Annotated in this window: 50 protein-coding genes, 1 pseudogene and 1 riboswitch; of the genes and pseudogenes, 36 read left to right on the top strand and 15 right to left on the bottom strand. The window is 37.0% G+C overall.

Translation table 11 applies throughout. From position 1 onward, the window contains the following. The first annotated feature begins 298 nt into the window (after positions 1-298). Entirely contained in the window at positions 299-733 is a 435-nt protein-coding gene (locus ACFO3L_RS09840; RefSeq protein ID WP_379966740.1) for a GNAT family N-acetyltransferase, read from the top strand. A gap of 290 nt (positions 734-1,023) precedes the next feature. Here the strand turns inward: ACFO3L_RS09840 and ACFO3L_RS09835 are convergent, their stop codons facing one another. Continuing rightward, positions 1,024-1,503, bottom strand: coding sequence for a GNAT family N-acetyltransferase (locus tag ACFO3L_RS09835; protein WP_379966737.1), 480 nt, complete (start codon positions 1,501-1,503; stop codon positions 1,024-1,026). Between the two features lie 152 nt (positions 1,504-1,655). On the opposite strand from ACFO3L_RS09835, the gene ACFO3L_RS09830 reads away from it, so the two are divergent. Together ACFO3L_RS09830 and ACFO3L_RS09825 are read left to right on the top strand one after the other, a co-directional pair. Then, complete coding sequence (locus ACFO3L_RS09830) at positions 1,656-3,425, top strand: glycerophosphoryl diester phosphodiesterase membrane domain-containing protein (RefSeq protein ID WP_379966734.1); 1,770 nt, start codon at positions 1,656-1,658, stop codon at positions 3,423-3,425. Between the two features lie 156 nt (positions 3,426-3,581). After that, positions 3,582-5,258, top strand: a complete 1,677-nt coding sequence (locus ACFO3L_RS09825) for a formate--tetrahydrofolate ligase (protein WP_379966731.1) — start codon at positions 3,582-3,584, stop codon at positions 5,256-5,258. A gap of 118 nt (positions 5,259-5,376) precedes the next feature. Here the strand turns inward: ACFO3L_RS09825 and ACFO3L_RS09820 are convergent, their stop codons facing one another. Further along, the gene (locus ACFO3L_RS09820; protein ID WP_379966728.1) at positions 5,377-5,844 is read right to left on the bottom strand and encodes a YehR family lipoprotein; all 468 of its coding nucleotides are present in this window, start codon (positions 5,842-5,844) and stop codon (positions 5,377-5,379) included. Between the two features lie 173 nt (positions 5,845-6,017). Here ACFO3L_RS09820 and ACFO3L_RS09815 point away from each other — a divergent pair, with 173 nt between their 5' ends. The 3 genes from ACFO3L_RS09815 (at position 6,018) to recQ (ending at position 8,956) form a co-directional block, all read left to right on the top strand. Then, positions 6,018-6,674 (top strand): SGNH/GDSL hydrolase family protein, encoded by a 657-nt coding sequence (locus ACFO3L_RS09815; protein ID WP_379966725.1) that lies wholly within the window; start codon positions 6,018-6,020, stop codon positions 6,672-6,674. Then, positions 6,664-7,092, top strand: coding sequence for a GNAT family N-acetyltransferase (locus ACFO3L_RS09810; RefSeq protein ID WP_379966722.1), 429 nt, complete (start codon positions 6,664-6,666; stop codon positions 7,090-7,092). The genes ACFO3L_RS09815 and ACFO3L_RS09810 overlap by 11 nt, the downstream gene beginning before the upstream one ends. Before the next feature lie 103 nt (positions 7,093-7,195). Then, positions 7,196-8,956: a DNA helicase RecQ gene (gene recQ / locus ACFO3L_RS09805; protein WP_379966719.1), complete on the top strand. Its 1,761-nt coding sequence runs from the start codon at positions 7,196-7,198 to the stop codon at positions 8,954-8,956. Positions 8,957-8,996: 40 nt separating this feature from the next. Here the strand turns inward: recQ and ACFO3L_RS09800 are convergent, their stop codons facing one another. After that, positions 8,997-10,007 (bottom strand): LacI family DNA-binding transcriptional regulator, encoded by a 1,011-nt coding sequence (locus ACFO3L_RS09800; RefSeq protein WP_379966716.1) that lies wholly within the window; start codon positions 10,005-10,007, stop codon positions 8,997-8,999. A 226-nt stretch (positions 10,008-10,233) separates the two neighbouring features. On the opposite strand from ACFO3L_RS09800, the gene ACFO3L_RS09795 reads away from it, so the two are divergent. The 13 genes from ACFO3L_RS09795 to ACFO3L_RS09735 all read left to right on the top strand — a co-directional run bounded on the left by ACFO3L_RS09795 (position 10,234) and on the right by ACFO3L_RS09735 (position 23,619). Continuing rightward, positions 10,234-11,496, top strand: coding sequence for an extracellular solute-binding protein (locus tag ACFO3L_RS09795; RefSeq protein WP_379966713.1), 1,263 nt, complete (start codon positions 10,234-10,236; stop codon positions 11,494-11,496). A gap of 69 nt (positions 11,497-11,565) precedes the next feature. Then, positions 11,566-12,846, top strand: a complete 1,281-nt coding sequence (locus ACFO3L_RS09790) for an ABC transporter permease subunit (RefSeq protein ID WP_379966710.1) — start codon at positions 11,566-11,568, stop codon at positions 12,844-12,846. Between the two features lie 4 nt (positions 12,847-12,850). Next, positions 12,851-13,708, top strand: a complete 858-nt coding sequence (locus ACFO3L_RS09785; RefSeq protein ID WP_379966707.1) for a sugar ABC transporter permease — start codon at positions 12,851-12,853, stop codon at positions 13,706-13,708. 9 nt (positions 13,709-13,717) lie between these two features. Further along, positions 13,718-15,763 (top strand): beta-galactosidase, encoded by a 2,046-nt coding sequence (locus tag ACFO3L_RS09780; protein ID WP_379966704.1) that lies wholly within the window; start codon positions 13,718-13,720, stop codon positions 15,761-15,763. Between the two features lie 194 nt (positions 15,764-15,957). Further along, on the top strand, positions 15,958-16,569 hold the full coding sequence (locus ACFO3L_RS09775) for a LysR family transcriptional regulator (protein ID WP_379966701.1): 612 nt from the start codon (positions 15,958-15,960) through the stop codon (positions 16,567-16,569). A 48-nt stretch (positions 16,570-16,617) separates the two neighbouring features. Then, positions 16,618-16,866: a type 2 periplasmic-binding domain-containing protein gene (locus tag ACFO3L_RS09770; RefSeq protein WP_379966698.1), complete on the top strand. Its 249-nt coding sequence runs from the start codon at positions 16,618-16,620 to the stop codon at positions 16,864-16,866. A gap of 205 nt (positions 16,867-17,071) precedes the next feature. Further along, complete coding sequence (locus tag ACFO3L_RS09765; RefSeq protein ID WP_379966749.1) at positions 17,072-18,250, top strand: acetyl-CoA C-acetyltransferase; 1,179 nt, start codon at positions 17,072-17,074, stop codon at positions 18,248-18,250. Between the two features lie 38 nt (positions 18,251-18,288). Then, positions 18,289-19,140, top strand: coding sequence for a 3-hydroxybutyryl-CoA dehydrogenase (locus ACFO3L_RS09760; RefSeq protein WP_379966695.1), 852 nt, complete (start codon positions 18,289-18,291; stop codon positions 19,138-19,140). 15 nt (positions 19,141-19,155) lie between these two features. Then, positions 19,156-19,938, top strand: coding sequence for an enoyl-CoA hydratase-related protein (locus ACFO3L_RS09755; protein WP_455293692.1), 783 nt, complete (start codon positions 19,156-19,158; stop codon positions 19,936-19,938). A 9-nt stretch (positions 19,939-19,947) separates the two neighbouring features. Next, positions 19,948-20,679: a CoA transferase subunit A gene (locus tag ACFO3L_RS09750; RefSeq protein WP_379966692.1), complete on the top strand. Its 732-nt coding sequence runs from the start codon at positions 19,948-19,950 to the stop codon at positions 20,677-20,679. Beyond that, positions 20,679-21,332 (top strand): 3-oxoacid CoA-transferase subunit B, encoded by a 654-nt coding sequence (locus tag ACFO3L_RS09745; RefSeq protein WP_379966689.1) that lies wholly within the window; start codon positions 20,679-20,681, stop codon positions 21,330-21,332. The genes ACFO3L_RS09750 and ACFO3L_RS09745 overlap by 1 nt, the downstream gene beginning before the upstream one ends. 64 nt (positions 21,333-21,396) lie before the next feature. Then, complete coding sequence (locus tag ACFO3L_RS09740) at positions 21,397-22,557, top strand: hypothetical protein (RefSeq protein ID WP_379966686.1); 1,161 nt, start codon at positions 21,397-21,399, stop codon at positions 22,555-22,557. A 135-nt stretch (positions 22,558-22,692) separates the two neighbouring features. Further along, a complete protein-coding gene (locus ACFO3L_RS09735; RefSeq protein ID WP_379966683.1) occupies positions 22,693-23,619 on the top strand; it encodes a DUF561 domain-containing protein in 927 nt (308 codons plus the stop codon). Positions 23,620-24,105: 486 nt separating this feature from the next. On the opposite strand, the gene ACFO3L_RS09730 is transcribed toward ACFO3L_RS09735, so the two are convergent. Further along, a complete protein-coding gene (locus ACFO3L_RS09730; RefSeq protein WP_379966680.1) occupies positions 24,106-24,657 on the bottom strand; it encodes a beta-class carbonic anhydrase in 552 nt (183 codons plus the stop codon). 18 nt (positions 24,658-24,675) lie between these two features. Continuing rightward, positions 24,676-25,359, bottom strand: coding sequence for a YoaK family protein (locus tag ACFO3L_RS09725; protein WP_379966677.1), 684 nt, complete (start codon positions 25,357-25,359; stop codon positions 24,676-24,678). 231 nt (positions 25,360-25,590) lie between these two features. Here ACFO3L_RS09725 and ACFO3L_RS09720 point away from each other — a divergent pair, with 231 nt between their 5' ends. From ACFO3L_RS09720 to ACFO3L_RS09690, 7 genes are all read left to right on the top strand, one after another. Continuing rightward, the gene (locus ACFO3L_RS09720; RefSeq protein ID WP_379966674.1) at positions 25,591-28,065 is read left to right on the top strand and encodes a vitamin B12-dependent ribonucleotide reductase; all 2,475 of its coding nucleotides are present in this window, start codon (positions 25,591-25,593) and stop codon (positions 28,063-28,065) included. Between the two features lie 13 nt (positions 28,066-28,078). After that, positions 28,079-28,645 carry a cob(I)yrinic acid a,c-diamide adenosyltransferase gene (locus ACFO3L_RS09715; protein WP_379966671.1) on the top strand — a complete coding sequence of 189 codons (567 nt, stop codon included), beginning with the start codon at positions 28,079-28,081 and terminating at the stop codon, positions 28,643-28,645. Between the two features lie 314 nt (positions 28,646-28,959). Beyond that, positions 28,960-29,151, top strand: coding sequence for a hypothetical protein (locus ACFO3L_RS09710; protein ID WP_379966668.1), 192 nt, complete (start codon positions 28,960-28,962; stop codon positions 29,149-29,151). A gap of 3 nt (positions 29,152-29,154) precedes the next feature. Beyond that, positions 29,155-29,367: a GNAT family N-acetyltransferase gene (locus ACFO3L_RS09705; RefSeq protein ID WP_379966665.1), complete on the top strand. Its 213-nt coding sequence runs from the start codon at positions 29,155-29,157 to the stop codon at positions 29,365-29,367. Beyond that, complete coding sequence (locus ACFO3L_RS09700; RefSeq protein ID WP_379966662.1) at positions 29,367-29,540, top strand: GNAT family N-acetyltransferase; 174 nt, start codon at positions 29,367-29,369, stop codon at positions 29,538-29,540. Before ACFO3L_RS09705 ends, ACFO3L_RS09700 begins: the two co-directional genes overlap by 1 nt. Before the next feature lie 66 nt (positions 29,541-29,606). After that, positions 29,607-30,707, top strand: coding sequence for a VOC family protein (locus ACFO3L_RS09695; protein WP_379966659.1), 1,101 nt, complete (start codon positions 29,607-29,609; stop codon positions 30,705-30,707). A gap of 12 nt (positions 30,708-30,719) precedes the next feature. Continuing rightward, positions 30,720-31,316 carry an alpha/beta hydrolase gene (locus ACFO3L_RS09690; protein ID WP_379966656.1) on the top strand — a complete coding sequence of 199 codons (597 nt, stop codon included), beginning with the start codon at positions 30,720-30,722 and terminating at the stop codon, positions 31,314-31,316. Positions 31,317-31,362: 46 nt separating this feature from the next. Here ACFO3L_RS09690 and ACFO3L_RS09685 read toward each other — a convergent pair whose 3' ends face one another. Both ACFO3L_RS09685 and gpmI read right to left on the bottom strand, forming a co-directional pair. After that, positions 31,363-33,312, bottom strand: a complete 1,950-nt coding sequence (locus ACFO3L_RS09685) for a CDP-glycerol glycerophosphotransferase family protein (RefSeq protein ID WP_379966653.1) — start codon at positions 33,310-33,312, stop codon at positions 31,363-31,365. A 135-nt stretch (positions 33,313-33,447) separates the two neighbouring features. Next, complete coding sequence (gpmI, locus tag ACFO3L_RS09680) at positions 33,448-34,977, bottom strand: 2,3-bisphosphoglycerate-independent phosphoglycerate mutase (protein WP_379966650.1); 1,530 nt, start codon at positions 34,975-34,977, stop codon at positions 33,448-33,450. A 279-nt stretch (positions 34,978-35,256) separates the two neighbouring features. Between gpmI and ACFO3L_RS09675 the strand changes: the two genes are divergently transcribed. Beyond that, on the top strand, positions 35,257-36,249 hold the full coding sequence (locus ACFO3L_RS09675; protein WP_379966647.1) for a helix-turn-helix domain-containing protein: 993 nt from the start codon (positions 35,257-35,259) through the stop codon (positions 36,247-36,249). A 67-nt stretch (positions 36,250-36,316) separates the two neighbouring features. On the opposite strand, the gene ACFO3L_RS09670 is transcribed toward ACFO3L_RS09675, so the two are convergent. Further along, on the bottom strand, positions 36,317-38,644 hold the full coding sequence (locus ACFO3L_RS09670; protein ID WP_379966644.1) for an ABC transporter ATP-binding protein/permease: 2,328 nt from the start codon (positions 38,642-38,644) through the stop codon (positions 36,317-36,319). A 231-nt stretch (positions 38,645-38,875) separates the two neighbouring features. Here ACFO3L_RS09670 and ACFO3L_RS09665 point away from each other — a divergent pair, with 231 nt between their 5' ends. After that, on the top strand, positions 38,876-39,832 hold the full coding sequence (locus ACFO3L_RS09665; RefSeq protein ID WP_379966641.1) for a glutathione S-transferase family protein: 957 nt from the start codon (positions 38,876-38,878) through the stop codon (positions 39,830-39,832). Positions 39,833-39,978: 146 nt separating this feature from the next. Further along, a complete protein-coding gene (locus ACFO3L_RS09660; RefSeq protein WP_379966638.1) occupies positions 39,979-40,800 on the top strand; it encodes a metallophosphoesterase in 822 nt (273 codons plus the stop codon). An 84-nt stretch (positions 40,801-40,884) separates the two neighbouring features. Here ACFO3L_RS09660 and vanS read toward each other — a convergent pair whose 3' ends face one another. From vanS to ACFO3L_RS09645, 3 genes are all read right to left on the bottom strand, one after another. Beyond that, positions 40,885-41,973 (bottom strand): vancomycin resistance histidine kinase VanS, encoded by a 1,089-nt coding sequence (vanS, locus tag ACFO3L_RS09655; protein ID WP_379966635.1) that lies wholly within the window; start codon positions 41,971-41,973, stop codon positions 40,885-40,887. After that, positions 41,963-42,658 carry a VanR-ABDEGLN family response regulator transcription factor gene (gene vanR, locus ACFO3L_RS09650; protein ID WP_379966632.1) on the bottom strand — a complete coding sequence of 232 codons (696 nt, stop codon included), beginning with the start codon at positions 42,656-42,658 and terminating at the stop codon, positions 41,963-41,965. Before vanR ends, vanS begins: the two co-directional genes overlap by 11 nt. Before the next feature lie 186 nt (positions 42,659-42,844). Further along, entirely contained in the window at positions 42,845-43,618 is a 774-nt protein-coding gene (locus tag ACFO3L_RS09645; protein WP_379966629.1) for an AAC(3) family N-acetyltransferase, read from the bottom strand. Between the two features lie 196 nt (positions 43,619-43,814). On the opposite strand from ACFO3L_RS09645, the gene ACFO3L_RS09640 reads away from it, so the two are divergent. After that, the gene (locus ACFO3L_RS09640; RefSeq protein WP_379966626.1) at positions 43,815-45,008 is read left to right on the top strand and encodes an MFS transporter; all 1,194 of its coding nucleotides are present in this window, start codon (positions 43,815-43,817) and stop codon (positions 45,006-45,008) included. 46 nt (positions 45,009-45,054) lie between these two features. Here ACFO3L_RS09640 and ACFO3L_RS09635 read toward each other — a convergent pair whose 3' ends face one another. Together ACFO3L_RS09635 and arr are read right to left on the bottom strand one after the other, a co-directional pair. Beyond that, entirely contained in the window at positions 45,055-45,957 is a 903-nt protein-coding gene (locus ACFO3L_RS09635) for a D-alanyl-D-alanine carboxypeptidase family protein (protein WP_379966623.1), read from the bottom strand. 165 nt (positions 45,958-46,122) lie between these two features. After that, positions 46,123-46,542, bottom strand: coding sequence for an NAD(+)--rifampin ADP-ribosyltransferase (gene arr, locus ACFO3L_RS09630; RefSeq protein ID WP_379966620.1), 420 nt, complete (start codon positions 46,540-46,542; stop codon positions 46,123-46,125). Between the two features lie 172 nt (positions 46,543-46,714). Here arr and ACFO3L_RS09625 point away from each other — a divergent pair. Then, positions 46,715-48,966: pseudogene (locus tag ACFO3L_RS09625) on the top strand (ATP-binding cassette domain-containing protein). A 376-nt stretch (positions 48,967-49,342) separates the two neighbouring features. Next, a complete protein-coding gene (locus ACFO3L_RS09620) occupies positions 49,343-50,287 on the top strand; it encodes a Gfo/Idh/MocA family protein (protein ID WP_379966617.1) in 945 nt (314 codons plus the stop codon). Positions 50,288-50,312: 25 nt separating this feature from the next. Here ACFO3L_RS09620 and ACFO3L_RS09615 read toward each other — a convergent pair whose 3' ends face one another. Further along, on the bottom strand, positions 50,313-51,293 hold the full coding sequence (locus ACFO3L_RS09615; RefSeq protein ID WP_379966614.1) for a Gfo/Idh/MocA family protein: 981 nt from the start codon (positions 51,291-51,293) through the stop codon (positions 50,313-50,315). A gap of 80 nt (positions 51,294-51,373) precedes the next feature. After that, positions 51,374-52,120, bottom strand: a complete 747-nt coding sequence (yaaA, locus tag ACFO3L_RS09610) for a peroxide stress protein YaaA (protein ID WP_379966611.1) — start codon at positions 52,118-52,120, stop codon at positions 51,374-51,376. Between the two features lie 220 nt (positions 52,121-52,340). Further along, positions 52,341-52,442: riboswitch (purine riboswitch) on the top strand. 55 nt (positions 52,443-52,497) lie between these two features. On the opposite strand from yaaA, the gene ACFO3L_RS09605 reads away from it, so the two are divergent. From ACFO3L_RS09605 to ACFO3L_RS09590, 4 genes are all read left to right on the top strand, one after another. Further along, complete coding sequence (locus ACFO3L_RS09605) at positions 52,498-53,874, top strand: NCS2 family permease (RefSeq protein WP_379966608.1); 1,377 nt, start codon at positions 52,498-52,500, stop codon at positions 53,872-53,874. Positions 53,875-53,955: 81 nt separating this feature from the next. Continuing rightward, positions 53,956-54,402, top strand: coding sequence for a MurR/RpiR family transcriptional regulator (locus tag ACFO3L_RS09600; RefSeq protein WP_379966743.1), 447 nt, complete (start codon positions 53,956-53,958; stop codon positions 54,400-54,402). A gap of 146 nt (positions 54,403-54,548) precedes the next feature. Beyond that, the gene (locus ACFO3L_RS09595; protein WP_379966605.1) at positions 54,549-54,698 is read left to right on the top strand and encodes a hypothetical protein; all 150 of its coding nucleotides are present in this window, start codon (positions 54,549-54,551) and stop codon (positions 54,696-54,698) included. A gap of 204 nt (positions 54,699-54,902) precedes the next feature. Beyond that, positions 54,903-55,706: a hydroxymethylpyrimidine/phosphomethylpyrimidine kinase gene (locus ACFO3L_RS09590; protein WP_379966602.1), complete on the top strand. Its 804-nt coding sequence runs from the start codon at positions 54,903-54,905 to the stop codon at positions 55,704-55,706. Positions 55,707-55,741: the final 35 nt, after the last annotated feature.

Raw genomic sequence — 55,741 nt, 5'->3', positions numbered from 1 at the left:
AAAGTAATTGTAAGCTGCCGTGAGGCAGTTTCACATGGTTTTAATTAAAAGTATGAATTATTCAGGATTAAAAAATTTAATTAAAAATGAGGATGATACACCTTTCCCTGCTTTAACTCAAATCGAGGTGTATGGTAAAGAAATTGTATAGTAATGGTAGTGTTGTTAGTTTTAACACGTAAGAAATGGTAAAATTACCAATAATTGGATAAAAGAAAAACAAGGTTTTATGAAATTAGTAGAGGCTTGTTTTTTTTCGAACAGAAATGTATGATACCTTTAAAAAGGGGCATAATCAATGATTAGAGAATTAAGATTACAAGATACCAAGTATATTCAGCAACTTAATGAAAAGTCATTAGGCTACACTTTTTCATTAGAAGAGACGACTAAAAAAATCATCCGAATTTTGGATGATAGTTTTCATCATACTGTAATTGTCTATGAAGATTCAGAAACCAAAGAAGTAATTGGCTATATTCATGCAGAAATATATGAAACACTTTATTTTCCAACGATGCTAAATATTTTGGCACTAGCTGTCAATCAGAAAAAACAACGAAATGGTGTCGGTTCAAAATTAATGTTAGCTTTAGAAGAGGAAGCAAGAAAACAATCGATTTTGACGATTCGACTAAACTCAGGAGCTACTAGAGTAGAAGCACATTCTTTTTATTATAGTTTAGGCTATGATAGTGAGAAATTACAAAAAAGATTGATGAAAAGTCTTTGATTTAGCCTGCTTATTTAAATGATAGATGCTCTTTTATATGTTCAATGAAAAGTGAATGGGACACTGTTGCTAGTACTATAGGCTTGGATTTAGTAAGTTACTTTTTGTTAACGTTTTTTTCATAAAATCGTTTGAATCTGAACACAAATAATTCATATTTTATGTCTATTATATAGACATACCAACAAACAACCCTTAAATACTTTTTCATTTTATTTACCTCTTCCAAGTAAATAAACTCCCAAAGAAAACAACCGTTGAACGATTTTTCGTTTGACGGTTGTTTTTATTTATTCATTTTTTCGAGTATACAGATGACAATCAAAATCAGAAAGGTATTGGACGGGTGCAAAGTTTAAATTTTGGAGTAGTTGTTGGCTAATTTGATTGTTTTTAGGAACTAAGCAAACAATCTCCAGTGCTGGATAATGGTTTTGTAAGTAAGGTAAGAAAGTTGTCAAAGCTTCATGCATAAAGCCTTGTTTTTGATACTCTGGTTGTGTGGCAAAAGAGAGTGCTAATGTTTTGTCTCGATAAGTGACCGTAAGATCGCCAATTAATGCTTGTTTTTCTTTTAGAATTAAAGCGATACGTATTTGTTTTTCTAGTGGATGATTTTTTGGCTCCGTTAAAAATAAATCGAGCTCGTCAAAAAGGGTCATTTCATGATCTGGATGAGAGGCAATTGTTGGATGATGGCGAGAATGCAAGTGACTGTAATCTTGTAGCTGAAAGGGTCGTAGAAATAAGCGCGCGGTTTCAAGCAACATGGCAATTCATCCTTTCTCTTGATTTGTTTTAACAGTAGCACAGAGTGGGATAAAAAACGAATGATAACCACGATTTCCCTAGGTTAAATTTCGTATTATTTTAAAATAATTGTTATAATAATGGGAGAGCGGTACTAAAGGAGGAATGCCTGATGATACTCAATCAATTGAAACAAAGTATCCATCAAGTTCGAAAAAATTTACAACTGTACATCGAAAGTGTCTTTTTCTTACGAATGTTACGAGTGGTCATCGCGATGCCATTATTATCCTATCTATTTTTGCAAATTTTAAAAGTAACCGGCCTTTCAAGTATCACTGAAAATACGATTTTTGAAATTTTTAGTAATCCCGTTGCCATTATCGTTTTACTATTACTTGGTTTGACGAGTGTCTTTTTTATTTATTACGAGCAAGCTTATTATTTTATGTTAGCTCATTTACAAGATACGCAAGAACCGTATAACTTACGAACAATTATCAAAAAACTTAATCGAAAAACACGTTATTTTATTCATATTCAAAGTTTCATTTTTTTTATTTACTTTCTTTTAATTCTACCAATTGCTTCAATTGGGATGAGTCCGGGATTGGCGAATAATTTGTACATTCCTCACTTTATTACGGATGAACTGATGAAGTTTCAAGGTGGTTGGCTTTTATATTTTGCTCTTTTGTTCTTGATTTTATATATCAGTCTGCGTTTCATTTTTGTTGTTCCTTATTTTGTCATCGAAGAAAAAGCAACCATTTTTCAAGCAGTCAAAAAAAGTTGGTTCGCTACTCGTAAAAAGAGTTTGGTACATTTCGTCTACTTACTAGTGATTGTCGGTTTGTATGGTTTACTACTGGCTGTGACGACCGGGATCTTATTAGTCCCTTTAATGATTGTTGAACGAATCTTGCCAATCGCAGCTCCAATTGTTGCTGGGGTGACGCTAAGTTTCTTACAAATCATTGTCTTTTTTTCCTTTGGTTTTTTACAAGGGATCTTTGCGATTGTCTTATATCGTTTAGCGTATAACAAAACAGCGGAATCCCCCGTCATGGTAGGTGGGACAAAGGGCTTTTTCGTGATGCGTTGGTCTAAATGGTTTTACGCAATCCTAGCGGTCGCTTTTATTAGTACGGTTGTAGGTAACACGGTTTCGTTGACGAAGATCTTATATCAACCAAAGACGCAAATTATCGCACATCGCGGCTATATGGTAGAAGGAGTCGAAAATACGATTGGTTCATTAAAAGCAGCCAAATATGCGAATGCGGATTTTGTCGAAATGGATGTCCAACAAACAAAAGATTTAGAGTTTGTGGTGATTCATGATGCGAATTTAGGACGCTTAGCGAACCGCTCTGATCAGGTCAAAGATTTAACATTAGCTGAGTTACAAAAAATTCAAGTTTCAGCCGGTGGTTTTACCGATTATATTCCTTCATTTGAAGAGTATTTGACGGTTGCAAAGGACATCGATATGAAATTGCTTGTCGAGCTGAAATTACATGGTAGTGAGTCAGCTGATATGGAGGAACGGTTTGTCAAAATGTTACAAGAAGCGAACGTCACGGAAGAATATATTGTTCAGTCACTCGATGAATCAACGATTTCACGGATCAAAGAACTCGATCCTGAAATTCGTACGGGCTATTTAGTTGCTTTAAATATTGGTAATTTGCCTAAAACATCGGCTGATATTGTTGTGATTGAGGAGTTTTCATTAAATAGTCGTTTAATTGAACAAGCCCGTGACCAAGGAAAAGGAATTGCTGTTTGGACGGTTAATCGCGAAGAGCTTGTCCGTCGGGCATTTGGTTTCAATTTGGATGGGATTATTACAAATGAGCCAAGTCAGGCTTATCAAATTCGTGACACATTTGACCAAGAGCGAACATTAGCCCAACGTGTTAAAGAATTATTAGAATAATTGTTAAAGTCGTATATTTTTAATATAAATGATAGAAATAATCGGATTTAAATGAGAATATTTGTCATTTCAGCAAAAAAGACTTGAAATGTCTTGCGATTTTGATTAATACTAGAAGGTAATAAGGAATGTTAACCAAAAGGGAGTTTGATAAAGATGGCTTTTTTATCCGATATTGAAATTGCAACAAATGCAAGAATGCAACCAATTCAATCAATCATTGAGAATTTAGGGGTATCAGAGGATAATTATGATTTGTATGGGAAATATAAAGCAAAACTAAATATCCGTAGTTTGGAACAACTTGAGGAACGACCAAATGGGAAATTAATTTTAGTCACTGCGATTACGCCAACGCCTGCGGGTGAAGGTAAAACGACAACTTCGGTCGGACTGGCAGATGGTTTATCGGCCATTGGCAAAAATGCAATGTTGGCCCTTAGAGAGCCTTCTTTAGGTCCTGTTTTTGGGATGAAAGGTGGGGCAGCAGGTGGTGGTTACGCGCAAGTTGTTCCGATGGAAGATATTAATTTACATTTTACCGGTGATTTCCATGCAATTAGTTCAGCTAACAACCTGTTAGCAGCGCTGTTAGATAATCATATTCATCATGGCAATGCTTTGCAAATTGATTCGCGTCGCATTACTTGGAAACGCGTGGTGGATATGAATGATCGCCAGTTACGTCATATTGTAAATGGACTTCAAGGAAAAGCTAACGGTGTACCAAGAGAAGATGGTTTTGATATAACAGTTGCCTCTGAGATGATGGCGATTTTATGTTTAGCCAATAACATCACGGATTTAAAAGAAAAATTAGCCAAAATTATTGTCGGTTATAACTATCAGGCACAACCAATTACTGCTGGTGACTTAAAAGCAATTGGTGCGTTAGCAGCTCTTTTAAAAGATGCGATTCATCCTAATATTGTCCAAACATTGGAACAAACACCGGCTTTAATTCATGGTGGTCCTTTTGCGAACATTGCTCACGGCTGTAATAGTATTTTAGCGACGAAAATGGCTCTGAAGTATGCTGATTACTGTGTAACAGAAGCTGGTTTCGGTGGCGATTTAGGTGCTGAAAAGTTCATCGATATCAAATGTCGCATCGCTGATTTAAAACCGGATGCCGTTGTCTTAGTTGCAACAATTCGTGCTTTAAAAATGCATGGTGGCGTGGCGAAAGCAGAACTAGGAACAGAAAATATTGATGCTGTCTTAGCCGGTTTACCGAATTTAGAACGTCATTTGCATAACATGCAAGAAACATTTGGCTTGCCTGTTGTCGTGGCGGTTAATCAGTTCCCAACTGATACCGCAGCTGAACTGGAAGCTATCCAAGTGGCCTGCCAGGCACGAGGTGTTGACGTTGTGATTTCAGAAGTTTGGGAAAAAGGTGGCGCTGGCGGGGTGGCCTTGGCTGAGAAAGTTGTGGAACTCGCTGAAAAAGAAAATCATTTCCAATTTTCTTATGACTTAGAAGATGCGATTGAAGAAAAATTGAATAAGATTGTTCAAAAAGTCTATGGGGGAACAAAAGCTGTTTTAACACCAACTGCACGTTTTGAAATGAAAGAATTAGAACGTTTAGGCTTTGGCGATTACCCAATTTGTATGGCAAAAACACAATATTCATTCTCCGATAACCCAACACTAATTGGTGCACCAACCGATTTTGATGTGACGATCCGCCAGTTAAAAGTCTCTGCAGGTGCCGGATTTATTGTCGCATTAACAGGGGCGATGATGACGATGCCAGGCTTACCTAAAGTACCAGCCGCAGAGGGCATTGATTTAGATGCGGATGGGAATATTAGTGGTTTATTTTAAGCGATACCTAAAATATTCATAGACAAATATAAATCCCATGAGATCAATGGTTTTAATCAATTGATTTCATAGGATTTTTTCTATTTTAAGATTTTGGGGTAAAAACGATTATGTCTTATTATTTTTTCTCTGTAAATCCTTGTTCTAGGAGCATTTCTTCTGAGCGTTTCAAGCTGATACCATTTGACACATCGCCTTCAAAGACCATCCCGGCAATATCACGAATTTCTTCGACATCAGCGACAGAATAATCAATTTCCACAACTTCAACTAAATGATCTTCTTTATAATCAATTTTTTCAGTGAGTCCATCATGTCCTTGATACTCTGCGGCAATGGGATCAAGGATGGCTTGGGCGTCTTCTTTTGTTGTTACGCCAAGACTCGTATAAGGCATCGTGTTAATCGTTTTTTGATGAGTTACCTTATCCCCTTCATAAGTAAAAATCATTTCGACATTCATGCTAGGATCTTCCTTGACATACGTTTTTGACTTGGAAGAAGCTCCCCCGCTACAAGCAGCAAATACTACAGTAACAAATAACAATAATAAGCTAAAAAAGGCTTTTTTCATTGGTCGTTTCATTCGAATCGCCTCGCTTTCATATAATAAATGTATAATTTTAAGTGTATCACGTCAATTTTACTGCTTAAAATTTTCAAATTGCATAGAAGGAAATAAAAGCGATTGATACTGTTTTTTTATCATTGAGAACGGTACAATATAGAAAACGTTTGCTTAAGAAGGAGAAAATAAAAATGAACATTGAAAAAGAGTCGAAAATCCTTTTTATTGGGGATTCAGTCACAGATGTGGGGCGTGATTACCAAAGTTATCCAGGCAGTTTTGATAGTTTAGGAAATGGTTATGTCGCGCTTATCTCGCAAGCTTTAACCGCTATCTATCCCGGTCATTTACTTAAGGTGATGAACAAAGGCATCAATGGCAATCGCGTCACGGATTTAGCCGAGCGTTGGCAAACAGATGTCCTTGATTTACAGCCGGACTATGTCTCGATTTTAATTGGGATTAATGACGTTTGGCGTTTCTTTGATCAACCGTTTCAACATCCAACAGATTTGGTCAGTTTAAATCTATTTGAAGAAACGTATCAGCAGCTAATTGATCAAACAAAAGCGAAGGTTAAAGGAATCTTTTTATTAAGTCCATTTATGTTTGAAACCAATCTTGAGGACCTGATGTTTAAGCAATTAAAGCAATATCAGGCAGTCGTGAAGATGTTAGCTGAGAAAAATGAATTACAATTTATTGATTTGCAAGTGGTTGTTGACAAATATTTAGACAAACAATCGAGCTATATTTTATCAGGGGATCGTGTCCACCCGAATCAAAATGGTCATTTTCTAATTGCTAATGCGCTCTTAAAAGAAATGGGGTTTGAATTTGGAAAATAAAATTCATTTACAAACGATTGATCCAGAGACATTGAGTGTTGCTTTGGAAAAAATTTTCTCAAATCAAAAGTCGGAAGTTGGAATTGAAGACTTACCAGAAAAATTGCTGGCCTTTGCTGTATTCGATCAAGACAAAATTGTGGGTGGTATTCTTGCTAAACAATCCTATGAATCCATCTATATTAATTTATTAGCAGTGGATCCGGCTTACCGAGAGCAACGAGTAGGTAGCCGTTTGATGAAGAAAATTGAGGAGTTGGCAATAATACAAGGAACTATCCAAATTACACTGACGACGATGAGTTATCAGGCATTAGGCTTTTATCAAAAACAAGGTTATGTCGTTTTTGGCTCGTTAGAAGACATGCCAATGCGTGGTGTCACGAAATATTATTTACATAAGCGTTTAAAAGCGTAAGGATTTGTAAAAAATGAAAAAAGCAATCAAAGATTTGGTATACTAAGACCATAACATTGATTGTTTTCTTTTTGTGTTTCGCTAAAGCAATCAATTTGAGGAGATGAATCTAATTAATACAAAGCAACAAATTTTAGCAGAAAAATTTGGCTATACCGAGTTTCGTCCCGGTCAAGAAGCCATTATTGATACGATTTTGAACCGAGAAAATGTCTTAGGAATTATGCCAACAGGTGGGGGAAAGTCGGTTTGCTACCAACTGCCCGCCTTAATGTTAGATGGTTTAACGCTGGTGATTTCACCTTTAATTTCTTTAATGAAAGACCAAGTGGACCAGCTAAACGAAATGGGGATTCCTGCCACTTATATTAATAGTACGTTATCTCAAGAAGAAACCAATCAACGCTTCCGCCAAGTCGGACAAGGAGAAGTTAAACTGCTTTATGTCGCACCCGAGCGTTTGACGAGTTTTGATTTTCAGGAATTACTACGATATGTGCCACTTAGTTTACTAGCTGTTGATGAAGCGCACTGTATTTCACAATGGGGGCATGATTTCCGCCCGAGTTATTTAAGTGTTGCCGAAACAATTCAACAGTTTGATCAAAAACCACCGATTGTCGCTTTAACGGCTACAGCAACACCACAAGTTGCAGAAGATATTTGTCAGCGTTTAGGTATCCCCTATGGTAATGAAATTAAAACCGGATTTGCCCGTGAAAATTTATCCTTTCAAGTGGTGAAAAATCAAAAAGATGTTTATTTATTAGAATATTTGCGTTTGAATAAGGAACAAGCAGGCATTATTTATGCAAGTACCCGTAAAGAAGTTGAGCGCATTTATCAATTATTAACACACCATAAAATCAAAGCGGGAAGATACCATGCGGGACTTAGCGAAGGGGAACGTTCGAATAATCAGGAAGCTTTTTTATACGATCGTATTTCAGTGATTGTTGCGACGAATGCTTTTGGGATGGGGATTAATAAGAGCAACGTTCGTTTTGTGATTCATGCTCAGATGCCAGGAAATATTGAATCATATTATCAAGAAGCCGGACGTGCCGGACGTGATGGCTTACCGAGTGAAGCGATTTTAATGTATGGCGCGCAAGATATTCAAATTCAGCAGTTCTTTATTGAACAATCAGAATCGGATATCACTTATCGTCAAAGCGAACATGTCAAATTGCAGGAAATGAATCAATACGCCCATACGCAAATGTGTTTGCAACGTTACATTTTACGTTATTTTGGAGAAGAAAATGCGACTGATTGCCATCAATGTAGTAATTGTCTAGATGAACGTGAAGTCGTTGATATTACTGTTGAAACACAAAAAGTTTTATCTTGTGTCAAACGAATGGGCGAGCGTTTTGGTAAATCCCTCGTAGCAAAAGTTTTGACTGGTTCTAATGATCAAAAAGTTAAACAATGGCGTTTCGAGCAATTACCGACACATGGGTTGATGAAAGATTGGACGCAAAAAGATTTAACGGGTTTGATTGATTACTTAACCGCAGAAGGTTATTTAACACCATCAGAAGGGCAATTTCCTACGTTATCTGTTTCAAATAAAGGTGTCCAAGTCTTACTAGGAAAAGAAAACGTTTCGCGTAAACAAAACGTTTTGAAGCAAATTGTGGCCGATGATGAGCTGTTTGAGAAACTCCGGAGTCTACGTTTAGAAATTGCCCAAGAACAAAGCTTGCCACCATATATTATTTTTTCTGATCAAACATTAAAAGAATTGGCAGAAAAACAACCACAAAATTCTTTAGCCTTTTTAGATATAAAAGGAGTCGGACAAAATAAATTAGACAAGTATGGCGAAGCCTTTTTAGCTTTGTTGAAACATGAATAACAAACGGAGACGTGAAAAAGACACGTCTCCGTTTGTTATTTTATTTCGTTTTTTCATCAAATAAAAAACTTTTACGTTCAATCAATTTCGCGCCGACAAGGACCGTTTTCGTAATTTCACGAGGATAGATTAATTGATCAACAAGCATGTCAATCGAAGTTCGTGCAAGCTCTTCAACGTCAATTCGGAAAGTTGTTAATGGGGGTGAGACAAATTTGGCAATATCGTTGTCATTAACACTGATTAGTTCGAGACGATCAGGAATCATAATACCGACTTCATTGAAAGCTTGCAAAGCACCGACTGCAATCGTATCTGATGCAACAAAAATACATTCTGGCAAATCGTCACCTAGTTGTTCAATCATTTGTTTCGTTAATTGGTATCCTTGTTTTACAGTAAATTTACCACCTGAAAACACGTATTTTTCTTTTAGTTTCTCTTTTTGAGTTAAGTATTGCCGAAAGGTCACTTCCCGTGAATCAATTTCATCTAAATTTATATCTGGATTATGATAAGCTCCACCGATAAATCCAATTTTCTCATATCCCTTTTTCAAAAAAAGATCAATGGCATGACGTGTCATACGATCGGTATCAGGTTTTACGGTATCAAACATTTCAGGCTCAGAATTCATTTCTAAAAAGACGCCATTGGGACATATTATTTTCAGCTGTCGCATCTCTTCTTTTGAAAAAAAGCCAACGCCGATAAAACCGGAAATATTTTTTGGAAGGCTTTGAATCCCGTCTTCATGCTTAATTGTTAAAATGTCGAGATTGTTTTCTTGGGCATATTTTTCAATGGTTAAACGCAGTTGATGAAAATATAAATCTTGTAATTCTTCTTGATTAGTCATCCAAAAAAGGAGAGCAATTTTCTCAATTGTTGTTTTGATTTTTGAACGATCATAGCCTAAAGAAAGAGCAGTATTAATAATTGTTTTTCTTGTTTGTTCACTAACCGATAAGGAAGTGTCGCCTTTTAGTAATCGAGAAACAGTTGCTTGGGAAAAACCCGATACTTCGGCAATTTTCTTAATAGTAGTCATCCTCTCACCTCAACTTAAGTATATAGTAAACGGTTCATTTAGTAAATAAATTTACCGTAAATTTTCAATTGTTTAAAAACGTGATTCTATCAGCCTTTTTGATGTTTTTTTAGATTTTTTAGTGAATAAAAATAAAAAATATAGTAAAAAAGATTTACAAATCAGATAAATTAATTTACTATATTGAGTGAGGATAACGTTTTCAAAAATGAGAGGAGAAAAAATGATGAAGAAATTTTTAGGATTTTTATTATTGGGTACATTAACTTTAGGATTGGCAGCCTGTGGTCCAGGTGAAGAAACGAGTGGTGGCAAGCCATCTAAAGAAGATAAAAAAGAATATGACTTACTTGTCTGGGAAGATCAAGACAAAAAATCAGGGATTGAAGAGGCAGTTAAACAATTTGAAGAGGAACATGATGTAAAAATTAAAGTTGTTGAAAAAGCTTATGCGGGTCAAATTGAAGACTTACGATTGGATGGGCCAGCTGGTACTGGACCAGACGTAATTACGATTCCAGCCGATCAAATCGGAACTGCCGTAACAGAAGGGTTACTGGCAAAATTGGATGTTGCAGATGGAGTGAAAAGTATTTACACGGAATCAGCGATGCAGTCTCAAATTGTTGAAGGTGAGATTTATGGATTACCAAAAGCGGTGGAAACACAAATTTTATATTATAACAAAGATATTATTTCAGAAGCTGATTTACCAGAAACGACGGATGAGTGGCTTGAATATTCAAAAGCGGTCACAGATAAAGAAAAATTTGGTTTATTAGCATTGTGGGATCAAATTTATTATGCGCAAGGTGTTTTGGGCGGTTACGGTGGTTATGTCTTTGGACAAGACAGTGAAGGCAATTATTTAGCAGAAGATATTGGTTTAGCGAATGAAGATGCGATTAAAGGTGCAGAGTACATTCAACAATTTTATCAATCAGGTGTTTTTCCAACAGGAATCATCGGTGAACAAGGAATTAATGTTTTAGACTCTCTATTCACCGAGGGGAAAGCTGCTGCAGTTATTTCTGGACCTTGGAATTTAACTCCCTATAAAGAAGCAGGAATTAATTATGGAGTGAAAGAACTACCAATTTTAGGCAATGGCGAGCATATGAGTTCATTTATTGGTGTCAAGAGTTACAACGTAAGTAGCTACTCAAAAAATACAGAATTAGCTCAAGAATTTGTCGAGTTTATTACGAATGCTGAAAATTCGGCTGTTCGATATGAAAAAACTTCTGAAGTTCCAGCCGTTGCATCCTTGTCAGAAGATCCAATTATTCAAGCAAGCGAAAGTGCTGTTGCGGTGTCTAAACAATCGCAACATGCGGTCTTAACACCGTCGATTACAGCGATGAATTCAGTATGGGAACCAATTGATGCTGCATTACAAACAATTGCAACTGGCAAAGGTGAACCTAAGAAAGTTCTACCACAGGCGGTTGAACAAATTCAAGCATCGATTGCAGCAACTGGAAAATAAAGAAAGAATGACTGTGACACTCATTGAGATACGAGTGTCACAGTTTCAATGATAAAGGGAGGGTGCTTTATGGAGAGCACAATTAAATCAACCGCAATTCACGCTAAAAGAGCGACTTTATTATCAATTATTCCAGGTGGGGGTCAATTTTATAATCACCAAAAAATTAAAGGAACTCTATTTTTAGGGACAGCAATCTTATATCTTTTTGTTTTTAAAGATCTGTTTAATATGGGAATATGGGGATTAGTGACCCTAGGAACGGAAGTCCCCCGTGATAATTCTATTTTTTTACTAGCAGAAGGATTAGTTGCACTTATTGTTATTTTGTTTGGAATTTTTTTCTATTACTTAAATTTACGCGACGCTTATAAAAATGGAGAACTCCGCGATCAGAATTTGAGAGTCAATTCAATCAAAGAAAGTTACCATGCGCTACTTGCAGAAGGCTATCCCTATTTATTAAGTAGTCCAGCATTTATGTTACTAGTATTTTCAGTTGTCTTTCCAATTTTGTTTAGTATCGCATTAGCTTTTACGAATTATGATTTGTATCATTCAGCACCTGCTAACTTGGCGGACTGGGTCGGTTTGGATACATTTAAACAAATCTTTACAGTCGATATTTGGCGTGCGACATTTTTTAATGTATTAGGTTGGACAGTCATTTGGACACTTGTGGCTTCAACATTACAAGTAGCTTTAGGCATTTTTTTAGCAGTTGTTGTGCATCAAAAAAAATTACGTTTTAAACGTTTTTTCCGGACAATTTTAGTTTTACCTTGGGCAGTCCCTGGTTTTGTGACGATTTTGATTTTTGCGGGGATGTTTAATGATAGTTTTGGAGCAATTAACAATACGATTTTAGCATTCTTCAACGTTTCACCCATCCCTTGGTTAACGGATGCCAATTGGACAAGACTAGCCTTATTGATGATTCAAGGATGGTTGGGATTCCCTTATATTTTTATTGTGACAACAGGAACCTTACAATCTATCCCAGAAGATTTATATGAAGCATCAACAATTGATGGTGCAACCGCCATTCAACAGTTCCGTAAAATTACGTTGCCATTATTACTTTATGCTATGGCACCAATCTTAATCACACAATATACCTTTAATTTCAATAATTTTAATATAATTTACTTGTTTAATGCAGGTGGTCCAGCTGTTCCTGGATCAACAGCTGGGGGAACGGATATTTTGGTTTCATGGATTTATAAATTAACGATGCAAAATAGCCAATATGCACTGGCAGCAGCATTGACTATCTTACTGTCCATCTTCGTAATCGGTATTGCAATTTGGCAATTCAAACGGACAAATTCATTTAAGGAGGAAGCTTAAAATGATGTCAAAAACAAAAAGTATAAAAAATCAAAATAGAACAAAGCTTGTTTTATCATACGGCTTACTACTCTTGATGGTTGTCATTATTGTTTATCCATTACTGTGGACCATAGGAGCTAGTTTTAATCCGGGAAATAGTTTGGTTAGTACAAGTCTGATTCCTAAAAACCCTACAGTTGGGCATTATACAAAACTTTTTGCGAATGAAGGTAGCCTTTTTTATGGACAGTGGTATTTGAATTCTTTAAAAATTAGTGTCTTTACAATGATTTTATCATTGATATTTGTTTCAATGACCGCATATTCTTTTTCTAGATTCCGTTTTAAAGGACGTAAGAATGGTTTGATTTTATTTTTACTTCTACAAATGATTCCGCAGTTTTCAGCTTTAATTGCAATTTTTGTTTTGGCACAAATGTTAGGATTAATTAATAGTCACATGTTGTTAATTTTAATTTATGTTGGAGGACAAATACCGATGAATACGTATTTACTAAAAGGGTATTTTGACTCCATCCCGATGGATTTGGATGAAAGTGCTAAAATCGATGGTGCTAGCAATACTCGAATCTTTTTACAAATTATTTTGCCGCTTTCTCGACCAATGTTAGCAGTCGTTGCGATGAACGGTTTCACAGGACCGTTGGGTGATTTTGCGCTTTCTTCTGTTTTGCTCAGAAGTCCAGAGTATTACACATTACCAATCGGGCTGTATAAATTAGTGACCGATAAAATGGGTGCTAGCTACACGACTTTTGCAGCAGGAGCGATTTTAATTAGTATCCCAATCGCACTGGTCTTTATTGCTTTACAAAAACACTTTGTCAGCGGGTTGACTGCTGGAGGTACGAAAGGATAAGAATATAAAATGACACGTTATGAGTTAGAAGATCGTTTATTACATGGAGGCGACTATAACCCGGATCAGTGGTTAGATCATCCAGAAATTTTGGAGAAAGATCTTGAATTAATGAAAAAATCAAAGTCTAATACGTTCTCCATTGGTATGTTTTCTTGGAGTCAATTAGAACCACGAGAAGGGGAATTTCACTTTGAATGGCTAGATAAAGTGATGGATGATATTTATTCAATTGGTGGCAACGTCATTTTAGCAACTCCAAGTGGCGCCCGGCCAGCTTGGATGTCAAAGAAATATCCTGAAGTTTTACGAACAAATGATAAGCGTGAAAAAATGCTCCATGGTGGGCGTCACAATCATTGTTTCTCTTCGCCTGTCTATCGTGAAAAAATTGCGATTATGAATCAAAAATTAGTTGAGCGTTACGGTAACCATCCGGCACTATTTATGTGGCATATTTCAAACGAATACTCTGGGGAGTGCCATTGTGACTACTGCCAAGCCAATTTTCGAGAATGGTTAAAAAACAAATATGGCTCACTCAAATCTTTAAATGATGCCTGGTGGGCTCCATTTTGGAGTCATGCATACTCAGACTGGTCAGAGATTGAATCACCGTCTTCTATTGGTGAGACCATGGTTCACGGTCATAATTTAGATTGGAAGCGATTTGTTACGCATCAAACGATTGATTTTTACGAGCATGAAATAAAAGACTTACGTCGACTAACCCCTGAGGTTCCAATTACAACCAACTTCATGGCCGACACACACGATCTTATTCCATTTCAAAGTTTGGACTATGGCCAATTCGCTAAGCATGTCGATGTGATTAGTTGGGATTGTTATCCAGCATGGCACAATGATTGGGAAACAACAGCTGATTTAGCGAGTAAAGTCGGTTTCATTAATGATCAATATCGAAGCATGAAACAAAAGCCATTCTTAATTATGGAATCCACACCAAGTGGCGTAAACTGGCACGATGTTAATAAGATGAAACGTCCCGGCATGCACTTATTGTCTTCAATGCAATTCATTGCACACGGTTCAGATAGTAATTTGTATTTCCAGTGGCGTAAATCACGTGGCTCATCAGAAAAATTCCATGGCGCTGTCGTAGATCATGACAACAGCGAAGAAAACCGTGTGTTCCAAGATGTCAAAGCAGTCGGTGAGGCATTGGAAAAAATTAAAGAAATTAAAGGGAGTTACAAAGCAGCCAAGGTTGCGATTCTTTATGACTGGGAAAATAATTGGGCTTTAAATGATGCCCAAGGATTCTCAAATGCTTCTAAACGTTACCCACAGACCCTACAAGAGCACTATCGTTATTTCTGGAATCACGACATTGCGGTTGAAGTCGTAACATCAGAAGCGGATTTAAGTAAGTATGACTTAGTAATAGCGCCAATGATGTATTTGATCCGTGAAGACGTGATGGCGCGCTTTGCATCCTTTGTTTCACAGGGAGGGATTTTAGTTTCAACTTATATTACTGGTTATGTGAATGAAAATGATTTAACCTATTTAGGTGGCTGGCCACAGCAATTACAAGAGATTTTTGGAATCTCAGTGAAAGAAACGGATACCTTATATCCAAACGACCGTAATCAATTACGCTACGGAGCTCAAACATTTGAAGTCAAAGATTATTGCACTATCCTAGAATTAGGAACCGCGGAATCGATTGTTTATTATGAAGAAGATTTCTATGCGAAGACACCAGCCGTTACGAAAAATAATTATGGTCAAGGCCAAGCGTACTTTATTGGAGCAAGAACGGGGCTTGATTTCTTAGAAGTCATTTATGATCAGATTGCTAAAGAGACAACGTTAGCCAATTCATGGGTAATTAAAGGGGATAAAGAAGTCTCTGTTCAATCCCGTGATTTTGATGAGGAATCTTACTACTTTGTGATGAATTTTTCAGAATCAAATAAAATGATTGAGGTAGCAAGTGAAAGCTTGGATTTGATTACGAATACAAGCAAAGATTGCCAACTAGAATTAAAACCTTATGAAGTATTGTTACTAAAATTAAAACAGAATTAAGTACGACGTCTAATCGAATCACCTGGCATCTCCAGGTGCATTTGATTAGGCGTTTTTGTTTGTTTGAATCGGATAATAAGGTGATTTGATTAGACTATTAAATAAATTAATAGTCTTAATTTGAAAGCGTTGTCTGATAGTCGGAAGTATGTAGTAAACTAGAGAGGAAGAAACAAATCTGGAGGCGTTTACGGATGGACATTTATCAACTCGATTACTTTATAAAAATTGTTGAATCAGAAGGGAATCTGACGTTGGCTGCTAAAAAAGCCAATGTCTCACAATCATCACTAAGTCAATTAATCTCAAACTTTGAAAAGTCGGAGAACATTGAATTGTTTTACCGACAAAATGGGCGCCTAAAAAAACTCACGCCAACGGGAGAAAAGTACTATGCCTATGCACTGAAAGTCCGAAAACTTCATTTTGAAATGCATGATATGGTTCGCCGGGACTCCTTGAAGAAAAAAGGTCGGATTCGTGTCGGTATCCCCTCGTTAATTTTACGGATTTACTTCACTACTTTTTTTACAAAATTAATCGTTAAAAATGAAGATGTCAAAATTGAAATTGTTGAAGCGGGCTCACACAAATTGCATCAATTGCTCCTGCGCGGTGAACTCGATTTAGCTGTTTTAATTCATCCAGCTTACTTGAATAAAGAAAAATTTGAGGAATTTACTTTAATTAGCGATGAATTTGGCGCTTTTATGAGTATTGATCATCCATTGGCTCAAAGAAAAAAATTGGAGTGGGCGGAAGTTGAAAATTATCCTCTAGCGACCTTTAATCGGGATTTTTCGTAAAATAAATTAATTGTTGATCGTTTACGACAAGAAGGCATTACGAAAGAAATGAATTTTACTTCTTCATCTTGGGATTTTTTAACAGAAGTTGCACGAGAATCCGATGCAGTTGCTTTATTACCTGCTCCAATCAAAGAACAACTTCACAAAGAAGTTAAAATGATCCACTTTAAAGACCCAGTTCCTTTTGAAATTTTACTCACTCGACCGGTGAAAGAAAATTATGCGAGTTTAGAAAAATATGTGAAGGGCGCCATCTTGCACTGCTTCGCCAGTCGAAATTCAAGAGAAAAATAGTGTGATTCACACTATTTTTTTTTGCTTTTTTAGTTGAATAATGAAAGCTAAAGGTTCGTGAAATACGAACTATTAATTTTATTAAACAAAAGGCCTAATTTTATTAATTTGTAAACGGTTACAAACGGAGTTACATTAAGAGTGTGATTTGCGCAAACAACAAAAGCCAACAAGTAAATTAGAAATGGAAAGGTGTTTAAACGTTATGAAAGAAGTTATCATTGTATCGGCTTTAAGAACAGCAATTGGCTCTTTTGGAGGAGCATTTAAAAACGTATCTGCGGTGGATTTAGGTGCAGAGGTAATTAAAAAATCTTTAGAGCAGTTGAATTTATTACCTGAAGAAGTAGACGAAGTGATTTTAGGTAATGTGTTAAACGCTGGAAAGGGACAAAACGTAGCACGACAAGTTTCAATAGCAGCAGGGATTCCACAAGGTGTTCCGGCTTTAACGATTAATCAAGTGTGTGGCTCAGGACTTCGCTCAGTGATGTTAGCTGCTCAAACCATTATCAGCGGTGATAACCAAGTCGTGATTGCAGGTGGAACAGAAAGCATGAGCCAAGCAGCCTACGTATTGGATGATTACCGTTGGGGAGCTCGTATGGGACACGGCCAAGTGGTTGATACGATGATAAAAGATGGGTTAACTGATAGTTTCTACGATATTCATATGGGAATCACAGCTGAAAATATTAGTGAATTGTATCAGATTGATCGAGAAACACAAGATCAATTAGCGGTTGCTAGCCAAAATAAAGCAGAAGCAGCAATTAAGAGTGGTCGTTTCAAAGACGAAATTATTCCTATTCACATTCCACAAAAAAGAAAAGACGACCTGATTGTTGATACCGACGAATTTCCAAGATTTGGTGCAACGTTAGAAGGATTAAGCAAATTAAAACCAGCCTTTAAAAAAGAAGGAACAGTGACAGCTGCTAATGCGTCAGGTATTAACGATGGTGCTGCAATTTTAATTGTTATGAGCAAAGAAAAAGCGGAACAATTAGGTTTAGAACCATTAGTTACGATTAAAGCGCATGCGACGTCAGGGGTCGACCCATTGATTATGGGAACTGGTCCAATTCCAGCGACAAGAAAAGCTTTAGAAAAAGCCGGAATGACGGTTGCAGATTTAGATTTAGTCGAAGCCAATGAAGCTTTTGCGGCACAAGCATTATGTGTGGTGAATGAATTAAATATTCGCCCAGAAATTGTCAATGTCAATGGTGGAGCAATCGCCCTAGGACATCCAATCGGTGCAAGTGGCGCTCGTGTGCTAGTGACACTGATTCATGAGATGTTAAAACGTGATGCACACAATGGTCTAGCAACACTATGTATTGGTGGTGGCCAAGGGGTTTCATTAATTGTTGAAAGATAAGAAATAAAAAATAAAAATAAATAATTGGAGTGTTGTTCATGTCTATCAAAAAAGTAATGGTCGTTGGTTCAGGCCAAATGGGTGCAGGTATTGCACAAGTATTTGCTAAAGCAGGAATGCAAGTTTATTTGAATGATATTTCAGAAGAAATTGTAAGCGGAAACATTAATAAAATCGAAAAACAATTAGCCAGTCAAGTGAAAAAAGAACGCTTAACAGAAGATGAAAAAGTCGTAATTATGTCTCGAATCCAAGCGTCAACTTCTTATGAATCAGCTAAAGAAGTCGATTTGGTTGTTGAAGCTGCAACAGAAAGAAAAGATATTAAATTATCAATTTTTAAACAGTTAGATGAAGTTGCTGCAGAACATACGATTTTAGCAACAAATACATCTTCACTATCCATTACTGAAATTGCTTTAGCAACGAAACGCCCAGACAAAGTAATCGGTATGCATTTCTTTAATCCAGCACCCGTCATGAAATTGGTAGAAATTATTTCTGGTTTAACAACATCTGTCGAAACGAAAACAGCAATTCAAGAAGTAACAAAAGAAATCGGCAAAACTGGTGTGGAAGTGAAAGACTCATACGGATTCGTTGTGAATCGTATTTTAATTCCAATGATTAATGAAGCTTCATTTGTTTTAGCAGAAAATGTGGCAACAGCTGAAGAAATCGATCAAGCGATGAAATTAGGTGCGAACCACCCATTAGGCCCATTAGCCTTAGGTGATTTAATCGGTTTAGATGTTGTTCTAGCAATTATGAATGTCTTATATGATGGGTTTAAAGATCCGAAATATCGCGTATCACCAATCATTCAAAAATATGTTGAAGCGGGATGGTTAGGTAGAAAAACAGGCAAAGGTTTTTTTGATTATAACTAAAAGGAGCGTCCTATTATGAATATGTTATCTTGTGTTGAATATAAAACAGAGGAAAAAATCGGGATTTTAACGATTAATCGTCCGAAAGCGTTGAATGCTTTAAACTCAGAAGTCTTATACGCATTAGAGGTGCTATTAGAAAAAATTGAAATTGATGACATTCAAGTTTTGATTATTACTGGTAGTGGCGAAAAAGCTTTTGTTGCTGGGGCAGATATTACCGAAATGGCAGATATGGATACGACAGAAGCGACAAAATTCTCTGAAAAAGGCAATCGCGTATTCTCAAAAATTGAAAACTTCAAAATTCCAGTTATTGCCGCAGTTAATGGCTTTGCTTTAGGTGGCGGTTGTGAGTTAGCTTTATCAGCAGATATTCGTATCGCTTCAAGTAATGCTAAATTTGGTCAACCAGAAGTGGGGTTAGGCATCATTCCAGGCTTTGGTGGCACACAACGTTTAGCACGGACAATTGGTATGTCAAGAGCGAAAGAGTTGATTTTCTCAGGCAAAGTCATTTCAGCTGAAGTTGCTGAGCGCATTGGCTTAGTTAATACGGTTGTTGAACAAGCAGAATTAATGAATGAAACATTGGCATTGGCTAAAAAAATTGCTGCTCAAGCACCATTAGCGATTGAAAAAGGTAAAAAAGTCATGAATGAAGGCATCGACATGACAATTGGTCAAGGACTTGATTATGAAGTTGCATCATTTGGTGCTTTGTTTTCAACACAAGATCAAAAAGAAGGTATGAGTGCATTTGTTGAAAAAAGAAAAGCAAAATTTGAGAGCAGATAGGAGATTATCATGAATAAAATTAAGACCGTTGAAGAAGCGATTCAATTAATTAAACCAAATTCAAGTATGATGGTATCAGGATTTTTAGGAGTTAGTTCTCCAATTCGTTTAATCGAAAAATTGGCAGAGCATAAAGAAATCAATGATTTAACGTTGATCATGTCAGTAGCATCTTATCCGATGAAACCGCATGATATTGAAGCATTATTATTAAACAAACAAGTTAAAAAATACATTGGTGCACACGTAGGCACATCAAAAGAGTTAAGTCGCCAATACTTAAATAATGAAATTGAAGTTGAGTTTTGTCCAATGGGAACATTAGCAGAACGAATCCATGCTGGTGGTGCTGGATTAGGAGCGGTTGTGACACCAGTTGGCGTTGGAACACAACAAGAAGAAGAACATGAAGTGATTGAAGTAGAAGGTGAAAAATATTTACTTTATACACCATTAAAAGCAGACTATGCTTTAATTAGAGGATTTAAAGCCGACAAACAAGGAAATATCATGGCACGTGGTACAAGTAAATCAGCTATTTTACAAATGGCATTAGCAGGTAAAACAGTCATTGCTGAAGTAAATGAAATTGTTGAAGTTGGCGAAATTGCACCGGATGATGTGGAAGTACCTGGACCATTAGTTGATTACATTGTTCAAGGCGATACCTTTGAAGAGTCTAGAGCTTACTTCAATGAGTTATGGTCAAGTACAAATCAATTAAAAGTGGAGGTAGAATAATGAATCCAAAAGAGATTATTTCAAGAAGAATTGCACAAGAATTTACTGATAATTCAGTCGTAAACTTAGGTTTTGGTATCCCAAATGCGGCGGCTAATTATATTCCAGAAGGAATTAACGTTTTCTTACAGGCTGAAAATGGCGCGTTGAGTTTTGGTGCAACACCAACAGCAGAAACATCTGATCCAGATTTAGGTAACTCAGGTGGCGCACCAATTACTTTATTACCAGGTGCATCAACTTTTGATATGTTAACATCATTTGCGATTATTCGTGGTGGGCACGTAGATATGACCGTTTTAGGTGCTTTAGAAGTTGCTGAAAATGGCGATATTGCCAACTGGTTAATCCCAGGCGTTTTAGCACCAGGAATGGGTGGCGCGATGGATCTACTAGTTGGTGCCAAAAAAGTGGTTGTTTCATTACAACACACAGATAAAAAAGGCAATTCAAAAGTCTTAAAACGTTGTTCATTACCGTTATCAGCAGCGGGTGTGGTGAATATGATTATTACCAACCTAGCAGTCTTTGAAGTGGTTGAAGGTGGGCTATTATTAATTGAAACAGCACCAGGAGTAAGTGTGGAAGAAGTATTGGAGAAAACAGAAGCAACAGTCATTGTTTCAGAGAATGTAAAAGAAATGGTTTTATAATAACTAGGTGAAGCGAGGTTAACCTAGTTAATCTCGCTTTCTTCTTTAGAAAAGGGAGACGGTCATGGAAAAATATGTTATGGAAAAAAAGTTTAAGAATCCGTTAATCAGTGGGGCATTATCTGTTATTGCACTTGTTATTATTGCTTCGGTTGGATGGGTTCTTTGGTCAAACATTTGGAAAATGATTATTTTAGCAATTGGTGGCAGTTCAGTTGCCAGCTTGGATCCAGAAATTTTAGGACACTTTTTAAAAGAGTCGGTTGAAGGAACCTTCTTTTGGATGGTCATTTCAACTTGGGTATGGTTTACGTTAAACATGGGGAATTATGGTAAGTACGCAAAAACAACTCAGCAACCACAAGCAGGTATTCGTTATTCAGGCTTGGCTTTCTTAGTTGGGATTGTCGGTTTTGCATTCTTTGTAACCTTCCTTGGATTATGGTGGGAACCATTTAACTGGCAAGTCTTGTTTAGACCGGTGGACGATGCGCAAGCACTTCTAGCCATTAAAGGTTGGTCAGCGATTAACTTCTTTGCGTTATCCGTTATTTTAGCTCAAATTCCATTAGTTAGTCTCTTTAGCAAATATCCATTTAGCAAGTACAGTAAAGAGCCGTGGACAGTGGCGTTTGGTACCCTTTCATTAGGTCTGTTTTTAGCACTCTTGAATTGGATTGCTTTTATTGTTCCAAGCTTTATGACGTTACAAATTGATGGTGTGAATGTGACGAGTCAACCATTTGGTTCATGGGCAACTGCTTTAGCATGGTGTCAATTGTTTATTTTCTTCTTCTTAATTCCAGCAGAAGGTGGCGAAGGCTATCCGCAAAAGTTCATTACAACGAAACAACCATTGGAAGGCTTTATTGGTTTAGGCATTGCTGTAGGGGGCGCGTTCTTATTCTTACCAATTTTAAGAAACCTTCTAACACCGTTAGCTGATTCAGTTGGTATTGCACCTGATTTAGCAGTTGCTTCATTTGTGTTAACGATTATCAATGTGCTCTTAACTTGGCATCATCATTTTGATGACTATCCGAATAAAGACATGGTACCTTCTGCGGCAGGCAGAATTCTAGCTCAACTAGGTATCGTGATTATAGTCGGTGCAGTCTTAGGAATTTTATGGATCAAATATTTACACATCTGGCCATTTGGTGGCAATGACTTAGGTTTAGGTCATCCAATGTTAGGTATTATGGGGGGCAATTTGTTTATATGATGCCAATGTTATTTATGAATACATTCTTTGATAAATGGCCAATGGCAAAAAGTATTAAACAATAATATGTTATAATAAGAGAGTCAGGGAGTGCGATGCTCCCTCACTCTTAAATATAGAAAAGAGGAAAGTAAAATGAAATTAATTAATGAATTACTCGGCATTGAATATCCAATTTTCCAAGGAGCGATGGCACAGATTTCAACCTCACAATTAGCAGGAGCTGTTTCAGAAGCTGGTGGTTTAGGTATTATTGCTTCAGGTGGCATGACCGCAGATCAATTAAGAGAAGAAATCAAAAAGACAAGAGAAATCACAAGTAAACCATTTGCAGTTAACGTGATGTTAATGATGGAAAATTGTGACGAAATTGTTGATGTTATTTTAGAATCTAATGTGAAGATAATCACAACAGGGGCAGGAACACCAAAGAAATACATGCCTAAATTAAAAGAAGCTGGCGTGATTGTAATCCCGGTTGTTCCAAGTGCAAAATTAGCAAAAAAAATGGAAGAGTTAGGCGTGGATGCCGTTGTGGCAGAAGGAATGGAAGCTGGTGGTCACATTGGTCAAGTTGCAACCATGCCGTTAGTTGCCGCAGTGACTAAAGCTGTATCGATTCCAGTTGTCGCTGCAGGTGGCTTTTCAGATGGTCGCAGTTTAGCAGCAGCTTTTGCGATGGGAGCAGCAGGAATTCAAATGGGAACCGTCTATCTTGCATCTGAAGAGTGTCCGATTCCAGCAAGCTTTAAAGAAAAAGTACTTGAATCCATTGAAACATCAACCGTAGTTACAGGTCGACGCAATGGTGCACCTGTCAGAACAATTCGTAATGCGATGACTGTCCATTATTTAGAATTAGAAAATCAAGATGTGCCTCGTGAAGAACTAGAAAAATTAACTATGGGCTCACTAGCCAAAGCGGTTGTCGAAGGCGATGTTGAAAATGGTTCGTTAATGGCGGGTCAAATCTTAGGCAATATTCACTCGATCCGACCAGTCGCACAAATTCATCAAGAAATCATAGAAGAATACCGCCAAATTAAATTACCGGTATTATAAACCAAACGATCAATAAAAATAAGTCCCTCCTCAATCACGCGATAAACGGTAGATTGAGGAGGGACTTATTTTTATAGTAGCCTCCTATTGAGTTAAACGCTCCAAAGCAATAACCTCTTATTGAAACGGTATTTTTAAAGCTGATACTCGGAGATAAGCTTGTTTCCGATAAAAATAAAAGAGCTATTTTTTCGAAAACCTTCTTATCTCTCGTATCACCTACTTTAAAAATAACCTCTTATCTCAAACGGTATAAAAAAATCAGGGATTCGGTCATAAGCCAAAATATTTTCAAAAGTAAAAATCACTTTTGAAATATTCTGTTCTTATGCATCGTCCCTGAACACTTTTTATTATAACCTCTTATCAAACGGTATTGTTGGAGCAACTGTTCGGAGTTAACGCAACCTATGGATAAAATTAAAAACCGATTTTTTCATAGGTTTTGTTAACTCTCACAGCTGACCGCTCCAAAGCAATAACCTCTTATTTCACTATTCTTAATTTTCCGGTGTTTGGGTTAATGACAAAGCCGCGGACTTCGACGTCTTTGGAGATTAATGGATGGTTGATAACAGCATCGACTGTTTTAGCAACGGATTCTTCAACGTTATCAAAGCCTTCCAACCAGCGGGCGGTATCGAAGCTATCCGAATTAAACGTTTCAAAGGCTTCTTTTGAAATCCCACGGTCTTTCATTTTTTCAAGTAAAGGAGAATTATCAACATGGCTCATTCCGCAATCATCATGTCCAATGACCATGACTTGTTTAATATCAAAGGCATAAATCGATACGACTAAACTACGAATCGTTGATCCAACTGGACTCGTAATCATGCCACCTGCATTTTTAATGGTCTTGGCATCGCCATTTTTAATGCCTAGCGCTGCAGGTAATAGTTCAGTTAAACGACTATCCATACAGGTTAAAATCGCTAATTTCTTATTTGGATTGCTATCGGTTTGATAGGGTAAGTACTCCTTGTTTTCTACAAAAGCTTCGTTGTACGATAAAATATCTTGAAAAACTTGTTTCATTTCCTCGTCTCCTTTAAATTAGCGTAGCGTGATAAAATTTTTCTTCTCCACGCTTCTAAATATTATAATAAAAAAGATGAGTAAAAGTAAAATGATTGAGACTCCACCAAGTAAGGTTTTCGTTGGAATGTCCGGTTGTAGAATACCTGCCAGAAAAGCACCGGAGACAGCCACAATCCAAATTAATAAATCAAGTGCAGGTGATTTCCAAGAGGTTTTCTTTTGTAAGAGTTGCGATAAGGAAGCACCAAGTGAATGAAGGACACCGGAAAAAAAGGTTCGGCCAACGATTTTATCTCCAACTTCGATTTGAATCGCATTTTGTAATCCCATGGCAATTGTTAAAGGTAGGTGCGTCCATTCTCCGGGGAAAGTAAAATGCAGCATGATATAGCTACTTAAAATCAAAAGGGTTTCGACTGATAAGATACTGATTAATTTATAATTAGGAAAATGACTTTTAAGTTGATCACCCAAAAAGGCGCCAAAAACAAAGCCTGAGATAATTAGTAAATAAGGGAAGGCTTGTTTAAAATGCCCATCGGCTAAATAAAAGGCGAAACGGGTTGAATTGCCGCTCATAAAAGATAAAAACATGCCGCCGATGCTAAATAAACCTAAAATATCAATGAAGCCAGACAGGCCACTGAGAAATAAAGCGAGAATTATTTTTCGTCTGTAATAAGGTTCGGTTGCTTTCAATAGTGATTGGTTCCTTTCGAATTTAAGTAGTAATAATCAGAAATTTAATAAAAAATTTATGCGTATCTAGTATAGCTTTTAATAGCGAAAAAGCCCACATTCTTAGTGAGAATCATTCTCACTTATCAGAAAATAGTGAAAATGTCAATGTTGAAAAATACAATATATGGTGGTAATATTCATTTAGTGATACTATATATTGTGTTTCATGAATTTTAAGGGGTGTTTTCAATGATAACAAATAAAATTGAGAATTTAAATACAATCATTCCTGGATTCCCAGGGATTTATCCGATTACAGCTGAGATGCAGCAACATTTTTCCGGTATTTCGCGTTTAATTATGCTTGATCGTTATGCCGCGAAAGACCCAACAGGAGAAACACTTGTTATTGGTGACTTAGTCGTTTTAACGACAAAACCCGATCCACAGTATCCGGCACGTGGGTTAGGAAATGTTATCGCTATTCAAGATGATATCTTGGAAATTGAAGTAGAAGAAGAATTCCGTAGTGCTTTGTCAGGCGAAGAAGCAAGTACGGGTCGTGTTTTTCGCCCAATAACTGAAATCGAAAAACCATTAGAACTTTATTACGAGCAAATTGCCAAACGTGTCGCGCATGGAATTGCCAAAGAAGAGCAATCACCTAAAAAATATGCAGCAGCTTTTGATGCTTTCTATGAACAATTAGTCAGTCAAAATCTCATTCCAGCAGGACGTGTTTTATATGGTGCAGGTACGGATTCACAGGTGACGTACTTCAACTGCTATGTCATGCCTTTCATTCATGATTCTCGCGATGGTTTAGCCAACCACCGTAAGGAAGTTATGGAAATTATGAGTCGTGGGGGCGGCGTTGGAACGAATGGGTCAACGTTACGTCCACGTTCGGCGATTGTCCGTGGGGTGAGTGGTAAATCTTCCGGTTCTGTTTCTTGGTTGAATGATTTAGCAAACTTGACCCATTTAGTCGAACAAGGCGGAAGCCGTCGTGGCGCTCAAATGATTATGATGGCTGATTGGCACCCAGATATTTTTGAATTTATTTTAGCGAAAATGCAAAATCCAACCATCTTACGTCACCTAATTCAAACGACATCAAATGCAACGATTCGCCGTTTAGCTGAAGAAAAATTACAGTTTACCCCACTTAATCCAAGTGAGAAAGCAGCATTAGAACACTTATTGCAATCAGATTTTGCTAAAGATGAAGCAAATCAAACATTTATCGCAGAGGCAAAAATGAAACTACAAGAAGGCGGGACTTATAGCGTCACAAATAGTGAATTCCTATCGGGCGCCAATATTTCGGTTTGTCTAACGAAAAATTTCATGGATGCGGTTGAGGCAGATACTACATATGCATTACGTTTTCCAGCAATTGAACAATATGATGAAACTCAAATGACTGATTATGACCAAAATTGGGCTGAAATCGGTGATGTGCGCGAGTGGGAAGCAACCGGTCGTAAGGTGAAGAGGTATCAAGAAATTAAAGCGCGTGAATTATGGGATTTAATTACTTTTTGTGCGACCTATTCAGCAGAACCAGGTATTTTCTTTATCGATAACGCCAACGAAATGACCAATGCCACGGCTTATGGTCAAAAAGTTGTCGCAACTAACCCTTGTGGCGAACAACCGTTAACGCCTTATGCAGTCTGCAACTTAGCGGCAGTCAACTTGGCGCACATGGTCAATAAAGAAACGAAATCAGTGGACTTTGAAAAGCTCGCGCATGCGGTCGAAACGAGCGTCCGTTTCCAGGATAACGTGATTGACGCCACACCTTATTTCTTTGATAAAAATGAAAAACAAGCCAAAGGTGAACGGCGTGTCGGATTAGGAGTTATGGGCTTAGCTGATTTATTAATTTATTGTGAAAAAACGTATGGTTCTGTTGAAGGCAATGCTTTAGTTGATCAAGTATTTGAAAAAATAGCGGTAACGGCCTATCAAACATCGATTGAATTAGCCAAAGAAAAAGGTAGTTTTCCATTCTTGATTGGTAAAACCGATGCCGAAACGCGAAAATTGCGCGAAAGGTTCATCGATTCGGGCTACATGAAAAAAATGCCAGCTGAAATTCGCGAAGGTATTTTAGAACATGGTATTCGAAACTCCCACTTATTGACGGTGGCACCAACCGGATCAACCGGAACAATGGCCGGGGTTTCAACTGGACTAGAGCCTTATTTCTCATTTTCTTATTTCCGTAGTGGTCGCTTAGGGAAATTCATTGAAGTCAATGCTGAGATTGTTGAAGAATATTTAGAAAATGAACCCCAAGCATCAAAAGCTGATTTACCAGAATTCTTTGTTTCAGCGATGGAATTGACACCCGAAGCTCACGTTGATGTTCAATGTGTTATTCAACGCTGGGTAGATAGTTCAATTTCGAAGACGGTCAATGCACCGCGTGGTTATTCGGTTCAACAAGTCGCAAAAATTTACGAAAATCTATATAGCGGTGGTGCAAAAGGCGGCACCGTCTATGTTGATGGTAGCCGTGATTCACAAGTTCTAACGTTAGAAGCGGTTGAAAATGATCAGACTGCCAACTTAGAAATTAAAACAGAAAATATTATTCATGAAATAGATGAAACGAATGAGAAATGTCCGATTTGTTTAGAAGGAACGATTGAAGAAATTGGCGGTTGCAGTACGTGTACCAATTGTAAAGTACAATTAAAATGTGGCCTGTAAGGAGGTTATGCGCGTGAAAATCTATACTAAAAGTGGCGATCATGGCAAAACAAGTATTATTGGTGGTGAACGACTGGCGAAGTCTGATCCTCGGATTCATGCTTATGGGAGCCTCGATGAAACCAATGCTTGGATTGGCGAAATCATTTCTCAATTAGCCGATGAACACCTTGAACTTCAAAAAGAGTTGTTACAATTGCAAGTTTTGTTGTTTGATATTGGAACTGATTTAGCAACTCCCGAGGGTATCCGTGATTATATCGTTAATCAACAACATTTATTAGAAGTCGAAAGTTTAATCGATGCCTACGCCAAAAAAGTCCCGCTGATTGAAAAATTTGTCTTACCAGGTGGTCACTTATTGGCCAGTCATTTTCATATTGCACGGACTGTGACACGTCGTGCGGAACGTGAAATTACGCAGCTAGTTAGCGATGGTATTCCGATTAATTTACATGCATTCAAAGTTGTTAACCGCTTGTCTGATTTGTTCTTCATCTTAGCCCGTTATATGAATTTTGTTTATGATGTCAAAGAACCTTTTTATGAACGAGCAGGGAAAGTTTTTCATAATGATTAATTAAAGCAAATAAAAGTAAAAGTAAATGTACTAACAAAGAACTAAGAAAAGTGGATAATATTCTGCTCATCTTGGTTCTTTATTGTTTAAAATACTAGTGCGAAAAGATAGCCCCTATCGTTGTAGAGAGCGTATACATTATGAGTCTTTTGTGACATAATAATATAATAAATAACTAAGATTGATAAAATTTGAGGATGAATATATAAGGGTGACGGTATCCTTTTTGAAGAAGGGAAAAAAGTTTATGAGTAAACGAGTAGGGGAATTTTTCATTACTAGCTGTTAATGAGTTGGATGCATCTATAGGTGAGATGTTGAAACTAACATCAGAACAAAAGAAGAAAAATTTAGTTCTCAGTGTGCCTGAAGCTATTCAAGAAGCGGCTACGAATCCTTTTGCAAAAGCATATTTCATTTGTCTCAATCAAGAAATCATTGGTTACACGGCAGTTGTTTTTGATGAAACAATTCCAGAACCTGATAAACGTAATTGGTTGTGGTAGTTTATGATTGATCAAAACCATCAAGCAAAAGGCTATGCCTCAAAAGCGTTAGTTTTAATCATTGATTATATGTTTCAGAATGCTAAAGAAAAAGTTATTACATTGTCGACAAAGCCAGATAATGAACCAGCGTTACAACTATATAAGAAATTTGGTTTTATTGAAACCGGAGAGCAAAATGGTAATAAGATTATTTTACAAAAATATTTAATATAATGGCACTAGAAAATATACATCCAGATAAAAAACTAACGGTTGCGGCTTCAATTACGGCACGACCCTTCTTTGAAAGTCAGGGTTATCAAGTTGTTCAACAAAATCAAGTCTTTATCAAAGACGTTCCTTTTGTTAATTTTTTAATGGAAAAATCAATATATTATACACCTTGAGCATATCGATTGAATATGATTCGAATTCGTACTAATATACAAATATAAAGAAACGGAGGAAACACTATGTTGAAGACAACAGGGATTCATCATATTTCATCAATCGTAGGTCACGCACAACGTAACGCGGACTTTTATGCAGGCTTTTTAGGATTACGTTTAGTCAAAAAAACACTAAATTTTGACGATAAAGAAAATTACCATCTATACTATGGAAATACTGATGCAAGCACTGGCTTAGTAACAACTTTCCCTTGGACAGACGCTGTAGAAGGCAGAATTGGCGATGGACAAGTTGGGGTTGCGAGCTACGCAATTGCGCCTGATAGTTTTGACTTTTGGCGAGACCGTTTTGTACAGTTTGAAATGCCATTTTTCGAGTATACTCGTTTTAATAAACCTCGGATTGGTTTTAGAGATCCAGACGGTTTAGAGTTAGAATTTATCGAAGGTGATTACAATACCGATATGTCTTGGGAGTATAATGGTGTGACAAAAAAAGATGCCTTTATTGGTATTCATAATGCTGCACTTTACTCAGGAGAACCTGAAAAAACATTAAAATTATTAACCGATGTAATGGGTTATGAAAAAGTGGACGAGGATGAAGAATTCATCCAATTAAAAGTCAACGATGATCTAGGTGGCGTGATTGAAATGAATAAAAAAACACGCGGACGAGGCAGAATGGGGATTGGAGCTGTTCACCATATCGCTTTTAAAGTCACAGCCGATGACATTCATGATTGGCGTGAAAAATTAATTAAAGCTGGTTACCAACCAACTGAAGTGAAAGATAGAAAATACTTCCAAGCATTATATTTTAGAGAAAAAGGCGGTATTTTAATTGAGTTATCAACACTTGGACCAGGTGCGACAGTGGATGAAACAGCTGAAGAATTAGGTAAAAACTTATTAATTCCACCACATTTTGTCGATCAAACAGAAGAAATCATAGCAAACTTGATGCCTGTAGAAGTAGAACCAATTACTAAAATGCGTGAATACGGTTATCGTGATCGCTACGAGTATGATGTTTTACAAAAGAAGGCTGAAATCAAAGGCAAGTTAGATCGATTAAAAGCAGTCAAAGAACAAAGGGAATTGACCCCAGCAGAAGAACGAGATTTAGAACTTTTGCGTCATTTATTAGTGAAAACAAAGTAAAGGAGACGTCTTATGAGACATATTCATATACCAGGAAAAAATAATCATGCAATCGTGTTATTACACGGTACAGGCGGTAGTGCCTCTAGTCTATTTGAAATTGGACAAAAAATTGATCCACAAGCAGCATTAATTGGCTTCCAAGGTGAGGTCGAAGAACAAGGAATGGCTCGATACTTTGCTCGTTATAGCGACGGTAGTTTTGATTTAAGAAGCTTGGCTAGTGCGACTTACGATTTTAAGGACACCTTAGAAAAAATGATTAAACATTACGGATTGGCAGATTTTACCATTACGGTTGTTGGTTATTCAAATGGCGCGAACTTAGCAGTCAATGTTTTTAAAGAATTTGAAAATATGCCGATTAATAATGCGCTATTGTTCCACCCATCACCAGTTCGTTCAGAAATTCCATTTAAACAACAAGAAGGTTTAAGAATGTTAATTACAAGCGGTGATAACGATCCATTTATTACCATTGAGCAATTTAACGAATTATTTGAGCAATTAAAAGCAGCCAACATTCAAGTTGAAACACTCGTTCATCATTATGGACACCAACTTACTTATGAAGAAATCGATAAAGCAAAAGAATTGATTGAAGAATAGAAAAAAGAATGCAAAGAGAGAAAAAAGTCACTCTTTGCATTCTTTTTTAATTTTGTAAATCAATGTCACGTAAAACTTGGTAGATCCTTTCACAGGAATGAGTATCCATGTGTGTATATAAATTTTTTTTGAGTAACTGTCGGTACTCTTTAGAAATAGTATTTTTACGTGTTTTTTGTAAAATCGCTAGTACTAATTCATCAGAATTGGTATAGACTGGTCCAGGTAAAAAAGAAGAGATTTTCTCGAACGCTCGTTGATCACTTATATCTTCTTCAAATTGATAGTAAAAGACTGGGCGTTTTTGTAGGGCAAAGTCCAAACCGACACTTGAAAAATCAGTCACCATAATCCCATGTTCTTTCATTAAATCTTGGATTGTATTAGATTCTGATTTTAAAATATTAATACCAGGAGCATAGAATAAATGACGGTATTTTCGGAAATTATTATGTAAATAAAAAGAAACCTTCAATCCTAATTTTTCAATAGATTCTTGAAAGAGTTCATTTGTTAAAAGTGCTTGGAATTCTTTGAAATAAGCTGTTTTTTTAAACGCTTCTTCCGAAAGATGCTCTTGTCCTTTACGCCAAGAAGGCATAATTAAAATTCGTTTTCTTCTGCGATAAGAATGCCAAAAAGTTGTATTTTTTAACAAGCGATCAAATCGAGCCAATCCAGTAATCTTAATTGCAGAATCAGGATAGAACAATTCAGCGTGAACCAAATCTTTCTCCCGTTGAGAAGAGACAATGAAGGTATCAATTAAATCAGGATTTGTTTTTTTTCCATACAAAGGCTCCAAATTTCTATAAGCAATAATACCATGCTGTAAAAAAATAGTGTGCGCATCATTTCGTTTTTCAATAGTCTTACTTGAGAATAAAGGCATGCCGTAACTTGGTGTGTGTGAAGAAATTAGGTAACTGGCTTTAAAAAATAATTTAACATGTTCAGGACTGCGAAATTCAACAATTCTTTCGGAATAGTCAGCCAAATTTTTAAAATCAGAGGATTCTTTCTCAATTACGTAATAAACATCGAAAAATGTGTCGTTTTTCATCAAATAGTTAAAAAATGCTAAAGCATTATCTTGGGCTTTATATGGATATTCGAAAAGTAAAACAATCGGCTTTTCTGTCCGTTTAGTAGGTGCTGCATCAAGGTAAACTTGGCTAGTTTCGTAAGGGATCATGTTGTACCTAGCAGAAAGATTTCCAAGCGGAGTCACATAAAAATGGCCAACAAAAGCCGATTCCTTTTTATATGAGGAATAAACTTCGATAGGCTCTTCAAGTGGAGATGCTAAACGAAAACGATAATCAGTTAGTGGCAAAAGGTCACTTTTAATTCGAATGAAAAAATCTACAATAGTTACTTCATAGTGGTAAAGATTAATGTTCTTAAAAAAAGAGGTAGAAAGTATTTGTTCATCAAAATTAAATAAAAAAGTATTTAGGAATATGTTATCTGTTTTCTGAGAAGTTTTGTTAATTGTTATAGGAAAAATAATTTGTTCCTTAGTATCTCGATTGACCATGATAAAATCAATAGTTTTTAAAGAAAGATGTTTTGTTTGAACTTCAAGTTTTAAATGGGGTGCACCTTCAGATGAAACAATTGCTTCGCTAGATAAGTGATACGCTCTAGCTGAAGGTACTTGATTCCACATAAATCGCAGTTTATTATCCAAACTAAAATATAAATAAATAGGATGGGTGTTCGTTTCTAAGAATAATTGACTCTTGACTATGATATTAAAGTCATCACTGGAAATTTGGTTTTTAACTTCACCGTAGTAAATAAAGGCACGTGATTCTTGATTTGGTTCCAATAGCTCAGTGACATTGTCGACGGATATTTTCCAACAGTTAGGGGCTTCATTTTCAAAAGGTAGTACTTGATTATTATTTTCAATCCTTAAGTTATTTAATTCAAAGCTAGCACTTTCAATATAAAACGATTGGTTTTTTATATACACTGTGATATTTTCCATGATGTAAACACCTCTTAGCATTTATAAGATTTCAATTATTATTATACCGTAAGTCTTAGAAGAATAGTGTGTGCTATTCGTCTAATAAAAAATAAAGTCCCCTGAGAAAATAGTTTCTCAAAGGGACTTTATTTTTTATTTATTAATTAAGCTTGTTCCAGTCATTTCAACTGGTTTCTCAACGTCTAATAGGTCAAGCATTGTTGGTGCTAAATCTGATAATGCTCCACCTTCACGTAATGTCACTTCATTTTTTGTCACAATTACTGGAACTGGGACAGTTGTATGAGCGGTATGTGGTTGACCATTTTCGTCAATTAATGTTTCTGAGTTACCATGATCGGCTGTGATGATTGCATAACCACCGCGAGCTAAAATGGCATCAACAACGCGACCTAAGCCTTCATCGACTGCTTCAATCGCTTTGATTGTTGGTTCAACCATTCCTGAGTGACCAACCATGTCTGGATTTGCATAGTTTAAGATGATTGCTTCGTGGTTACCTGCTTCGATATCGGCTACTAGAGCATCAGTGACTTCATAAGCGCTCATTTCAGGTTGTAAATCGTAAGTTGCTACTTTTGGTGAAGGGATTAAAATACGATCTTCTCCAGGGAATTCATCGTTACGTCCACCGTTCATGAAGAAAGTAACGTGTGGGTATTTTTCTGTTTCAGCAATACGTAATTGTTTTAAACCAGCGTTTGATAAAACTTCACCAATCACGTTTTTCATTTCAGTTGGTTCAAAAGCAGTAGTTGCGACGATTGTTGGTGAGTAGAAAGTCATTGTCACTAACTCGATGTCTTTTTTCGCACCACGATCAAAGTGTGCCCATTGATCTTGAGTTAATGCTTGAGATAATTGGATTGCACGGTCAGGACGGAAGTTAGCGAAAATGATGCCATCGTTATCTTCAATTGTTGCAACTGGTTGACCAGCTTTTTCGATCGCAACAGGTTCGATGAATTCGTCGTAAACTTCTTTTGCGTAACTTGCTTCTACAACTTCAAGTGCTGAAGCTGCACGCGGGCCTTGTCCATGAACAATAGTGTTATACGCTTGTTCAACACGTTCCCAACGAGTGTCACGATCCATTGCATAAAAACGACCAGAAATTGAAGCAATTTCACCAAAGTTTAATTCAGCTAAAGCTGCTTCTAATTGTTCAACGTAACCTTTTCCTGAAGTTGGCGAAACGTCACGTCCATCCATAAAGATGTGTAAGAAAACATTTTTTAGACCTTTTTCTTTTGCAACACGAACGGTTTCAATAATATGGCTAATGTGACTGTGAACACCACCGTCAGATAGTAAGCCAAAAACGTGTAATTTTGAGTCTTTTTCTTTTACATGGTCCATTACTTGATTAATTGCAGGATTTTTTTCAAATTCATTATCCATAATTGCTTTGTCGATACGTGTTAAACTTTGGTAAACGGTACGACCAGCACCAATATTTGTATGACCAACTTCTGAGTTACCCATTTGACCAGCTGGTAGACCGACATCTAAGCCAGAAGCTTTTAATTGTGTGTGGGGGTATTGGTTGTAGTAACGATCAAAATTTGGTTTGTGAGCAAGTGCAACAGCATTTCCGACAGTTTCATTTCGTAAACCAAAACCGTCTAAGATAATTAGAGCAACAGGTACATGTTTCGTCATGGAATATCCTCCTAAATTTAAATGAAAATTTTCATTATGTCATGAAACAACATCATATTAATAATAGCACTTTCTTTTGTTTTTTTCTAGGTTTTGCTAAAAAGAGTTAAGAAGTTTTTAAATCAGAAATTTCAGCGAAAATCATTGATTTGACACGATTGCAACCACCAGTTGACAACTTGCCTAGTGGGCTTTCTTGTAGCAATCGCTAGAATCATTGTATACTCATAGTGAAAAGGGAAAGAATTCTTTCATAAATGATGAAAAGGAGTGATAAAAATGTTAGGGGACAAGATTATTACCTTACGAAAAAAGGCTGGCTGGACACAAGAAGATTTTGCTAATCAACTAAACGTTTCTCGTCAATCAGTATCGAAGTGGGAAAGTGGCCAATCCATTCCAGATGTGGATAAAATTATTCAGATGAGTGAAATTTTTGGGGTGAGTATCGATTATTTATTAAAAGGGGAAGCAACGGAAACAAACGAGGAAATTGTTGTCGATCAAGAGTTTAAGAATACACGGTGGGTTTCATTAGAAGAAGCCAATGACTATTTACAAAAATCAGAAGCGGCAGGTGGGAAGATAGCGTTAGGTGTCTTTCTTTGTATCTTATCACCTGCATTTTTAATGTTTGCTCTAGCAAATGGTGCCAATCAATGGTTTGCTTTGGCACAAGAAGTATCATTAATTATTGGAGTTGTTGTTTTACTTGTCATGGTAGCGATCGCGATTGGCTTATTTATTACAGCAGGTGACCAATTAAAAGCTTACGAATACTTAGAAAAAGAAGTCTTTGAAACGAAATATGGGGTGACTGAAATGGTCAACGCTCATAAAGCCAATTATGATGGAACGCATACTCGATTAATGGTGATAGGAGTCATCTTATGTGTTATCGCAGCGGTGCCGGTGATTGTTAGTTCGATTTTAGATACGAAATCAGGCGCGATTTACCTCGGATTGATGTTAACCCTTCTTTTAGTCGGAGTTGGTGTTTATATTATGATTGAAACAGAAACCAAATGGTCTAGTTATGAAAAATTATTACAAGAAGGCGAATACAGTCGCAATAAAAAAGAAAGTCGTGGATTTTTAGAACCAATCGCTGGTGTCTATTGGCTAATTGTTGTTGCAGGTTATTTAGGCTATAACTTTTTAACTGGTGAATGGGGCAGAAGCTGGATTGTTTTCCCAGTTGCAGGTGTTTTATTTGGAGCCATCGCGATTATCTCTGAAGCGGTAAGTAAAAGCAGACATAACAAAAGATAAAAAAGTTTAAAAAAGGAGTCCAACAGAATGTGTGTTGGGCTCCTTTTTGAATCATGAATAGATATGCTTATTCTGAACGTAAGGCAATTGCGGCATCTTTTTTTGCTGCCATACGTGCCGGCATGTGACCGCCTAAAATTGTTAAAACGGTACTAACAATGATTAAAACAATAGCATGAATAGGATTTAAATGTGCGACATTTTTTAATTCTGTCATACTTAATAAAATGGCATTGATAGGAAACGTTAGAAGCCAAGCAATCACGATGCCGAGTGTTCCTGAAGCAACACCGAGAATAAACGTCTCAGCATCAAAAACACGGGTGATATCTTTTTTACGGGCTCCTAAAGCCTTTAACACACCAATTTCTTTTGTCCGTTCAATGACTGAAGTGTAAGTGATGATGCTAATCATAATCATACTTGTGACGAGTGAAATGCCCGCAAAAGCAACCAGAACGTATGTAATTGCGTCCATAATCCCACCAGTTAGGCTAGTCATCGTGCCCGCCAAGTCACTATAAATAATTTTATCTTCTTTTGACTTTCCTTCATTATATGCATCTAGATAAGCTAGGACATCATCTTTTGCTTCAAAGTTATTTGGATAAATATAAATATTTGTCGGGAAACTTTCGCCACCTAAGAAGGCAATCAATTGTTCTTTTGTAAAATCATCCAGTGGTTCGTTGGTCATCACATTGGTTTTACTATTCAGCTGAGCTTGAACAATCTCAGAGTTTTTATTTTCTTCAATAATCATTTCGGCTAACGTGTCACTATAGGCGATGCCGGGTGCGAGTAAATCCATCGTTGCATCGGAGTCAACGCGTAGGACACTCGTAATCGTTAGCGTTTGATTGTTGTTATTTTTATAAAGGTCTTGTGTGATTTCGGTTGGGATGAAGTTTCCGGTCGGTAATTTTGTATAGTAGTCATCATTTTGAACGAGTTGAATAGTCGTGCCAACGAAATCTTCAAAGTTGATTTTTTCGCCTTCTTTTACGTCAAATCCAAGGTTTTTTAACGCATTAATGTTGGTTTTATTGTTTTTATCAACGACTAAAACAATATCAGTTGCCGCTTTTGGATAACTTCCGGCTAATAATTGATAGTTTTGTTGTAAAAAACTATCTTCACTTTCGACTAATTCTCTAGGAAAAGTTGAAACGCCAACACCCATCGAAGCATTCATTGCCGACATACCAGTTGTCGTCGCTGATTCATTTGAGAAACGAACCGCTTGATATTTACTATCAATTTCGCGAACCAAATTCATGCTAGTCGTCCGTGCGTAACCAATATTTCGGCTTAAATTCGGATCGAGGTCTTCCACATAATCAATGAAATCTTGATTAATTTTATTTAAGTGTTGAACTGCATCTTCTTGCCCTTTTTGAACAGTGAAGTAAGAGGTATCAGGAAATTCTTCACCTTTTGAAGTCGGATGTTCCATTGCCGATAGTTCCGCTGCGACTTGTGAAATGGTCACTGGAAACTGTGCCAGTGTTTTTGATTGGGTGTCATTAATTTGAGCCTGGAAACCTGTTGAAAGCGATAAGACCACAGCAATACTAATAATACCGATACTTGAAGCAAAAGCAGTTAAAAAAGTCCGTCCTTTTTTCGTCCGAATATTGTTGAAAGACAAACGTAGAGCAGTTGAAAAAGACATTTTTGTGCGCTTGAATTCAAAAAGCGCGCCTTTTTCACCTTCAATATGTGGATTGGAATCGGATTTCACTTTTCCGTCTGAAACTTCAATAATTCGATTAGCATATTCATGAGCTAACTCTGGATTGTGGGTGACCATAATAACTAGTTTTTCCTTAGAAAGGCCTTTAATTAGTTCCATAATTTGAACACTTGTCTCAGAATCGAGTGCGCCAGTGGGCTCATCACACAGTAAAATATCAGGATCATTGGCTAGTGCACGGGCAATCGCGACCCGTTGCATCTGACCTCCGGAAAGTTGATTCGGTTTTTTGTGCATATGGTCTTTTAAGCCGACACGAGTCAAGGCGTCGATGGCTTTTTGTTTGCGTTCTTCTTTGGAAATACCACTTAGAGTCATACCGAGTTCGACGTTATCGATGATTCCGAGATGGGTAATTAGGTTGTAACTTTGAAAAATAAAACCGATTGAATTGTTACGATAGGCATCCCAGTCGCTATCTTTAAATGATTTGGTTGAAGTGCCATTAATAATTAAGTCCCCTGAATCATAATTATCAAGGCCTCCGATGATATTTAAGAGGGTTGTTTTACCTGAGCCACTCGTTCCTAAAATCGAGACAAATTCCGTTTTACGAAAAGCCACTGAAACACCATCAAGTGCTTTGGTGACTGTATCTCCGACGGTGTAGTGCTTTTTAATATTTTTTAGTTCTAACATCTATTTAAGTCCTTTCTCGTCCCTAACACATCCATAGTACAGGTTACTATTAGACTACGTCAAACAAAGCGCGAAACTTTCATGAGAAATTCAAAAATTGGAAGGGTGAAGCAGTCAAGCAAACCCGCTTTTTCCCAACTGCTTTCTCATAATCAAAACGTCTTTATTGGATAAGAGTAATTTTCTACCGTATAATGACATTATCAGATATTTTGGAAGGAGAATCATTTCATGGGACTATTAGTAGAAGGTAAGTGGCAAGATCAGTGGTATGATACGAAAAGTACAGGTGGACATTTTGTTCGTAAAGATTCACAATTTCGTAATTGGATAACAGCTGATGGTAGCGCAGGACCAACGGGTGAAGGTGGCTTTAAAGCTGAACCGAATCGTTACCATTTATATATTTCATATGCTTGTCCGTGGGCAAGTCGGACGTTAATTATCCGTAAATTAAAAGGGTTAGAGGATATGATTTCATTATCTGTGGTGAATCCTTATATGGGAGAAAATGGTTGGACGTTTGAACCAGGTGAAGGGGTAATTGCCGATCCATTATTAAACGCGGATTATTTATATCAAGTTTATACGCATGTTGATCCAACGTACAGTGGGCGTGTAACGGTTCCTGTCTTATACGATAAAAAGACTGGTAAAATTGTAAATAATGAGTCATCTGAGATTATGCGCATGCTTAATACAGCATTTGATGAAGTTGATGCGACGCCAGGAGATTATTATCCAGAAGCTTTACGTGCAGAAATTGATGCGATGAACGATAAAGTTTACCATGGTGTGAACAACGGTGTTTACAAAGCGGGATTTGCAACGAAACAAGAAGTTTATGAAGAAGAAGTACAAAAACTATTTAGCGTGTTAGATGAATTAGAAGAACACTTAAGCACGCGTAAATATTTAGTGGGAGAGCAATTAACGGAAGCGGATTGGCGCTTATTTGTCACACTCGTTCGTTTTGATTCTGCCTACTATGGCCACTTCAAATGTAATATTCGTGAATTAAGAGAATATCCGAATTTATGGCGTTACACGAGAGAATTATACAACTATCCAGGTATCAAAGAGACAGTCAATTTCTACCATATCAAACATCATTATTATGGCAGTCATCCGACAATTAACCCAAATCGAATCGTACCGTTTGGACCGATCTTAGACTGGAGTCTTTAAAAACAATCGATAAAAATGAATCCATTAAAGGAGCTATGACGTTGTCACAGCTCCTTTTTTGATAGTTTCTTTTTGGATTATTTCACTAAATGTGTTAGCATTTGTAATAAAAATAGGACAAGTATTAGTTAAGGGAGAGTGGAACGATGAGAATCTTGAAATGGTTGTTAATTATAGGTATCGTAGCACTCGTTCTTCTTTGTATTTATGCTTTTAAAATTGAACCTCGTCTAGTAACTGTCAGCCGATTAACTTTAGAACATGGGAATAAAAAAGAACATACGATGAAGGTTGTACAAGTTTCAGACACCCAACTTTCCAAAGCCTACTCGGCCAAACGTTTAGCTAAAATTGTGCAAAAAGTAAACGCTGAAGAAGCGGATATTCTGGTTTTCACGGGTGATTTATTTGATGATTACGAAAAATATGGACCAGTTGAGGAAATGATTCAGGCGTTAAGTGCCATGACAGCAACAACGGGGAAATATGCGGTTTGGGGCAATCATGATTACACTGATGGTTCAGAAGCAATCTATGAAGATACTATGACTCAAGGTGGCTTTCTCGTTTTGAAAAATGAGGGAGAGACGTTAAACATGGCGGATGGTGGCACGGTATTTATTGGTGGACTGGATGATTCGCTTCATGGACAAACGGCACCGAAAAAATTGTTATCCTATCGTGAAAGGTACGACTACTCGATTATTCTTACGCATGAACCGGACATCGCTGATGAATTTATTCATACGGAGACACAATTAGTCTTAGCTGGGCATAGTCATGGCGGACAACTAAACTTGCCATTTATTGAATCACCAAGACCATTGTATGCCCAAAAATATAAAAAAGGGTTGTATCAACTCTCTGATGATTTATCTTTATATGTGAACAGTGGATTAGGCACAACTTTTATCCATGCCCGATTTAGAGTACCACCAGAAATCAGTTCTTTTATAATAACATTTTAAAAAGCAGACTGGCATTTCAATTGAGATGCCAGTCTGCTTTTTAATTAATTGTTCCACAAAATGTTTCACGTGAAACGAAGCCAGTTATTGATTTTTGGGCAAGCGAATTGTAAAGGTGACAAGGTTGTCTTCGCTTGATGCCGTTAATGTACCGTCAAATGCATCGATGATTTCTTTGGCGATTGGGAGTCCCAGACCAGTGCCGCCGCTACTCGTGCTACGTGAAGTGTCCATCCGATAAAAAGGTTCAAAAATACGTTCGATTTTTTCAGGTGGAATGGTGGGCCCACTATTGCTGAGCGTAATATTGATAGCGTCATCGACAAATAAACTCAGAACAAGTGGAGTATTAGGATAGCTATAGTTAATCGCATTACGGATTAAATTATCAAAGACTCGCTCCATCTTTTCTAAATCAACGGTTGCCTGACAGTTTTTTTCGATAGCTAACTGCCAAGTTAAATTTTTCTCCGATAAAATCGGTAAAAATTCGTAGCTCATTTGTTCTAACATCAGACTTAAATCAACGACTTCTTTATTTAAAACGATGGTCGTTAAGTTGAAGCGGGTAATTTCAAAAAACTCAGCAATTAATTGCTCAAGTCGATGGGCTTTATCTAAGGCAATTCCTGTATAACGAGCACGAGAAGTTGCTGAAAGATCAGGCTCTTCTTGCAGTAAAGTTAAATAACCGATGACACTCGTTAAAGGCGTCCTTAAATCATGAGCTAAATAAACAATTAAGTCGTTTTTCCGTTGTTCGGCTTCTTTAGCAGCTCGTTGATTGCGGTTGTTTTGTTCGCGTAATAAATTCATTTCTTCTTGCACACTAAATAAATCGCTAGAAAGATAAAGCTGTTTTTCCGGTTCGGCTAATAATTGACTTGTTCCCTGTGTGAGCTCGTTCAAATAACTGGCCATTTTCGTAATAAAATAAATGGTTGTCACTACCCAAATCAGTAAGAGTCCCGCAACAACAATTGCGGTTAAATTATCACCGACGAATGACAAGAAAGGATAGAAAAAATCATAATCTTGCCAAACACGTTGCAGTAAGAAGCGGCGAAGAAGCAAAGGTGTTCCTCCTAAGATGAGTGACAGAATGAGGATGGTGAGGAAATATTGGATTAAGATTTTTTTGACTAATGGATTGATGTACATTTTATTTTTCAATGAGATAACCAACTCCCCAAATGGTTTTAATGAATTTTGGTTTACGTGGTTGTTCGCCTAGTTTTTCACGTAGACGGGCAATATGAGCCATGACAGTATTGTTGTTGTCTAAATATTTTTCTTGCCAAACGGCTTCAAATAAGGTTTCAGAAGAGACAACGGTTCCTTGATTTTCAAATAAGTGCTGTAAAATTTTGAACTCAAGCGGTGTAATTAAAATTTCTCTTTCATTTAAAAAGACTTTATGACTATTTTTGATTAAAACTAAACCATCTTTGGCGAATTCTTCCTCAGTAACCGTTGCTTGATTGGCTAAGTTGTAGCGTTTAAAACGGCGTAATTGCGTTTTGACACGAGCGACAACTTCGAGCGGATTAAATGGTTTCGTAATATAATCATCGGCACCTAAAGTCAGACCGGTAATTTTATCCAAATCTTCACCTTTAGCGGTTAACATTAAGACTGGGAAGAAGTAGTGTTGTCGAATCGCTTGCAGTAGTTCAAAACCATCCAATCCCGGCATCATTACATCTAAAACGGCGAGTGAGACTTCGTTTGTTTGGATAAATTCAAGGGCACTTTGTCCTTCATAAAATGTTTGGACATTGAAGCCATCATTTTGTAAAAAAGTAGTCATTAAGTTTGCGATTTCTTTTTCATCGTCGACTACGACAATTGTTTCCATGCTTGTTTCCAACCCCTTTTCGTAACTTTGCTTTATTATAACGTAGAATTCTTTAAGATGCATGGATTCGTCAGTTGCCAATACGCATTAGTTTAACAAAAAAACAAAAGAAGTGTTCTTTTCTTTCTGCGTATTTCCTGACAAATTTATGACAAAAAAGCGTGACAGTCGCGTCACGCTTTTTATTTATAAGTCTTCTTTTCGAGGGCGAGGATCAGTGAAGTAATTAATCTCTTCCTTGTATTTGATTAAAGCTTTATCCCAAACAGCGGGGGCATTCATCACGCAAGAACGGCCATTTAAAACATTGCCAACTTGATAATCGACACCTTCTTCTAAAATATTTAAGACACGATCATAACGTTGCTCGAAACCATTAAAGTCATGACGTAAAACATTCATGGTGATTTTTTCGTTAGACTCTAAAGTGATTTCATAATCGTAGTTGGTGGTAAATAAGTATTCGGGTAAGATTTTCTCTTCAACTCCATGCATACTTGTGTTGCGAGCAAAAGGTGCACCAAGCATCACAATTTTTCCACCACGGCGATAAGCTTCACTTAAAGGTGAATTGACCCCAACTGGCGTATGATCTTTGTAATGGTTTTTAGTAAAATCTTCCGCGTCTTTACCCCAAACAGCTAAGCTATGAGTTGGATGGACACTGCGAATCACATCTTTTGATAAACGCATTGTTTCTGGCAAAATACCGATACAAACCGGTGTATTAGCGACATCAAAAATACGATTTTCAATATTGACGTTTTCGTAACTAAAAGTAGGGACAATTAACGTTCCTTCTGAAACGGTTTCTTTTAAGGCTTCAATCACAGCTTCCGGGCCACCTTCAATTTGGTCATCGCCACGCAAGCTATTGTACGAAGAATGAACCACGATAATATCGTCTTTTTTAACGCCAAGTTTACGTAAATCTTCAATAATTTGTTTTGGATTTAACATGGAATACCCCTTTGAATTTATATTTTTGAAAATACTCTATCCCTATTCTATCTGGCTTTGAAGACGGATGCAATCAACAAAATAGCGAAGGCGAAAAACAAGTGAGAAAAGGTGATTTTTGATAGTTTTCATCTTAGACAAATGATAAGATAAATTCAGAATTTAAAAACATAGAAATTAGGAGAAGTAAGCACTTATGGCCGTTTTATTTTTAACAATTATTTATGTCACTTTTATTAGTTTAGGTTTACCGGATTCCTTATTAGGCGTTGGTTGGCCAGAAATGTATCCCGAGTTTGGCGTCCCACAAAGTTTTGCTGGGATTGTTTCGATGACTATTTCCTTGGGGACGATTGGATCAAGTTTTTTTAGTGGTAAATTAATTCGACGTTTTGGTACCGGGAAACTGACTGCGTTTAGTGTTTTAGGAACAGCATGTGCTTTACTGGGATTTTATTTAGCCCCACATTTTATTTGGTTATTGGTGGCAGCAATTCCTTTAGGTTTAGGTGCTGGTTCTGTGGATGTGGGCTTAAATGATTACGTGGCTCGTCATTATCAAGCGCATCACATGAATTGGCTTCATAGTTTTTGGGGAATTGGTGCATTAACCAGTCCTTTAATTATGTCACGCGTTTTATCCCAAGGTGCTTCTTGGCGTTATGGTTACTTAGTTGTCGCAAGCATTCAATTTGCGTTAGTGATTGTTTTATTTTTAACCTTGCCGATGTGGCGGACACGTGAACCGCGGATTTCGGTTAAAGCGACTGCGACCGAAGAACAACCGCTGGAAGAAATTCGATTTTTAACATTTATTCAATCAAAAAAAGTGCGTGCTGCGCTATATGCTTTCTTTTTATACATTGGCGTCGAAGCGACTGTTGGTTTGTGGTCAAGTAGTTATTTAATTCATGCTAAAGGGATTGACAGTGCTCGGGCAGCGATTGCCGTGTCTGGCTTTTTTGGATTTATTATGTTCGGTCGTTTAGTTTCTGGTTTCGTTTCGATGCGTTTAACGAATCGCCAACTGATTCAAATCGGTCAAGTTCTGATTGTCGCAGGGGGAGTTTTGTTGTTTGTTGCGACAAGCTATTCGCTATTATTGCTAGGAATTTCTCTTATTGGTTTTGGTTGTGCACCGATTTTTCCAGCAATGTTACATGATACACCGCAACGCTTTGGTGAAGAAGTTGCTCAACAAATGATGGGCGTACAAATGGCGGTTTCCTATACCGGCTCGGTTGTTTTACCACCACTTTTTGGATTTGTCGCACCCAAAATAGGGATTCAAACCTTACCGATTTTCTTAATTGTTTATGGTATTCTTATGTACCTAGCCTCTGAAAGATTAAATCGGAAAGTCGATCAAGATCAGGCAATCAGTGAATAAAAAAGGTTGAGGGACGATACTGTCGTCTTTCAACCTTTTTCTTTGTTTATAATTGATTATAAAGCATTTTTGCATCGCTTAAATTAAACTGTTCGGTACTTGGGTCACCGTTTGCTCTAGCAGAAATCAATAAGTATAACTCGCCGTCAATTTCAGCGATACTTGCTAAACAAAGCCCAGCATCTTTCGTGTAACCCGTCTTGCCTCCAAGTAATGTACCACGATTTAAAGCTAAATCATTTTTTTCTTTTAGTAACGTGCTAGCTAAGTAATAGCCGTTTGGAGAAAAGGGGCTGGCGATGGTTTGGTATTCAAAGGTCGTAAAGATATGATAGAAGTTTAGATTTTTTAATGCTTTGGTTAATAAGATTCGTAAATCATTGACGGTTGAATAGTGCCCTGATTGATCGAGCCCAGTGGCGTTTTTAAATTGTGTCTGACTCATATTTAAATCTTTGGCGTATTGATTCATTTTCTTCGCAAATTCTGCTTCACTACCGGCTAACCAATTGGCTACGATAATCGCTGCATCACCACCTGAAGGTAGCAAGATACCGTACGCAAGATCGCGCACGGTGACTTGATCGTTTGGTATAAATCCAGACAAGGAGGCACCTTGAGCGGTTAATTCATTTATGACTTGTGGATCAACGGTTAAATAAGCATCTAAACTTGGCGCTTCCGTTAATAAAATATAAGCGGTCATTATTTTTGTTAATGAAGCAATGGCAATTTTTTCATCTTTATTTTTTTCATAGATGATCTCTTGGGTATCAAGTTTTTCTAAAATAACATTGGCACTATGTAGGTTTGATGAAGTCAGTCCATAGGCATTTTGTTCGTGGTTAAATAAGAAATTTGCTGCTTTACTTGGTAAATAGAAACGGACGAGCAAGGCTCCGAGACCAAGTAATAGTAGGTAACGGAAAATTTTGTGACGCTTTTTCATTAAAATCCCTCTTTTATTTGAATTGTTTACTATAAAAAGCATAACAAAAGGGGATTGATGAATGTTTCGGAACTTCTGATAAACTTCTTACGATTTTCTGACAATCATTTAAAGATAGAAAAACTGCCAATTTCTTATATGCTAAGAAAAAGACAGTATACTTTGTTAATCAATGATTTCAGCTTGACCGGAAGCTTCTATGGCAGCTAAATGATCGAGCATTTGTTGAATGACTGTATCTGGATGACGTTCCCACGTCTTAAGTTCTGCGACAACTTTCAGAGGCTGTTCAGAACGGTAAGAACGGGTTGGATTTCCTGGGAAACGTTTATCGGTCAGATTAGGGTCATTTTCAAATGCACCCAAAGGTTCAACTAAATAAATATGTTCGCGTCCCTCGCCTTTTTCTAACTCTGCTCCCCACTTAGCAGCGTCCAGTGTGGCGGTAAAATAAATATAATTAGAAATTCGTTCTTCTTCAAAGTTCGATTCATTTTTTGGTTTCAGTAACTCGCCTAGAGCCAACTTTGCTTTTGTACCGTGAAAGAATGGACCTCGATCGAGTACGTTTATTTGTTTTGCCATAAAAAGACCTCCATGTGGATTGGTTGAAGCCTTATTTTACTCTTTTTTAGTTGGAAAAACGAGGAAATTTAACTATCTTAGTGGGAGTTAATGGATTGGGGGCATTTAAATGAAAGAATATTCGATAGAAGAGTTATTAGCGGCCAAAAAAGAAGGAGGTTGCGCGATGTCAATAACAGACCGTATTATTTTAAAAGGCATGAAGCAAAACAATTTGAAGAATGTCATATTAGAAATACCAAAAAATAAAATTACAATTTTTACTGGTGTTTCCGGTTCAGGTAAGTCTTCAATTGTATTTGATACGATTGCCAATGAAGCAGGGCGTCAAATGAACCAAACGTATAGCGCATTTGTGCAAGGTTTTTTACCGAAATATGAAAAGCCTGATGTCGAAAGTATCGAGAATTTATTACCGGCTTTTATTGTCGATCAAAAGCGTTTAGGTGGGAATGCACGCTCAACCTTAGGGACAAGAACCGATATTTATACTTTTTTACGTTTGCTCTATTCACGGATAGCAACACCATTTGTAGGCTATTCTCAGGCCTATTCCTTTAATGATCCTGAAGGCATGTGTGAAACGTGTCAAGGAATTGGTAAAGTGATTGCACCCAATTTTAAGAAAATGGTTGATTTGAGCAAGTCTTTAAACAACGATGCTGTACTATTCCCCCAATTTGCTAAAGGAACTTGGTATTATAACTCATTTGCAGAATCAGGCCTTTTTGATAAAGATTTGCCATTAGATCAGTATCTAAAGGAGTTACTCGATAAGTTGCTTTATGGTCATGGTGAAAAAGTAGTTGTTCCTTATAAAGATGGAACTTTTAAAACAGACTATGAAGGCATTATTTATAAATTCCGTCGTCTATTTATTGAACGTGATTTAAGCAAGCATTCAGAAAGCACCCAGCAAAAAGTTGCAGAATTTACCACGTTTGATATGTGTGAAGCGTGTCAGGGGCAACGTCTAAGTCCGAAATCGCTAAGTAGTACGATTCATGGCAAGAATATCAATGATGCTGTTCATATGGAATTAAGTGAACTCTTGGCGTTTATTCAAGCGATTACCAAGGCAGATGCACAACCGATTATTGAAGAAATGTCGAAACGCCTGCAAAATTTAATTGATATGAAACTCGATTATTTGACGCTATCACGAGAAACAACGACTTTATCAGGTGGAGAATCACAACGAATTAAAGTCGTTCAATATTTAAATAGCAGTTTAAACAATATTATTTATATTTTTGATGAGCCGAGTACGGGCTTGCACCCAAGAGATGTCCAAAATTTAAAGCATATGCTGCAAAAATTACGTGATAAGGGCAATACGATTTTAGTTGTTGAACACGATCCAGACGTGATTGAAGTGGCGGATCTGATTGTTGATGTCGGACCGTTAGCTGGTAGTCATAGTGGTGAGATCATGTTTACTGGAACCGTTGAAGAACTAAAGGTTACCGATAATTTAACGGGGAACTATTTAAATCGAACAGCCGCATTAAATGAAAATCCGCGTCAAGCGACAGAGTTTTTTGAAATTAAAAATGCGACCACGAATAATTTGAAAAATGTGACTACCAAAATTCTGAAACATCTTTTCACCGTGGTAACGGGTGTTGCCGGTTCTGGTAAGAGCTCGCTGATTTTTAGTGACTTTATGGAGCAACACCCCGAGGCAATCGTGATTGACCAAAGTGCTTTACATAAATCAAATCGTTCAAATTTAGCGACATATACTAAGATTTTGAATACGATTCGCGATATTTATGCGAAGAAGCATCAAGTGGATAAGACCTTGTTTAGTTTTAACTCAAAAGGTGGTTGTGAAAACTGTAAGGGTAAAGGCTATACCTTTACCGATTTAGCTTTTATGGAAGGTATTAAAACGACTTGTAGCGTCTGCCAAGGCTCACAATATAAAGAGGAAGTGCTGCAATATAAACTCGATGGCTATAATATTGTTGAAATTTTAAAAATGACCGTGAGCGATACCTTGGCCTTTTTTGAAAACAATAAAATTACGAAAACATTAGCTACGCTAGAGAAAGTTGGTCTTGGATATCTATCACTGGGACAAATGATGGATACCTTATCGGGTGTGGTGAGTGTCAGCGAATCAAACTCGCCAGTGAATTACATAAGTCGGGTAATCTCTATATTTTAGATGAACCGACGACAGGCTTGCATATGGCTAACGTCAGTGAGTTACTCGAGCTATTACAGAAACTGGTTGCCAATGGCAGTTCCGTGATAGTCATTGAACACAATACCGATGTGATGCGCCAAGCCGATTGGATTATAGATATCGGACCAGAAGCCGGTAAAAATGGTGGCGAAATCATGTTCTCCGGTTACGTGAAAGATATGAAAAATGTCAATTCGATTATCGCAAAGTATTTATTTAATAAAAGGTGATAAAAAGTGTGATCAGCGACAAGAGATAAGAGGGCATTAGAAAAAATCGTTTTTTGATTTTATTCTAATGGCCACTTATCTCCGCAGTCGCTACACTTTTTATCCCGTTCAATAAAGGTGATAAATGAAGCGTTTTGTGGCGAGTAGTAAGCCAATAATCGTTTGAAAGTGTCCTTTACTTTCACAAAGATTCTAGCTTATTACCGAGCCGCAGCATCATTTATCCCGTTCAATAAAGGTGATAAATGAAGCGTTTTGTGGCGAGTAGTGAGCGAATTAGGATGCGCAAAGGCGTATCCTTTTTTTTTGCTAGACGAATCACGTGTATTCCTTTAAAGTGAAAGAAAGAGATATACAGCACAAGGGAGGAAAAGAAATGAATTTTGGGATTATTGGCTATGGAAATATTGCGAGACGTTTTTTTCAAAGTATTCAACATACCAAAGACGGGAAAGTCATAGCGATTGGATCAAAGTCGCTATCACACAACCAAAGATTCAAGCAAGAACATCCAGAGATTCAAATTTATGCAACGTACGAGGAATTATTAGCAGATCCAAAGATTGATGCAATTTATCTTGCTTTGCCACATCAATGGCATAAGGAGTGGTCGCTCAAGGCGTTAGAATGTGGCATTCCTGTTTTATGTGAAAAACCGGCTGTTTTAACAATCGATGCAATGCAAGAAATTATGACGGCATCGAAACAAAATCAAACGCTTTTTATGGAAGCTTTTAAAACCAAATTTAATGAAGGGTTCGAACAATTAAAAGTCGATATGAAACAATTAGGGACTATCAAACAAATCGAGGCAAGTTTTTGTTTTGATGCGGGAGAAAATCTGGGTACTACTTCATATTTATTTCAAGCCAAGCAAGGTGGGGCATTAAATGATGTAGGCACGTATTCAATCGGTTTTGTTCAAGCGTTAATTGAAGGGGAAATTGAACAAATTAAAGCACAAGGCGCTATTGTGAATGAGATTGATGAGTATTTCCGATCAGAGTTAATTTTTGAAAATGGGACAAGAGCAATCGTTGAAGGTGGCATTGACCGTGAGAAAGAACGAATCGCTCGCATTATCGGTGAGTATGGAACGATTAGTATTCCTTTTTTCTATCGCTTAGATCAATACACAATACAATTAACCAATCAGGCAGCAATTACTCGTCATTTCCCGATTCAAGGCGATGATATGACGCTAGAAATTCAACATTTTATGGATGTCTTAAAAGCCAATCAAAGCGAATCAAGCGCTCATAGTTTGGATGATACGTATCGAATTATTGAAACAATGGAAAATATCCGAAAAAAAATGTAGCCCTTCAAACGAAGAGCTACTTTTTTTAATTAATACCACAGTTTAAATAAGCTTGTTCGATAATCCAGCTCAGTTCCACAGCGGTATCAATCCCGTATTCTTGTGGATTTGGTAGGCTAGGATTATCAACTAGTTGTGAGAAGACAGCAATTGGGTAAGGATGTTCGGCTAAACTTGAACCATCAATCACTGTTTTTGTTTTATAATTTTCGTTCACTTCTGATTGGATGACGATCGTATCTTCTTCTGCGCCAGGTGAACCATAGACAAGGATGGAGCCTTGTTGTCCAATGACTTCTAAGAAATTTTGTCCAACAGTTGTCATAAATGAAGTATAAGCCGTACCAATTGCTTTGTTTTCAAATTTCATAACAGTGGTTGAATTGTCCTCAATTCCTTTATCGCCAAATTGGGTCATCATGGCTTTGACCTCAACGGGCTTGCCGCATAAATAAGGCAACATTGCCAAACCGTGGCAACCAAGGTCAAGTGTTGCACCACCACCAGATTGTGTTTGATCATACCAGTACGCGGGTAGCCAATCATTTAGGACGCCGCTATGTGCCCGACGGAAATAAACCGAAACGACATCACCGATTGTACCTGCATCAATTTGTTCTTTAACGAATCGATAGCTACCTGAAATCAATGATTCTAAAGATAAGACAAATCGACAATCGCTTTTATCAAGTGCTGCTTTAATTTCTAGTGCATCGGCATAATTCGTTGTTAATGGTTTATCGACAAAAATATGTTTGCCATGGGCAATCGCTGCTAGAATAAGTGCCTTATGTGTGGTTGTCGGAGCCTCAATAACAACTGCTTGAACATTTGGATCAGATAAAACTTTTTCTAAATTTGCTTCATAAGGTGCACCGTATTTTTTGGCGGCTTTTAAACCTCGTTCTTCAATGGAATCCCAAACATAGAGGCATTCATCTTGTGAAATTTGATTTAAAAATCCTTCAGTGTGAACGTGCCAATCAGTTAATAATGCGTATTTCAAGTGAGTCATCCTTCCTATCAAAAAATTGAAACCACTTACATTATAAAATTCGAGTAAAGGGAAAACAATGGAATATCCCCTTATTCTTGATGTAAAAAAACGAGTTTATTTTCAGAAGAGTTTGTTTCAGAAAATTGATAGTGTGGATGGTCAAATGATTTGAGTCCATCAAGTGTGGTAATTTGATTTTCGGCTAAATAACGGACCATTTCGCCGCGAGCCATTTTAGCTAAAGTCGCTTTGACTTTGAGTTTGCCATCGATTTGATGCATAAAAGCAATTTCAATTAAGCGGTCATCGGCTTGTAAATAAGGCGTTAACGTTTTAGCATATTCTTTTGAAGCCAAATTAATGATTGGCTGTTTATCTTTAAAAAGGGTCTCGTATAATTTTTCTCCCCAGAAATCATATAAGTGTTTTGAGTTTTCAACGGAAAGCGGGGCCTGCATTTCTAACCGATAAGGGACAATGCCATCAAAAGGTCGTAAAATCCCATAAAAACCAGAAAGAATTCGAACGTTTTCTTGGACGTATTCGAGGGCTGTTTCGGTAAATAATTCGGGTGCCATGTATTGATATTGCAAACCTTTATAACTAACAATGGCTGGTGTGGTATTAAGGTTAAAATCCATCTTCTGAATGCGTTCATAATTTTCGAGTGCCAAAGGAGCGCTGCATTTCCAAAGTTTTGTGACTTCTTCTAGCGAAAATTGTTGTAAAACGGCTAAAATTTGTTTAGTTTCTGTTAGAAATATTGGCTGGCTTTGTGGTAAAAAGTGATCGGGTTGAACATTCATTGTTTTTGTTGGTGAAATAATAATTTTCATAAATAAATCCTTTCAAGCGTCTTCGCTACTTTCTATTGTAACATTGCTGAAGTCGAAATAAGCAAGAATCAAGACTAAGAATTTTATTAAGCGTTTTCAATAAATAGAAATACCGAAAATGGCTTATAACTCATTTTTATCATCTTAATCATGAACTTTTAATCGTATTTTCATTATGTTTGTTCGTGTTTTACGTTGATTATTTTTTAAAATCCTGTTATGATAAGCAAGGAAGAAAAACCATATAGTTCTAGTAATACGGTCTAGAAGTTTCTACAAACTACCCGCAAAGTAGTTTACTATGGCAGAGGTCGTTTTTTGTCCTTCTTGTCATTGTTAATTGGTTTTTTTATTACCAAGGAGGAGAAAAAGAGAAAATGAAAGAAAAGATTGATCAGTATTTTGGGATTACAAAATCAGGTTCAACGTTTAAACGTGAATTAACGGGAGGATTAACAGCTTACCTAGCAATGTCTTATGTTATTTTCGTCAACCCGATTATTTTAGGTCAAGCAGGGATGCCGCAAGACGCCGTGTTCATGTCAACAATTATTTCATCAGCGATCGCAATGTTAATTATGGGATTATGGGCAAGATTTCCACTAGGTTTAGCACCCTGTATGTCGATGAATGCTTTCTTTGCTTATTCGGTTGTTTTACAAATGGGAAAAACATGGCAAGAAGCGCTCGCTAGTGTGTTAGTTGCATCGATTTTATTTTTAATACTAGCCTTATCAGGTGTGCGCTCCAAAATTATTTCCGCTATTCCAGTGACAGTTAAGCAAGCAGGAACAGTTGGATTAGGTATCTTTATTGCATTTGTTAGTTTTAAAAATTCAGGAATTATTGTCCCTGATGAAGGGATGTTTATTACATTTGGTGGATTTGATAATCCAAACGTAATTATTGCATTCTTTGGTCTATTAGTCGCAGCTTTCTTCTTGGTTCGCAAAAATCAATATGCAGTCTTCTTAGGAATGATTGGCGCAGCAGTTTGTGGCTTATTTATTCGATTTGGCGCTTCAATGGATTGGTTTAACTTAAGTGAAACAGTTATTGCTGGCCTACCACAATTGCCGGCAGGCTCACCAGTCGTTATTCCAGTTGAACCGATGCAGTCTATGTTAAATGATACATTTTTAGTGGCGGTTAAAAACCTAGATAAAATGCTTTCACTTGATTCAGTTGTTGTTATTTTAACGTTTTTATTCTTAGATTTCTTTGGAACAGCAACAACATTATCTGCAGCTGCGACACAAGTTTCAGATATTAAGAGTGAAAAATTTGAAGACAATAAACGCATTTACAGTGCGGATGCTTTAGGTACGTTCTTTGGTTCATTATTTGGAACATCAAGTTTATCTACATATATTGAGTCTGTCTCAGGAATTATTGCCGGTGCAAGAACAGGATTAATGAGTGTTGTTGTCGCAATCTTGTTCTTAATGTCAGCATTCTTCTATCCGCTGCTATCTCTTGTTACAGCAGCGGTTACAACACCAGCGATGATTGTTATTGGTATTTTTATGATGCAAAATATTACAAAAATTCATTGGGATGGTGGCTTCGAAGAGATTATTCCAGCCTTCTTAACTATTGTGATGATGCCGTTAACCGGTTCAATTGCTTTAGGTTTAGTTTTAGGTTTCTTGTCATATGAAATTTGTATGATTTTTGCAAACCGCACAAAAGAAATTCCAAAAGTAATGCATTTCATCACATTAATCTCAATTGCTTATCTGTTTACACTGTAATTGAGTACTTTCTAATCTAGAAATCGAATCGATAGGGCAAATGCTCTATCGATTTTTTAATGCGATTAATTTTTAAAAGGAATTGGTGCATCAGGGATTGTCGCAGAAGACTTTGCACAAAAGTTTTTACGTATTGGTCATAATGTGATTTTTAGTCTAGATATTCATTTATTAATTACATCAATGGTGACTAATGATCGCCCAAGTCTTTTATTTTTAATCTCAAATTCAGGTGAAAAAACTGAAATTTGCGAGTTAGCAGCCTTGGCCAAACAATATGCTATTCCGGTTATCTGTATGACAAGCCAAGCTGAATCAACTTTGGCCAAACTGGCAACGGTTGTTTTACTAACAACCGATGCAGGAGAAGCGCCTCTACGTAGTTCAGCGACAAATTCTTTGTTAGTCCAGTTGTATACAGTCGATGTTATTTTTTCGTCTTATGCCTCTCGTGAATATCAAAGAACAATCGAACAGCTTGAAAAAACCAAAAAGGCCATCCAATTATTTGAAACGGGCCAAACATAATCAAAAAACTTGAGACAACTAAATTATTTGTCTCAAGTTTTTTTGATTATCCCTTCGCAACAAGATTGTTTGTAGGGTATACTTGAGAAGTATCGTCTGAATAGTATCTTTATATAATATCAAGTCTTCAATATAGGAGGAAAAACATGAAAAAAAGTTACACAAATGTAAAAATGACTAGTTTCTTTTTTGGTGGAGGAATGTTCTTAATTCTCGGATTAAATAAAAGTTATTGGTGGTTTTTAGCAGCAGCAGCTTGCTTTATTATCGGTAGCTACTTTGGTAAAAAGAATTAAGCGTCTGTCAAATATCAACAATTGGTTAAACCTAGTTCATGTGCCCACTAAGTGTCACATGTCTAGGTTTTTTTGAGTGGAGTGAATCGCGTATTTGAAACGTGCTATTTATGGAATATAAAATTGGATGGGTTCAAAACTAGCCAATTGGCTGTTTTACTTTTGAAGGAGGCGCTTTATACTAGCCAAAAGGGGTTGTTAAAAATGGTTTTAAAAACGTTAACGATCGGTGGCTCCGATACGTGGGGCGGAGGCGGCATCCAGACTGATCTTCGAACCTTTGAAAATTTGAATACATTTGGCTTAACGGTTCTAACATGTATTGCCGTGGAAGAAGGCGATAATTTTGCAATTCGTGCGTTATCAGTTGAATTGGTAAAAGAGCAACTGCAGACAATCGAAAAAAATTTTCAACTGGATGGCGTCAAAATTGGTCTTTTGGCAACGGTTGAAATCGTAGAAGTTGTGATTGATTTTTGCCGACGCCATCAAGGTGATTTTCCGATTATTTTGGATCCTGTTTTGGCGTTTAAAGAAACGCAAGAGCAATTGGCAGCTGAATATATTGAAAAGATGAAAACCTTGTTTCCTTTGGTTGATTTAATAACACCGAATCGAAATGAAGCGCAATTATTAGCAAATAGTGAACCGGTTGAAACATTGGAAGCAATGGTAGACGTGACAAAAAAATTAGCCGATCAAATCAAAGTCAAGATGATTGTGACTGGTGGCGGATTAATAGCAACGGATTTGTATCGTGATGGTATGGAAACGAGAGCTTTTGCGGGTCCACTTTCTGAAAAGAAAACCAATCATGGCGCAGGATGTAGTTTTTCTTCGGCGATTTGTTCCCACTTAGCGCAAGACTTTTCCTTGTTTGAAAGTATTGATAAAAGTAAAAAATACGTCTTTGAGGCGATTGAAAATGGTGTAATCGTTGGAGATGCTGGGAATGTGTGGCATCCAATCACACAAAAGTCTTGTGGTATTAAGTCAAGTGATAAGTAGATTTGTTTTCATTGCTTTCATAGATTTTAGGCCGC

Source organism: Enterococcus eurekensis, from assembly GCF_042654605.1.
GTDB lineage: Bacteria > Bacillota > Bacilli > Lactobacillales > Enterococcaceae > Enterococcus_I > Enterococcus_I eurekensis.
Note: the sequence above shows the minus strand (reverse complement) of the source record. Positions and strands in the feature narration are given on the sequence as shown.

Excerpts from the sequence above, each read along its gene's own strand:
- ACFO3L_RS09840 (WP_379966740.1), top strand. The coding sequence starts at position 299 with ATGATTAGAGAATTAAGATTACAAGATACCAAGTATATTCAGCAACTT.
- ACFO3L_RS09835 (WP_379966737.1), bottom strand. The coding sequence starts at position 1,503 with ATGTTGCTTGAAACCGCGCGCTTATTTCTACGACCCTTTCAGCTACAA.
- ACFO3L_RS09830 (WP_379966734.1), top strand. The coding sequence starts at position 1,656 with ATGATACTCAATCAATTGAAACAAAGTATCCATCAAGTTCGAAAAAAT.
- ACFO3L_RS09825 (WP_379966731.1), top strand. The coding sequence starts at position 3,582 with ATGGCTTTTTTATCCGATATTGAAATTGCAACAAATGCAAGAATGCAA.
- ACFO3L_RS09820 (WP_379966728.1), bottom strand. The coding sequence starts at position 5,844 with ATGAAACGACCAATGAAAAAAGCCTTTTTTAGCTTATTATTGTTATTT.
- ACFO3L_RS09815 (WP_379966725.1), top strand. The coding sequence starts at position 6,018 with ATGAACATTGAAAAAGAGTCGAAAATCCTTTTTATTGGGGATTCAGTC.
- recQ (WP_379966719.1), top strand. The coding sequence starts at position 7,196 with ATGAATCTAATTAATACAAAGCAACAAATTTTAGCAGAAAAATTTGGC.
- ACFO3L_RS09800 (WP_379966716.1), bottom strand. The coding sequence starts at position 10,007 with ATGACTACTATTAAGAAAATTGCCGAAGTATCGGGTTTTTCCCAAGCA.
- ACFO3L_RS09795 (WP_379966713.1), top strand. The coding sequence starts at position 10,234 with ATGAAGAAATTTTTAGGATTTTTATTATTGGGTACATTAACTTTAGGA.
- ACFO3L_RS09790 (WP_379966710.1), top strand. The coding sequence starts at position 11,566 with ATGGAGAGCACAATTAAATCAACCGCAATTCACGCTAAAAGAGCGACT.
- ACFO3L_RS09785 (WP_379966707.1), top strand. The coding sequence starts at position 12,851 with ATGTCAAAAACAAAAAGTATAAAAAATCAAAATAGAACAAAGCTTGTT.
- ACFO3L_RS09780 (WP_379966704.1), top strand. The coding sequence starts at position 13,718 with ATGACACGTTATGAGTTAGAAGATCGTTTATTACATGGAGGCGACTAT.
- ACFO3L_RS09775 (WP_379966701.1), top strand. The coding sequence starts at position 15,958 with ATGGACATTTATCAACTCGATTACTTTATAAAAATTGTTGAATCAGAA.
- ACFO3L_RS09770 (WP_379966698.1), top strand. The coding sequence starts at position 16,618 with ATGAATTTTACTTCTTCATCTTGGGATTTTTTAACAGAAGTTGCACGA.
- ACFO3L_RS09765 (WP_379966749.1), top strand. The coding sequence starts at position 17,072 with ATGAAAGAAGTTATCATTGTATCGGCTTTAAGAACAGCAATTGGCTCT.
- ACFO3L_RS09760 (WP_379966695.1), top strand. The coding sequence starts at position 18,289 with ATGTCTATCAAAAAAGTAATGGTCGTTGGTTCAGGCCAAATGGGTGCA.
- ACFO3L_RS09755 (WP_455293692.1), top strand. The coding sequence starts at position 19,156 with ATGAATATGTTATCTTGTGTTGAATATAAAACAGAGGAAAAAATCGGG.
- ACFO3L_RS09750 (WP_379966692.1), top strand. The coding sequence starts at position 19,948 with ATGAATAAAATTAAGACCGTTGAAGAAGCGATTCAATTAATTAAACCA.
- ACFO3L_RS09745 (WP_379966689.1), top strand. The coding sequence starts at position 20,679 with ATGAATCCAAAAGAGATTATTTCAAGAAGAATTGCACAAGAATTTACT.
- ACFO3L_RS09740 (WP_379966686.1), top strand. The coding sequence starts at position 21,397 with ATGGAAAAATATGTTATGGAAAAAAAGTTTAAGAATCCGTTAATCAGT.
- ACFO3L_RS09735 (WP_379966683.1), top strand. The coding sequence starts at position 22,693 with ATGAAATTAATTAATGAATTACTCGGCATTGAATATCCAATTTTCCAA.
- ACFO3L_RS09730 (WP_379966680.1), bottom strand. The coding sequence starts at position 24,657 with ATGAAACAAGTTTTTCAAGATATTTTATCGTACAACGAAGCTTTTGTA.
- ACFO3L_RS09720 (WP_379966674.1), top strand. The coding sequence starts at position 25,591 with ATGATAACAAATAAAATTGAGAATTTAAATACAATCATTCCTGGATTC.
- ACFO3L_RS09710 (WP_379966668.1), top strand. The coding sequence starts at position 28,960 with ATGTTGAAACTAACATCAGAACAAAAGAAGAAAAATTTAGTTCTCAGT.
- ACFO3L_RS09705 (WP_379966665.1), top strand. The coding sequence starts at position 29,155 with ATGATTGATCAAAACCATCAAGCAAAAGGCTATGCCTCAAAAGCGTTA.
- ACFO3L_RS09700 (WP_379966662.1), top strand. The coding sequence starts at position 29,367 with ATGGCACTAGAAAATATACATCCAGATAAAAAACTAACGGTTGCGGCT.
- ACFO3L_RS09695 (WP_379966659.1), top strand. The coding sequence starts at position 29,607 with ATGTTGAAGACAACAGGGATTCATCATATTTCATCAATCGTAGGTCAC.
- ACFO3L_RS09690 (WP_379966656.1), top strand. The coding sequence starts at position 30,720 with ATGAGACATATTCATATACCAGGAAAAAATAATCATGCAATCGTGTTA.
- ACFO3L_RS09685 (WP_379966653.1), bottom strand. The coding sequence starts at position 33,312 with ATGGAAAATATCACAGTGTATATAAAAAACCAATCGTTTTATATTGAA.
- gpmI (WP_379966650.1), bottom strand. The coding sequence starts at position 34,977 with ATGACGAAACATGTACCTGTTGCTCTAATTATCTTAGACGGTTTTGGT.
- ACFO3L_RS09675 (WP_379966647.1), top strand. The coding sequence starts at position 35,257 with ATGTTAGGGGACAAGATTATTACCTTACGAAAAAAGGCTGGCTGGACA.
- ACFO3L_RS09670 (WP_379966644.1), bottom strand. The coding sequence starts at position 38,644 with ATGTTAGAACTAAAAAATATTAAAAAGCACTACACCGTCGGAGATACA.
- ACFO3L_RS09665 (WP_379966641.1), top strand. The coding sequence starts at position 38,876 with ATGGGACTATTAGTAGAAGGTAAGTGGCAAGATCAGTGGTATGATACG.
- ACFO3L_RS09660 (WP_379966638.1), top strand. The coding sequence starts at position 39,979 with ATGAGAATCTTGAAATGGTTGTTAATTATAGGTATCGTAGCACTCGTT.
- vanR (WP_379966632.1), bottom strand. The coding sequence starts at position 42,658 with ATGGAAACAATTGTCGTAGTCGACGATGAAAAAGAAATCGCAAACTTA.
- ACFO3L_RS09645 (WP_379966629.1), bottom strand. The coding sequence starts at position 43,618 with ATGTTAAATCCAAAACAAATTATTGAAGATTTACGTAAACTTGGCGTT.
- ACFO3L_RS09640 (WP_379966626.1), top strand. The coding sequence starts at position 43,815 with ATGGCCGTTTTATTTTTAACAATTATTTATGTCACTTTTATTAGTTTA.
- ACFO3L_RS09635 (WP_379966623.1), bottom strand. The coding sequence starts at position 45,957 with ATGAAAAAGCGTCACAAAATTTTCCGTTACCTACTATTACTTGGTCTC.
- arr (WP_379966620.1), bottom strand. The coding sequence starts at position 46,542 with ATGGCAAAACAAATAAACGTACTCGATCGAGGTCCATTCTTTCACGGT.
- ACFO3L_RS09620 (WP_379966617.1), top strand. The coding sequence starts at position 49,343 with ATGAATTTTGGGATTATTGGCTATGGAAATATTGCGAGACGTTTTTTT.
- yaaA (WP_379966611.1), bottom strand. The coding sequence starts at position 52,120 with ATGAAAATTATTATTTCACCAACAAAAACAATGAATGTTCAACCCGAT.
- ACFO3L_RS09605 (WP_379966608.1), top strand. The coding sequence starts at position 52,498 with ATGAAAGAAAAGATTGATCAGTATTTTGGGATTACAAAATCAGGTTCA.
- ACFO3L_RS09595 (WP_379966605.1), top strand. The coding sequence starts at position 54,549 with ATGAAAAAAAGTTACACAAATGTAAAAATGACTAGTTTCTTTTTTGGT.
- ACFO3L_RS09590 (WP_379966602.1), top strand. The coding sequence starts at position 54,903 with ATGGTTTTAAAAACGTTAACGATCGGTGGCTCCGATACGTGGGGCGGA.